This window comes from Streptomyces sp. NPDC034086 (assembly GCF_055575515.1).
The window spans coordinates 2,285-56,885 of the sequence record NZ_JBVISM010000020.1; the positions used below are offsets into that span (position 1 = coordinate 2,285).

General features: G+C 73.7%; 56 protein-coding genes and 2 pseudogenes (1 of these 58 only partly in view). 24 read left to right on the plus strand and 34 right to left on the minus strand.

Annotation, left to right across the window (positions count from 1 at the left end):
• Positions 1-962 (minus strand): annotated as a pseudogene (locus tag ACZ514_RS29355) (hypothetical protein); the annotation flags it as partial.
• A 185-nt stretch (positions 963-1,147) separates the two neighbouring features.
• Between ACZ514_RS29355 and ACZ514_RS29360 the strand changes: the two are divergent.
• From ACZ514_RS29360 to ACZ514_RS29370, 3 genes are all read left to right on the plus strand, one after another.
• Positions 1,148-1,903: a GOLPH3/VPS74 family protein gene (locus ACZ514_RS29360; RefSeq protein WP_468167559.1), complete on the plus strand. Its 756-nt coding sequence runs from the start codon at positions 1,148-1,150 to the stop codon at positions 1,901-1,903.
• Positions 1,904-2,261: 358 nt separating this feature from the next.
• A complete protein-coding gene (locus tag ACZ514_RS29365) occupies positions 2,262-3,146 on the plus strand; it encodes a helix-turn-helix domain-containing protein (RefSeq protein ID WP_468167557.1) in 885 nt (294 codons plus the stop codon).
• 262 nt (positions 3,147-3,408) lie between these two features.
• Complete coding sequence (locus ACZ514_RS29370; RefSeq protein ID WP_468167555.1) at positions 3,409-3,621, plus strand: DUF397 domain-containing protein; 213 nt, start codon at positions 3,409-3,411, stop codon at positions 3,619-3,621.
• Between the two features lie 149 nt (positions 3,622-3,770).
• Here the strand turns inward: ACZ514_RS29370 and ACZ514_RS29375 are convergent, their stop codons facing one another.
• A complete protein-coding gene (locus tag ACZ514_RS29375) occupies positions 3,771-4,625 on the minus strand; it encodes a hypothetical protein (RefSeq protein WP_468167553.1) in 855 nt (284 codons plus the stop codon).
• A gap of 129 nt (positions 4,626-4,754) precedes the next feature.
• On the opposite strand from ACZ514_RS29375, the gene ACZ514_RS29380 reads away from it, so the two are divergent.
• Complete coding sequence (locus ACZ514_RS29380) at positions 4,755-5,993, plus strand: aminotransferase-like domain-containing protein (RefSeq protein ID WP_469126090.1); 1,239 nt, start codon at positions 4,755-4,757, stop codon at positions 5,991-5,993.
• Between the two features lie 30 nt (positions 5,994-6,023).
• Here ACZ514_RS29380 and ACZ514_RS29385 read toward each other — a convergent pair whose 3' ends face one another.
• Positions 6,024-7,754: an AMP-dependent synthetase/ligase gene (locus ACZ514_RS29385; RefSeq protein ID WP_468167549.1), complete on the minus strand. Its 1,731-nt coding sequence runs from the start codon at positions 7,752-7,754 to the stop codon at positions 6,024-6,026.
• A gap of 118 nt (positions 7,755-7,872) precedes the next feature.
• Between ACZ514_RS29385 and ACZ514_RS29390 the strand changes: the two genes are divergently transcribed.
• Together ACZ514_RS29390 and ACZ514_RS29395 are read left to right on the plus strand one after the other, a co-directional pair.
• Positions 7,873-8,883 (plus strand): AraC family transcriptional regulator, encoded by a 1,011-nt coding sequence (locus tag ACZ514_RS29390; protein WP_469126091.1) that lies wholly within the window; start codon positions 7,873-7,875, stop codon positions 8,881-8,883.
• 235 nt (positions 8,884-9,118) lie between these two features.
• Positions 9,119-10,294, plus strand: a complete 1,176-nt coding sequence (locus ACZ514_RS29395; RefSeq protein WP_469126092.1) for a lipase family protein — start codon at positions 9,119-9,121, stop codon at positions 10,292-10,294.
• A 90-nt stretch (positions 10,295-10,384) separates the two neighbouring features.
• On the opposite strand, the gene ACZ514_RS29400 is transcribed toward ACZ514_RS29395, so the two are convergent.
• Together ACZ514_RS29400 and ACZ514_RS29405 are read right to left on the minus strand one after the other, a co-directional pair.
• On the minus strand, positions 10,385-11,917 hold the full coding sequence (locus ACZ514_RS29400) for an alpha/beta hydrolase (RefSeq protein WP_469126093.1): 1,533 nt from the start codon (positions 11,915-11,917) through the stop codon (positions 10,385-10,387).
• A 135-nt stretch (positions 11,918-12,052) separates the two neighbouring features.
• Entirely contained in the window at positions 12,053-13,927 is a 1,875-nt protein-coding gene (locus ACZ514_RS29405; protein ID WP_468167541.1) for an AMP-dependent synthetase/ligase, read from the minus strand.
• Between the two features lie 269 nt (positions 13,928-14,196).
• On the opposite strand from ACZ514_RS29405, the gene ACZ514_RS29410 reads away from it, so the two are divergent.
• Positions 14,197-14,949, plus strand: a complete 753-nt coding sequence (locus ACZ514_RS29410; RefSeq protein WP_469126094.1) for an LppU/SCO3897 family protein — start codon at positions 14,197-14,199, stop codon at positions 14,947-14,949.
• Between the two features lie 27 nt (positions 14,950-14,976).
• Here the strand turns inward: ACZ514_RS29410 and ACZ514_RS29415 are convergent, their stop codons facing one another.
• The 3 genes from ACZ514_RS29415 to ACZ514_RS29425 all read right to left on the minus strand — a co-directional run bounded on the left by ACZ514_RS29415 (position 14,977) and on the right by ACZ514_RS29425 (position 19,068).
• Complete coding sequence (locus tag ACZ514_RS29415; protein WP_469126095.1) at positions 14,977-15,681, minus strand: hypothetical protein; 705 nt, start codon at positions 15,679-15,681, stop codon at positions 14,977-14,979.
• An 88-nt stretch (positions 15,682-15,769) separates the two neighbouring features.
• Complete coding sequence (locus ACZ514_RS29420) at positions 15,770-17,515, minus strand: DUF4153 domain-containing protein (RefSeq protein WP_469126096.1); 1,746 nt, start codon at positions 17,513-17,515, stop codon at positions 15,770-15,772.
• A 107-nt stretch (positions 17,516-17,622) separates the two neighbouring features.
• The gene (locus ACZ514_RS29425; protein WP_469126097.1) at positions 17,623-19,068 is read right to left on the minus strand and encodes a hypothetical protein; all 1,446 of its coding nucleotides are present in this window, start codon (positions 19,066-19,068) and stop codon (positions 17,623-17,625) included.
• A gap of 102 nt (positions 19,069-19,170) precedes the next feature.
• Here ACZ514_RS29425 and ACZ514_RS29430 point away from each other — a divergent pair, with 102 nt between their 5' ends.
• Positions 19,171-20,088 carry a DUF2199 domain-containing protein gene (locus ACZ514_RS29430; protein WP_468700967.1) on the plus strand — a complete coding sequence of 306 codons (918 nt, stop codon included), beginning with the start codon at positions 19,171-19,173 and terminating at the stop codon, positions 20,086-20,088.
• Positions 20,089-20,128: 40 nt separating this feature from the next.
• Here ACZ514_RS29430 and ACZ514_RS29435 read toward each other — a convergent pair whose 3' ends face one another.
• Together ACZ514_RS29435 and ACZ514_RS29440 are read right to left on the minus strand one after the other, a co-directional pair.
• Positions 20,129-20,563: a VOC family protein gene (locus ACZ514_RS29435; RefSeq protein ID WP_468700964.1), complete on the minus strand. Its 435-nt coding sequence runs from the start codon at positions 20,561-20,563 to the stop codon at positions 20,129-20,131.
• A 100-nt stretch (positions 20,564-20,663) separates the two neighbouring features.
• Positions 20,664-21,209 (minus strand): TetR/AcrR family transcriptional regulator, encoded by a 546-nt coding sequence (locus ACZ514_RS29440; protein WP_469126131.1) that lies wholly within the window; start codon positions 21,207-21,209, stop codon positions 20,664-20,666.
• On the opposite strand from ACZ514_RS29440, the pseudogene ACZ514_RS29445 reads away from it, so the two are divergent.
• Positions 21,169-21,525: pseudogene (locus tag ACZ514_RS29445) on the plus strand (SDR family oxidoreductase); the annotation flags it as partial. The gene ACZ514_RS29440 and the pseudogene ACZ514_RS29445 overlap by 41 nt on opposite strands.
• A gap of 27 nt (positions 21,526-21,552) precedes the next feature.
• On the opposite strand, the gene ACZ514_RS29450 reads toward ACZ514_RS29445, so the two are convergent.
• A complete protein-coding gene (locus ACZ514_RS29450) occupies positions 21,553-22,389 on the minus strand; it encodes a helix-turn-helix domain-containing protein (protein ID WP_469126098.1) in 837 nt (278 codons plus the stop codon).
• A gap of 402 nt (positions 22,390-22,791) precedes the next feature.
• On the opposite strand from ACZ514_RS29450, the gene ACZ514_RS29455 reads away from it, so the two are divergent.
• Positions 22,792-23,115: a hypothetical protein gene (locus tag ACZ514_RS29455; protein WP_469126099.1), complete on the plus strand. Its 324-nt coding sequence runs from the start codon at positions 22,792-22,794 to the stop codon at positions 23,113-23,115.
• Here the strand turns inward: ACZ514_RS29455 and ACZ514_RS29460 are convergent.
• Positions 23,087-23,515 (minus strand): ATP-binding protein, encoded by a 429-nt coding sequence (locus ACZ514_RS29460; protein WP_468167521.1) that lies wholly within the window; start codon positions 23,513-23,515, stop codon positions 23,087-23,089. The genes ACZ514_RS29455 and ACZ514_RS29460 overlap by 29 nt on opposite strands.
• A 155-nt stretch (positions 23,516-23,670) precedes the next feature.
• On the opposite strand from ACZ514_RS29460, the gene ACZ514_RS29465 reads away from it, so the two are divergent.
• From ACZ514_RS29465 to ACZ514_RS29475, 3 genes are read left to right on the plus strand one after another with little or no spacing between them, the layout of a single operon-like run.
• Entirely contained in the window at positions 23,671-24,528 is an 858-nt protein-coding gene (locus tag ACZ514_RS29465) for a helix-turn-helix domain-containing protein (protein ID WP_469126100.1), read from the plus strand.
• On the plus strand, positions 24,525-24,770 hold the full coding sequence (locus ACZ514_RS29470) for a DUF397 domain-containing protein (protein WP_469126101.1): 246 nt from the start codon (positions 24,525-24,527) through the stop codon (positions 24,768-24,770). The genes ACZ514_RS29465 and ACZ514_RS29470 overlap by 4 nt, the downstream gene beginning before the upstream one ends.
• A 42-nt stretch (positions 24,771-24,812) precedes the next feature.
• A complete protein-coding gene (locus ACZ514_RS29475; RefSeq protein WP_469126102.1) occupies positions 24,813-26,708 on the plus strand; it encodes a WD40 repeat domain-containing serine/threonine protein kinase in 1,896 nt (631 codons plus the stop codon).
• A 21-nt stretch (positions 26,709-26,729) separates the two neighbouring features.
• On the opposite strand, the gene ACZ514_RS29480 is transcribed toward ACZ514_RS29475, so the two are convergent.
• The gene (locus ACZ514_RS29480) at positions 26,730-27,086 is read right to left on the minus strand and encodes a winged helix-turn-helix transcriptional regulator (protein ID WP_469126103.1); all 357 of its coding nucleotides are present in this window, start codon (positions 27,084-27,086) and stop codon (positions 26,730-26,732) included.
• A gap of 73 nt (positions 27,087-27,159) precedes the next feature.
• Between ACZ514_RS29480 and ACZ514_RS29485 the strand changes: the two genes are divergently transcribed.
• The gene (locus ACZ514_RS29485; protein ID WP_469126104.1) at positions 27,160-27,819 is read left to right on the plus strand and encodes an NADPH-dependent F420 reductase; all 660 of its coding nucleotides are present in this window, start codon (positions 27,160-27,162) and stop codon (positions 27,817-27,819) included.
• A 101-nt stretch (positions 27,820-27,920) separates the two neighbouring features.
• Here ACZ514_RS29485 and ACZ514_RS29490 read toward each other — a convergent pair whose 3' ends face one another.
• The 5 genes from ACZ514_RS29490 to ACZ514_RS29510 form a co-directional block, all read right to left on the minus strand.
• The gene (locus ACZ514_RS29490; RefSeq protein ID WP_468167509.1) at positions 27,921-29,252 is read right to left on the minus strand and encodes a dicarboxylate/amino acid:cation symporter; all 1,332 of its coding nucleotides are present in this window, start codon (positions 29,250-29,252) and stop codon (positions 27,921-27,923) included.
• Between the two features lie 519 nt (positions 29,253-29,771).
• Entirely contained in the window at positions 29,772-30,077 is a 306-nt protein-coding gene (locus ACZ514_RS29495) for a DUF4229 domain-containing protein (RefSeq protein ID WP_468167507.1), read from the minus strand.
• 79 nt (positions 30,078-30,156) lie between these two features.
• Positions 30,157-30,717, minus strand: coding sequence for a GNAT family N-acetyltransferase (locus ACZ514_RS29500; RefSeq protein WP_469126105.1), 561 nt, complete (start codon positions 30,715-30,717; stop codon positions 30,157-30,159).
• A gap of 117 nt (positions 30,718-30,834) precedes the next feature.
• Positions 30,835-31,998, minus strand: coding sequence for an aminofutalosine synthase MqnE (gene mqnE / locus ACZ514_RS29505; RefSeq protein ID WP_468167503.1), 1,164 nt, complete (start codon positions 31,996-31,998; stop codon positions 30,835-30,837).
• A gap of 61 nt (positions 31,999-32,059) precedes the next feature.
• Entirely contained in the window at positions 32,060-32,515 is a 456-nt protein-coding gene (locus ACZ514_RS29510; RefSeq protein ID WP_042811055.1) for an Lrp/AsnC family transcriptional regulator, read from the minus strand.
• Positions 32,516-32,636: 121 nt separating this feature from the next.
• Between ACZ514_RS29510 and ACZ514_RS29515 the strand changes: the two genes are divergently transcribed.
• The gene (locus ACZ514_RS29515) at positions 32,637-32,771 is read left to right on the plus strand and encodes a hypothetical protein (protein WP_388939455.1); all 135 of its coding nucleotides are present in this window, start codon (positions 32,637-32,639) and stop codon (positions 32,769-32,771) included.
• Here ACZ514_RS29515 and ACZ514_RS29520 read toward each other — a convergent pair.
• A complete protein-coding gene (locus tag ACZ514_RS29520; RefSeq protein ID WP_469126106.1) occupies positions 32,768-33,439 on the minus strand; it encodes a UbiX family flavin prenyltransferase in 672 nt (223 codons plus the stop codon). The two genes, ACZ514_RS29515 and ACZ514_RS29520, sit on opposite strands and share 4 nt — an antisense overlap.
• A gap of 88 nt (positions 33,440-33,527) precedes the next feature.
• Between ACZ514_RS29520 and ACZ514_RS29525 the strand changes: the two genes are divergently transcribed.
• On the plus strand, positions 33,528-34,142 hold the full coding sequence (locus tag ACZ514_RS29525) for a rhomboid family intramembrane serine protease (RefSeq protein WP_468167499.1): 615 nt from the start codon (positions 33,528-33,530) through the stop codon (positions 34,140-34,142).
• A 28-nt stretch (positions 34,143-34,170) separates the two neighbouring features.
• Here the strand turns inward: ACZ514_RS29525 and mqnP are convergent, their stop codons facing one another.
• Genes mqnP through ACZ514_RS29540 form a run of 3 tightly spaced genes read right to left on the minus strand, consistent with a single transcriptional unit; the run spans position 34,171 to position 37,069 of the window.
• Positions 34,171-35,106 (minus strand): menaquinone biosynthesis prenyltransferase MqnP, encoded by a 936-nt coding sequence (gene mqnP / locus ACZ514_RS29530; protein ID WP_469126107.1) that lies wholly within the window; start codon positions 35,104-35,106, stop codon positions 34,171-34,173.
• Complete coding sequence (locus ACZ514_RS29535) at positions 35,103-35,615, minus strand: hypothetical protein (protein ID WP_469126108.1); 513 nt, start codon at positions 35,613-35,615, stop codon at positions 35,103-35,105. The genes mqnP and ACZ514_RS29535 overlap by 4 nt, the downstream gene beginning before the upstream one ends.
• Entirely contained in the window at positions 35,612-37,069 is a 1,458-nt protein-coding gene (locus ACZ514_RS29540; protein ID WP_469126109.1) for a menaquinone biosynthesis decarboxylase, read from the minus strand. The genes ACZ514_RS29535 and ACZ514_RS29540 overlap by 4 nt, the downstream gene beginning before the upstream one ends.
• 90 nt (positions 37,070-37,159) lie before the next feature.
• Here ACZ514_RS29540 and ACZ514_RS29545 point away from each other — a divergent pair, with 90 nt between their 5' ends.
• Positions 37,160-37,522 (plus strand): PLD nuclease N-terminal domain-containing protein, encoded by a 363-nt coding sequence (locus ACZ514_RS29545; RefSeq protein ID WP_468167489.1) that lies wholly within the window; start codon positions 37,160-37,162, stop codon positions 37,520-37,522.
• Between the two features lie 10 nt (positions 37,523-37,532).
• Here ACZ514_RS29545 and ACZ514_RS29550 read toward each other — a convergent pair whose 3' ends face one another.
• Positions 37,533-37,898, minus strand: coding sequence for a cupin domain-containing protein (locus tag ACZ514_RS29550; protein WP_468167487.1), 366 nt, complete (start codon positions 37,896-37,898; stop codon positions 37,533-37,535).
• Between the two features lie 101 nt (positions 37,899-37,999).
• On the opposite strand from ACZ514_RS29550, the gene ACZ514_RS29555 reads away from it, so the two are divergent.
• On the plus strand, positions 38,000-38,476 hold the full coding sequence (locus ACZ514_RS29555) for a MarR family winged helix-turn-helix transcriptional regulator (RefSeq protein ID WP_469126110.1): 477 nt from the start codon (positions 38,000-38,002) through the stop codon (positions 38,474-38,476).
• Between the two features lie 36 nt (positions 38,477-38,512).
• Here the strand turns inward: ACZ514_RS29555 and ACZ514_RS29560 are convergent, their stop codons facing one another.
• The 8 genes from ACZ514_RS29560 to hemL all read right to left on the minus strand — a co-directional run bounded on the left by ACZ514_RS29560 (position 38,513) and on the right by hemL (position 47,547).
• Positions 38,513-39,016, minus strand: a complete 504-nt coding sequence (locus ACZ514_RS29560; protein WP_469126111.1) for an SRPBCC domain-containing protein — start codon at positions 39,014-39,016, stop codon at positions 38,513-38,515.
• Positions 39,017-39,041: 25 nt separating this feature from the next.
• Positions 39,042-40,130 (minus strand): c-type cytochrome biogenesis protein CcsB, encoded by a 1,089-nt coding sequence (gene ccsB, locus ACZ514_RS29565; protein ID WP_469126112.1) that lies wholly within the window; start codon positions 40,128-40,130, stop codon positions 39,042-39,044.
• Positions 40,127-41,866, minus strand: a complete 1,740-nt coding sequence (gene resB, locus ACZ514_RS29570) for a cytochrome c biogenesis protein ResB (RefSeq protein WP_468167481.1) — start codon at positions 41,864-41,866, stop codon at positions 40,127-40,129. The genes ccsB and resB overlap by 4 nt, the downstream gene beginning before the upstream one ends.
• A gap of 13 nt (positions 41,867-41,879) precedes the next feature.
• The gene (locus tag ACZ514_RS29575; RefSeq protein WP_388939578.1) at positions 41,880-42,644 is read right to left on the minus strand and encodes a cytochrome c biogenesis CcdA family protein; all 765 of its coding nucleotides are present in this window, start codon (positions 42,642-42,644) and stop codon (positions 41,880-41,882) included.
• A 19-nt stretch (positions 42,645-42,663) separates the two neighbouring features.
• The gene (locus ACZ514_RS29580) at positions 42,664-43,308 is read right to left on the minus strand and encodes a TlpA family protein disulfide reductase (RefSeq protein WP_468167479.1); all 645 of its coding nucleotides are present in this window, start codon (positions 43,306-43,308) and stop codon (positions 42,664-42,666) included.
• Between the two features lie 76 nt (positions 43,309-43,384).
• On the minus strand, positions 43,385-44,632 hold the full coding sequence (locus ACZ514_RS29585) for a polysaccharide deacetylase family protein (RefSeq protein ID WP_469126113.1): 1,248 nt from the start codon (positions 44,630-44,632) through the stop codon (positions 43,385-43,387).
• A 921-nt stretch (positions 44,633-45,553) separates the two neighbouring features.
• Positions 45,554-46,228: a histidine phosphatase family protein gene (locus ACZ514_RS29590; protein WP_468167475.1), complete on the minus strand. Its 675-nt coding sequence runs from the start codon at positions 46,226-46,228 to the stop codon at positions 45,554-45,556.
• Positions 46,225-47,547 (minus strand): glutamate-1-semialdehyde 2,1-aminomutase, encoded by a 1,323-nt coding sequence (gene hemL, locus ACZ514_RS29595; RefSeq protein WP_469126114.1) that lies wholly within the window; start codon positions 47,545-47,547, stop codon positions 46,225-46,227. The genes ACZ514_RS29590 and hemL overlap by 4 nt, the downstream gene beginning before the upstream one ends.
• 334 nt (positions 47,548-47,881) lie before the next feature.
• On the opposite strand from hemL, the gene ACZ514_RS29600 reads away from it, so the two are divergent.
• The gene (locus ACZ514_RS29600) at positions 47,882-48,319 is read left to right on the plus strand and encodes a hypothetical protein (protein WP_468167901.1); all 438 of its coding nucleotides are present in this window, start codon (positions 47,882-47,884) and stop codon (positions 48,317-48,319) included.
• A gap of 171 nt (positions 48,320-48,490) precedes the next feature.
• On the opposite strand, the gene ACZ514_RS29605 is transcribed toward ACZ514_RS29600, so the two are convergent.
• On the minus strand, positions 48,491-49,093 hold the full coding sequence (locus tag ACZ514_RS29605) for a DUF2867 domain-containing protein (RefSeq protein ID WP_468167471.1): 603 nt from the start codon (positions 49,091-49,093) through the stop codon (positions 48,491-48,493).
• A 97-nt stretch (positions 49,094-49,190) separates the two neighbouring features.
• Between ACZ514_RS29605 and ACZ514_RS29610 the strand changes: the two genes are divergently transcribed.
• On the plus strand, positions 49,191-49,763 hold the full coding sequence (locus ACZ514_RS29610; protein WP_468167469.1) for a TetR/AcrR family transcriptional regulator: 573 nt from the start codon (positions 49,191-49,193) through the stop codon (positions 49,761-49,763).
• A 73-nt stretch (positions 49,764-49,836) separates the two neighbouring features.
• On the opposite strand, the gene ACZ514_RS29615 is transcribed toward ACZ514_RS29610, so the two are convergent.
• Positions 49,837-50,736 (minus strand): NADP-dependent oxidoreductase, encoded by a 900-nt coding sequence (locus tag ACZ514_RS29615; RefSeq protein ID WP_468167899.1) that lies wholly within the window; start codon positions 50,734-50,736, stop codon positions 49,837-49,839.
• Between the two features lie 169 nt (positions 50,737-50,905).
• On the opposite strand from ACZ514_RS29615, the gene ACZ514_RS29620 reads away from it, so the two are divergent.
• The 3 genes from ACZ514_RS29620 to ACZ514_RS29630 are packed head-to-tail and all read left to right on the plus strand — an operon-like array spanning position 50,906 to position 53,759.
• Positions 50,906-51,322, plus strand: a complete 417-nt coding sequence (locus ACZ514_RS29620) for a winged helix-turn-helix transcriptional regulator (RefSeq protein WP_468167467.1) — start codon at positions 50,906-50,908, stop codon at positions 51,320-51,322.
• 54 nt (positions 51,323-51,376) lie between these two features.
• Complete coding sequence (locus ACZ514_RS29625; protein ID WP_468167465.1) at positions 51,377-52,114, plus strand: Mut7-C RNAse domain-containing protein; 738 nt, start codon at positions 51,377-51,379, stop codon at positions 52,112-52,114.
• A 40-nt stretch (positions 52,115-52,154) separates the two neighbouring features.
• Entirely contained in the window at positions 52,155-53,759 is a 1,605-nt protein-coding gene (locus ACZ514_RS29630; RefSeq protein ID WP_469126115.1) for an FAD-dependent monooxygenase, read from the plus strand.
• 51 nt (positions 53,760-53,810) lie between these two features.
• Here ACZ514_RS29630 and ACZ514_RS29635 read toward each other — a convergent pair whose 3' ends face one another.
• Positions 53,811-54,284 carry a hypothetical protein gene (locus tag ACZ514_RS29635; protein WP_469126116.1) on the minus strand — a complete coding sequence of 158 codons (474 nt, stop codon included), beginning with the start codon at positions 54,282-54,284 and terminating at the stop codon, positions 53,811-53,813.
• A gap of 179 nt (positions 54,285-54,463) precedes the next feature.
• Here ACZ514_RS29635 and ACZ514_RS29640 point away from each other — a divergent pair, with 179 nt between their 5' ends.
• Positions 54,464-54,601, plus strand: partial view of a YnfA family protein gene (locus ACZ514_RS29640; protein ID WP_468167459.1) — the 5' end (the start) only. Its footprint extends 195 nt past the window's final position; only the first 138 of its 333 coding nucleotides appear in the window; the start codon lies at positions 54,464-54,466; its stop codon lies beyond the right edge, outside the window.

The window sequence follows — 54,601 nt, forward strand, 5'->3', positions numbered from 1 at the left end:
GTACGCACGTCCCCGGACGGCTTCCCGCCCGGCTTCGCGTCCTTCCCGGCGTCCGCCGAAGCGGAACCCGGCTTCACCGCACGGAACACGGCCGTACGCTCGCTGTCCGCGTCCTTGCCGCCCTCGGCGTCCTCCGCGTCGGCGGCCGGCTTCACCACACCGAACGCGGTGGTACGCACGTCCCCGGACGGCTTCCCGCCCGGCTTCGCGTCCTTCCCGGCGTCCGCCGAAGCGGAACCCGGCTTCACCGCACGGAACACGGCCGTGCGCTCGCCATCCGCGTCCTTGCCGCCCTCGGCGTCCTCCGCGTCGGCAGCCGGCTTCACCACACCGAACGCGGTGGTACGCACCTCCCCGGACAGCTTCCCGCCCGGCTTCGCATCCTTCCCGGCGTCCGCCGAAGCGGAACCCGGCTTCACCGCACGGAACACGGCCGTGCGCTCGCTGTCGTCGGCGGACGTACGCGGGTCCGGGGACGGCTTCTGCGCCTCCGGTCCGGCCGGCTCGCCGGACCCGGAACCGGCCTCACCCGACGGCTTCTCCGCACGCGGGCCACCCTCCGCCTGAGCGGAAGCGGAAGTCGAAGCGGAAGCCGAAGCGGAACGCGGCTTCACGGGCGCCGGGCGGGATTCGTCCGCCGGCTGCCCGGCCTCCGCGTCCGCGTCGGCCTCCGCGTCGTCGTCCGCGTCGGCCTGCGCGGAACCGGGCTCACGGGGCGCGGCCTGGCGGACCACGCCCGCCGCCGGGGTCTTCGGGTCCACCCGTCCCGGGGACGGCCGCGAGGGGGCGGGGGCCTCGTCCTCCGCGTCGCCGTCCTCCGCCCGCCCGTCCGGCCCGGCCGCGGCGACCCGGGCCGCCGCGGCCTTCTTCAGCGGGTCTCGCGGCTGGAAGACCGACAGCCTCGGGTCCTGCTCCCCGGACGCTCCTTCATCTACCGACTTGTCGGGGGACTCGCCCGCCACCGTTCCTCCTCGATCGCTGTCCGGTCACTGTCCGAACCGTCTAACAGTGTCCCGTCTAGGGGGCATCGCCCAACCGCTAGACGAGAACGACATAGCTACTGGTTCCCGCCCAAAGCATCCAGGCGCTCTCGACAGATGAATGTGAGAGGCGTCACCCTGTCACTCATCCACGCGGGGAGGCATGGATGGGCAGGAGCCGCAGAACAATTCCGGAGGAGCTTCTGCTGCTCGCTTTGGACCCGGCCACGGGTACCACGGCGCAGCCGCAGTCGCTCGACCTCGGCCTGGCCGGGGCACAGCTAGTGGAGCTGGCTCTGGCAGGACGGATAGCCCCTGACGGGGATCGTATCGCCGTGGTGATGCCACGGCCGACAGGAGATCCGACTCTGGACTCCGCACTGGAACTGCTGCGCAGGCGCGGCAGCCCGGTACGGGCCGTCCACTGGATCGGCGGACCCCGGCTGGGGCTCCGCCAGATTTACCTCGCGCACCTGGAGCGCTGCGGCATGGTCCATGCCGTCGCGGGACAGATGTGCGGGGTGCTGCCGACGACTCGCTACCAGGCGACCGACACGGCGATCAGCCGGGAGATCCGCAACCGGCTCGACAGTGCGATCCGCACCGGCGTACCGCCGGACCCGCGGACCGCGGCGCTCGCCGCACTGGCCCACGCGGTCGGACTCGGCAAGCACCTGTACCCCGGCAACGAGGGGCGGTCGTCCAGGTCCCGGCTGCGGGACCTGATCCGGCACGACCCGATGGGCGGTCTCGTCGCGCACGCGGTGATGGACGTCCAGAACGGTGTGGCCGCACAGCCGCGCCGTGACCGCGCCGTACAGCCGCAGGCGCAGCCGCAGCCGGCCGTCCGGGCCACGGCGACCGGCGGTGTTCCGCTGCAGCCGCGGCGGACGGGTGCGATGGCCCGCGTGGCCGCGCACTGAGCACGGCCACCGGCGGGACCCGGACCACCCGCACCACCGAACCACCCGAACCACCGCACCACCCGCATGACGGACACACCCGCACCACCCGAACCACCCGCGACACCCCTTGATCCGCCAGCGGGGCTCAGATCCACCGGTTCAACGATCCACCGATCCACCGACACCGCGGCCGGAGGTCCCCCAAGACCCGGTCCCGGAGCCGCCCGCGCGGGGTGGCGAGGCCGACGAGACGGCTTCGCCACCCCGCGTGCCGCTTTCCCGCGTTCCCCAGCGCCGTCGCACCCTTCGGTGGCAGTCTGCTGAACACCAGACACTCAGCGAGACAGCGACAGAAGAAGGCGGAGGTGCCGTCCACGTGGCGTCCAATGTCAATCCCACCGTCCGACGCCGCCGACTGGGCATGGAGTTGCGCAAGCTCCGCGAGGACAAGGGCATGACGGCCGAGCAGGTCGCCGAGCGCCTCCTCGTCTCCCAGTCCAAGATCAGCCGTCTGGAGAACGGCCGCCGCTCCATCAGCCAGCGCGACGTCCGCGACCTGTGCGAGGTCTACGAGGTCGAGGACCCCCGCCTGGTGGACTCCCTCATGCAGATGGCCAAGGACTCCCGCCAGCAGGGCTGGTGGCACGCCTTCGGCGACATCCCGTACAGCGTGTACATCGGCCTGGAGACGGACGCGGCCAGCCTGCGGACCTACGAGCCGCAGATGGTCCCCGGCCTGCTCCAGACGCCCGAGTACGCCCAGGCTCTGATCCGCGGCGCGCTGCCCGAGACGGCCCCCGCCGATGTGGAGAAGCGCGTCCAGGTGCGCATGCACCGCCAGAAACGGTTGTCCGAGACGGAGAACAACAATCCCGACGTGGGCCCGCTGCGCCTGTGGGCGGTGATCGACGAGGCGGCGCTGCGCCGGCACGTGGGCGATCCGCAGTTGATGGTCCGGCAGCTGGAGTACTTGATAGAGCAGTCCCAGCAGCCGTACATCACGGTGCAGGTGATGCCCTTCACGATGGGCGCCCATCCCGGGGTGAACGGTCAGTACGCGATTCTGGAATTCCCGGACGCCTCGGACTCGACGGTCGTCTACATCGAGGGCGTCACGAGCGATCTGTACCTGGAGAAGGCCAACGACGTCCAGAAATACAGCGTGATGTACGAGCACCTTCGGGCCCAGGCCCTGAACGTCGACCAGACCAGGCAGTTCATCTCCGGGATCATCGAAGAGTACGCGGCCAAGACGAACTGAACGCGAACCCCGCAAAACGATGGCAAGCGTCAGGAAGTGACAGCAAGCGGCGGGAAGCGGGCGGAAGTCGACGGAAGCGGCGAGGGGGCCAGCACGGTACACCGTCGGTCCCCGGCCACAGAAGGCCTGAATGGAATATGCCACCCGGTCGAGTGAATGCCTCCTTCGGCCATCGAGAGCTGCCGGTAGCGTCGATCACGTCGGCCGGGGAAATCCCCGGCCGGCACGCAACCGGAACTACTCGCTGAACCGGAGAAGAAACATGGCTATTCGTCAGGGCGGTACGGAAAACTGGACCAAGTCCTCCTACTCCGGCGGGAACGGGGCCTGCGTCGAGGTCAAGTCGCCCGTCAGCAACGCCGTCGCCGTCCGCGACTCGAAGGTGCAGGACGGTCCGTCCCTCACCTTCGCGCCGGGTTCCTGGACCTCCTTCGTCACCGGCGTGGTCGGCGGCGGCCCCGGGCGACTCGCCTGAACGTCTCCACCCCCCACACCGCACAGCGCACACCCGTACGGAGCCCTCTCGACCGGCCCGCCGTCCTGGCCGAGGGGGCTCGGCCGTGCCCGGCACCTCCCCTCCCGGGTCCCCCGCCCCCGCCCCCCGCAGGCCCCCGCCCGGGCGTCTCAGCGCAGCTGGTCGACGTACCGGTCGGTCCCCGGCACGGTCGGGACGAACGGCGCCACCAGCTCCACCCGGCCCAGCCCCGACTCCGCGACCTCCGCGTCCAGCCCCCGGAAGCGGTCCCAGCAGGTGCGCGGGTCGGCCTCCAGGAACCAGAGCAGCGTGAGCCGGGTGCCGACCCCCTCGACCTGCTTGACGTACGTCATCCGGTCGCCGGGCAGCGGTGTCGGCCCGAAGAGGGTGACCATCGCCGCGGGTGAGCCGTGCAGCCGCCGCGGCAGGGTCCGGGAACACAGCCACTCCCGCAGTTCCTCCCGCCGTCCGGGACCGTCGGTGTCGACGACCTGGAGGACGAGCCCGGCGTACGGGTGGTCGAGGGCGTGGAAGTCCCGGGGGCCGGCGGCGCCGTCGCGGTAGACGGTGGCCTCGTGGTCCTGGAAGGCCGTGAAGACGTGGGTGCGTTCCTGGTGGACGCGCCCGTCGCGGTTCAGCCGCTTGTTGATGCCGACGGTCCACTTCATGTGCTCGTCGTAGCGGCCCTCGGTCACCCAGTACGTCGAGAGGTAGCAGCCGGCGGTCACCGGCCGGGCGACGGCCGACTTCTCCGGGTACCGCAGCTCCTGGAGCTCGCGGGTGGCCACCCAGCGGCGGCCGGCATACATCCAGGGCATGGCCATGGCGCCGGCGTAGTAGTGGTCGTCCTCGTACCAGCGGTTGTACGCGTACTCGTGCCCCGGGTGCGGTTCCACCATGGTGATCAGGGCGTGGCCGGGCCGGACCCCGTACGGGCCGACGGCCGCGAGCTCGGCGTAGTCCCCGGCCCGGGTGTCCTCTCGTTCCCGTTCGTCTCTCGTCATGCCACCGGTGTATCTGATGCTACGTCAGTTGGGGAGAGGGCAACCGGTGTTCGCCCTTCGGAAAGGTAGGTGCTCCCTGCACCTTCCGGCGTTAGGCTGCCGCCACCCGCCACCGAAGGAGCCGCCCCCATGCGCCCGAGCACCGCTGCCGCCGGAACGCCCGACGCCCTGCCCGCCGCCCTGCCCGCCGCCGCTCCGCCCGGCTTCGCCGCCCGTGCGGCCGCCGTGGGCGGTTCGCCCGTGCGGGAGATCCTCGCGCTCACCGAACGCCCCGGGGTGATCTCCTTCGCCGGGGGCCTGCCCGCGCCCGAACTCTTCGACACCGAGGGCCTCAGGGCGGCGTACGACACCGTCCTGACCGGCGCCGGAGCCGCCCGGGCCCTCCAGTACTCCACCACCGAGGGCGCCCCCGAACTGCGCGCGGCCGTCGCCGCCCGGGCCGCCGCCCGGGGCCTGCCCACCTCGGCGCAGGACGTGCTGGTCACCACCGGCTCCCAGCAGGGCCTGACCCTGCTCGCCGCCACCCTCCTGGAGCCCGGCGACACGGTGCTCGTCGAGAACCCCACCTACCTGGCGGCCCTGCAGTGCTTCGGCCTGGCCGGTGCCCGGGTCATACCCGTGCCCTGCGACGGGCAGGGCCTGCTCCCCGACGCCCTCGCCGAGATCACCGCCCGGGAGCGGCCGAAGCTGCTCTACACCATCCCCACCTTCCAGAACCCGACCGGGCGCACCCTGCCCGGGGACCGCCGGGCGGAAGTGGCCCGGACGGCGGCCCGGCTCGGGCTGTGGCTGGTGGAGGACGACCCGTACGGCGAGCTCCGCTACGAGGGCGCCCACGAGCCCTGGATCGCCGCCCACCCGGGCGCCGAGGACCGCACCGCCCTGCTCGGCAGCTTCTCCAAGGTGATGGCGCCGGGGCTGCGCCTGGGCTGGCTGCGGGCGCCCGCCGCCCTGCGCCGCGCGGCGGTGGTCGCCAAGCAGGCGGCGGACCTGCACACCTCGACGGTGGACCAGCTGGCCGCCGCCCACTACCTCGGCGCGCACGACCTGGACGCGCACGTCGCCCGGGTCCGGGACGCCTACCGGGCCCGGCGCGACGCCCTGCTGGCGGGACTCGGCGGGGCGCTCCCGGCGGGCTCGGAGTGGAACCGGCCCGAGGGCGGCATGTTCGTGTGGGCCCGCCTGCCCGAGGGCCGGGACGCGGGGGCCCTGCTGAAGTCCGCGGTCGGGCACGACGTGGCGTACGTCCCCGGCGCCCCCTTCTTCACCGGCACCCCGGATCCGCGCACGCTGCGGCTGTCGTTCACCACGCACACCCCGCGCGAGATCACCGAGGGCCTGGACCGGCTGCGGCTCGCCCTGGCGTAGGCCCTGCCGCGGAGGTCCCGCCTCGCGCGCTCACCGGGCGGCGTACAGCCCCTCGATCTCGGCGGCGTAGCGGCGGGCCACCTCGGCGCGGCGGGGTTTCAGGGTCGGGGTGAGGGTGCCGGCGCCGACCGAGAGTTCCTCGTCGAGGACGTGGAAGGCGCGGATGCGGGCCGGGCGGGAGACGGTGGCGTTGGCCGCGGCGACGGCCGCGGCCACCCGTTCCCGTACCGCCGGGTGGGCGGCGGGGACCGGGCCGAGGTCGAGGTCCTCGCGGGCCGCCCAGGCGGTGACCTCCTCGGTGTCCAGGGTGATCAGGGCCACCGGGTGGGGGCGCCGGTCGCCGATCAGGACCGCGCGGGAGACGAGGCGGGAGGCGGCCCGCACGGCGAACTCCACCTCGGTCGGGGTGATGTTCTTGCCGGCCGAGGTGATGATCAGCTCCTTCTTGCGGCCGGTGAGGGTCAGGTAGCCGTCGCCGTCGAGGGCGCCCAGGTCGCCGGTGCGGAGCCAGCCGTCCGCGTCGAGGGCCTCGGCGGTGGCTCGGGGGTTCGCGTGGTAGCCGGGGAAGACCATCGGGCCCCGGGCGAGCACCTCCCCGTCCGGGGCGATCCGCACTTCGCAGCCCGCCACCGGCCGGCCCACCGTGCCGTACCGGACGGCGTCCGGGTGGTTGAGGCTGATCACCCCGGCGGACTCGGTCATCCCGTAGCCCTCGAACACCCGGATGCCGCAGGCGCGCAGGAAACCGAGGGTGGCGGGGGCGATCGGGGCGCCGCCGGTCAGGGCCCAGGTGAGCCGGCCCCCGAAGGCCGCCCGGACCGGGGCGTAGAGGGACTCCTGCGCCGCCTCCCACGCCGGACGCAGTTCTTCCGGCAGGGCGCCGTCCGCCGCCAGGACGCCCAGCCGGACCGCCTCCTCGAAGCGTTCCCGGCCGCCCTCGCGCCCCTCCGCCAGCCCGAGCACCATCGCGTGCACCTTCTCGAACAGCCGTGGCACCGACGGCAGGTGCGTCGGCCGCACCTCGGCCAGCTCGGCGACGACGTCCTCGATCCGGCCCCCGAAGTAGCACAGCTCCCCGCCCTCCAGCAGCGTGGTGAACTGGATCAGCTGTGCCAGCAGGTGCGCCAGCGGCAGGTACAGGTACGTCGAGGAGCCCGGCCCGCCGGGGAGCAGCGGGAGGGTGGCGTCCTGCACGGCCCCGAGGTTGCCGTGCGTGAGCCGGCAGCCCTTGGGCGGGCCCGTGGTGCCCGAGGTGTAGACGATCGCGGCGTCCGCTTCGGGGGTGACCGCGGCGGCGCGCGCGGCGAGTCCGGCCCCGGGGGCCCGGACCGGGATCTCCTCGTCCATGCGTACGACCGCCCGCAGCGCGGGGAGTTCCGGCCGCAGCGCCTCCACCCGGGCGGCCTGGGCGGCGTCCTCGCAGACGGCCACCACCGCTCCGGAGTCGGACAGCACCCAGGCCAGTTCCTCCTCCCCGGCCGTCGGGTACACGGGTACCAGGACCGCGCCCGCCGCGAGGATGCCGAGGTGGGTGTACGTCCACTCGGGCCGGGTCTCGGCGAGTACCGCCACCCGCTCGCCGGCCGCGACCCCGAGGCCGAGGAGGGCCCGTCCGGTGTCCCGTACGGTCGCGGCGAGTTGCGCGTGGCTGCGGGTCCGCCAGGTGCCGTCCGGGGCGCGGAAGCGGAGCGCCGGGTGCGGCCCGTACCGTTCCCCGGTCCACTGGGTGAACACCGCCAGCGTGCTCGGCCGACCGTCCATCGCATGCCCTCCCGGGGGTAGGTGACCCCCGATGGTGGCCCGGCCCGGGGGCCGCCCGGCATGACCGGAAGCGTCACCCCCGCTGACCGCGGCGCTCATTGGGGCTACCTTCGGAGCCATGGGGAGGCGGACGGTCACCGTGCACCACGTGCGCGCCGTGCTCGCGGGGGCGCGGCGCGCCGGCTGCGACCTGGTGCCGTTGCTCCAGGAGGCGCAGATCCCGCCGCTGCTGCTGGGGGACGACCGGGCGCGGATCACGCCCGCGCAGTTCGCGCGTCTCTTCCGGGCCCTGTACCGGACCACGCAGGACGAGTTCCTCGGGCTGTCGGCGGTCCCGAGCCGGCCGGGCACCTTCGCGATGATGTGCCACGCCTGCCTGGGCTGCCGTGACCTGGGTGCGGCCGTGGAGCGGGCGGCCGTGTTCTACGGGCTGTTCCCCGGCGGGCCGGAGCTGGTGCTGGAGACGGCGGGCGGGCGGGCGCGGTTCGGCGTGCGCAACGATTTCGACGGGGACGAGGAGCGGTTCCTCACGGAGTGCGTGCTCGCCATCTGGCACCGGCTCAGCAGCTGGCTCGTCGGGCGGCGGATCCCGCTGGTCCACGCCGCCTTCGCCTATCCCCCGCCGCCGCACCGGGACGAGTACGACACCCTCTTCGACTGCCCGGTGCGTTTCGGGGCCGGGCGCACGGAGGCCGTCTTCGACGCGCGGTGGCTGGCCGCGCCGCTGGTGCGGGACGAGGCCGCGCTCGACGCGATGCTGCGCCGGGCCCCCTTCGACCTGCTGTCGCGGCCGGAGTACGGGACCACGGTCGCCGAGCAGGTACGCCGGTCCCTGACGCGGCGGCTGCGGGGTTCGCCCCGGCTGCCGGAACTCGGGGACGTGGCGGCGTGCCTGGCGGTCTCCCCGGCGACGCTGCGGCGCCGGCTGCGGCAGGAGGGGACGTCCTTCCAGCAGCTCAAGGACCAGGTGCGGCGGGACGCGGCGATCGCGGGGCTGGCCGAGGGCGGGGAGCCGATCGCGGAACTCGCGGCCCGGCTGGGCTTCTCGGAGGACACCGCCTTCCACCGCGCGTTCCGCCGCTGGACGGGGACGACGCCGGGGGCGTACCGGATCGCCTCGGGCGGGTGACGAGGCGGTGCGGCGGGGCGCGCCGGGCGGGTGACGAGGCGGTGCGGCGGGGCGCGCCGGGCGGGTGACGAGGCGGTGCGGCGGGGCGCGCCGGGCGGGTGACGAGACGGTGCGGCGGGCCGGGGTGGGAGGCGCGGTCAGGAAAGGTGAGCTGTCCGGTCAGCGACATGCCGACCGGTCGGTCACTACCTTCGCCTCACCTGCCCCCACCCTTACGCACGTTGGGAGTTCCCCCATGCGTTTGCGCAGCACCGCCCTGGCCGCCGCGGCCGCACTGACCGCCCTGGCCCTCCCGGCCGTGACCCCCGCCACCGCCGCCACCCCCGCCACCGCCGCCGACGGCGAGACCGGAGGCCGCCCCGGCGACATCGTCAGCAGCGCCCCGTCCGCCTTCCACCCGCTGCCCGGCCAGCCGACCGGCACCCGGGCCTGGAAGGTCCACTACCGCTCGACCACCGCCGACGGCGCCCCGAACGTCGTCTCGGGCACCGTCATCGTCCCGCAGGACGGCCGCACCGGCCCGCGCCCCCTGATCACGTACGCCGTCGGGACGGTGGGCATGGGCGACTCCTGCGCGCCGAGCAACAACCTCCCGCACGGCACCGCCATGGAGGCCAACCTGATCCAGCAGTACACCCGGCGCGGCTGGGCCGTGGTCGTCACCGACTACGAGGGCCTCGGCACCCCCGGCGTCCACACCTACACGGTGGGCCCCTCGGCGGGCCACGCCATGCTCGACGCCGCGCGCGCCGCGATCCGGCTGCCCGGGACCGGGCTGACGGCGGAGACCCCGGTCGGCATCATGGGCTACTCCCAGGGCGGCCAGGCCAGCAGCTGGGCCGCCGAGCTGCACGGTTCGTACGCGCCGGAGCTGAAGGTCAAGGGAACGGCGACGGGCGGCGTCCCCGCCGACCTGCTGGAGGTGGCCGCCTCCAACGACGGCTCCTTCGGCTCCGGGCTGATCTTCATGGCGGCCGCCGGCCAGGACGCGGCCTTCCCGGAGCTGCGGCTCGACTCGTACCTCAACCCGGCGGGCCGGGCGCTGGTGGCGGGGATGAAGGAGCACTGCGTGGCGGTCGACGCCGTCGCCGGCTCCTTCAAGCGGATCTCCGACCTGACCACACGCGACCCGCTCGCGCAGCCCGACTGGCGGGCCCGGCTGAACCAGAGCCGGCTGGGCGGGACGGCCCCGGCCGCCCCCGTGCTCCAGTACCACGCGCTGGGCGACGAGCTGATCCCGTACGCGGTGGGGCGGCGGCTGCGTTCCGAGTGGTGCGCGCGGGGCGCGGACGTCCAGTTCGACACCATCGTGCTCGGTGAGCACGTCAGCGGGGTCATCACCCACTCCCCGGCCGTCGGGGACTGGCTGGCGGACCGTTTCGCGGGCCGGGCCACCCGCCCGGACTGCTGAACCGCCCCGCCGCGCCGGGACCGCACCCCGCCGCCTCCGTCCCGCCGTCCCGTCCCGCCGTCCCCTCCCGCCCGTTCCCGTCCCGCCGGTTCACTCGCCGGCGGGGCAGGAGCGCGTACCGCCCGGCAGCTTCCCGCCGGTGAGGAAGCCGTCGACGTAGTCACGGACGCAGGGCGAGACGGCGTAGCCGGTGTGCCCGTCTCCCCTGTGGTCGATCACCACCGCCGAACCGAGCCTGCGGGCCGTCTCCTCGGTCCACTCGTACGGGGTCGCCGGGTCCCCGCGCGTGCCGACGAGGAGCATCCGGGGCGCGCCGGGCCGGTCGATCCGGCGGATGAAGTCGGTGCCGGCGGGGCGGCCGTAGCAGGACAGCACGGTCATCAGCTGGCCCGGTCCGAAGATCGGCGAGGTCCGGTGGAAGTCGGCCCGGAGGTCGCCGATCTCCTTCGCGATGGCCTCGGGGGTGGCCTTGTCGTGACTCCGGTCGGGGTCGTCGGCGCAGTTCACGGCGGTGAGCGCGGCCGAGGCGTTGTCGTCGGGGATCCGGGTGGGGCCGTCGTCGGGCGGGGTTCCGGCCGGGCCGCCCAGTTCCATCAGGGGGACGGGGTCGCGGTCGCGCTCCACGCGGGCGAGGGCGTCGGCGAGGTCGGGCCACCGGCTCTTGGAGTACAGGGCGGCCGCGATGGCGTCGACCGCGTCCTGTCCGGTGAAGTGCGAGCCGTCGTCCCCGACCAGCGGGTGCTGGTCGAGCCGTTCGACCAGGGCCTCGACCTTCTCCCGGGCGGTGCGGGTGTTGCTGCCGTAGACGCAGTCGCGCCGGTGGGCGCACCAGACGAGGAAGTGGTCCAGCGCCCGCTGCCGGCCGCGCGCGGAGGCCAGGGCCTGCTCGGCGAGCGGTTCGGTGAGGGTGTCGACCCCGTCGAGGACCATCCGGCCGGTCTTCCCCGGGAACTGCGCGGCGTAGACGGCGCCGAGCCGGGTGCCGTAGGAGAAGCCGAGGTAGTTGAGCTTCTTGTCGCCGAGGGCCCGGCGGACGCGGTCCATGTCGCGGGAGACGTTGACGGTGCCCACGTACGGGAGCACGGGCCCGGAGTGCATCGCGCACCGCTCGGCCACGGCGCGCAGGGCGGCCAGCTGGGAGGCGGCGTCGCCCGGCACCTCGTCGCCGGTCTCCTGGGAGCCGCCGCAGGAGACGGGCGAGCTCAGGCCGACGCCGCGGGGGTCGAAGGTGACGAGGTCGTAGCGCTGGCCCAGTCGCGCGAAGAGCGCGGGGTCGGCGGCCAGGGAGGCGATCCCGGAGCCGCCGGGGCCGCCGAAGTTCAGCAGCAGGGACCCGAGGGGCTTGCGGCCGGGCGCGGTGGCGGGGATGCGGGCCACCGCCACCCGGGTGGTGCCCTTGGCGGGGTCGGCGTAGTCGAGGGGGACGGTCACCTCCGCGCACCGCATCCCCGCGGGGACGCGTTCGAGGGGGCAGTCCCCCCACCGTATGCGCGGTCCGGCGGCGGGCTCGGGGCTGCGGGCCGGGTCTGGGGGCGGTCCGGGGGCGGCCGCGAGAGCGGCGGCCAGGACCAGGGCGCAGGCCGCGCCGGCGGCGGTACGGGGGCGGAGGCGGTGTCGGGGCATGCGCCCTCCTCGGGTCGCCCCCCGGACCGGTCGGCCCAGCCCACCATAAGCGGGCCGCGCCGCCCCCGCCCCCCGGGAAGGCCCGCCGGAGCACCCGCCGCCGGGCACCCCGTCAGGCGGTGCCGGGCACCCCCGTCAGGCGGTGCGGGGCGCCCGGTACAGGGCGTCGATCTCGCGCTCGTAGTCGCGGGCGATGGCGGCGCGCCTGAGCTTCAGCGAGGGCGTCAGGTGGCCGCGTTCCTCGGTGAACTCGCCCGGCAGGACGGTGAAGCGGCGGATGGACTCGGCCCGCGAGACCAGCTTGTTCGCCTCGTCGACGGCCCGCTGGAGCTCCGCCAGCAGCTCCGGGTCGGTGACCAGTTCGCGCAGGGGCACACCCTGCTTCTTGCGCATCTGCCGCCAGTGGGCGAGCCCGTCGGGTTCCAGGGTGATGAGGGCGGCGACGTAGGGCCGGTTGTCGCCGATCACCAGGCACTGGCCGACCAGGGGGTGGGCGCGCAGCCAGTCCTCGAGGGGGGCGGGGGCGACGTTCTTGCCGCCGGAGGTGATGATGAGGTCCTTCTTCCGGCCGGTGATGGTCAGGTACCCGTCGGCGTCGAGTTCGCCGATGTCCCCGGTGGCCAGCCACTGCCCGGGCTGGTGGGCGGCCCCGTTCCAGTACCCGGCGAAGACGTGCCGGCCGCGCAGCAGCACCTCCCCGTCGTCGGCGATGCGCACCGCCGTCCCGGGCAGGGGGTGGCCGACGGTGCCGAGCCGGGGGCGCTGGGGCGGGGTGACGGTCGAGGCCGCGGTCGTCTCCGTCAGGCCGTAGCCCTCGAAGACGTCGATCCCCGCGCCGGTGTAGAAGGCGGCGAGGCGCCGCCCGAGGGGGGAGCCGCCGCTGAGGACGTAGCGCACCCGGCCGCCGAGGGCGGCCCGGATCCGCCGGTAGACGAGCGGGTCGTACAGGGCGCGGGCGGCCCGCAGGCCGATGCCGGGCGGGTTGCCCTCCGTGGCTTCCCCGTACCGCTGGGCGATGCGGGCGGCCCGGTCGAAGGAGGAGGCGCGGCCCATCCGCTCGGCGGTGGCGCGGGCGGTGTTGTAGACCTTCTCCAGGACGTAGGGGATGGCGAGCAGGAAGGTCGGCCGGAAGCCGGCGAGGTCGGCGAGGAGTTCGTCGGTGCTGATGCTCGGCGCGTGTCCCAGCTTCACCCGGGCGCGCAGGCAGCCGACGGCGACCATCCGCCCGAACACGTGCGAGAGCGGCAGGAAGAGCAGCGTGGAGGCCGGGTCCTTGCTGACGGAACGGAAGACGGGGTGCAGCAGTTCCACGGCGTTGTCGACCTCGGCGTGGAAATTGCCGTGGGTCAGCACGCAGCCCTTGGGCCGGCCGGTGGTGCCGGAGGTGTAGACGAGGGTGGCGACGGATTCGGGGGTACGGGCGGCCCTGCGCGCGTGCACGATCGCGTCGGGCAGGTGCTCCCCGGCCTTGGCGAGCCGGGCCAGCGCGCCGGTGTCGAACTCCCACAGGTGCGCGAGTCCGGGGAGGTGGGCGCGCTCGGCGCTGATGAGCCGCGCCTGGACGGTGTCCTCGACGGCGCAGGCCACGGCCCCGGAGTCGTGGATGATCCAGCGGGCCTGGAGGGCGGAGGAGGTGGGGTAGATGGGGACGGTGACCAGCCCGGCGGCCCAGCCGGCGAAGTCGAGCAGGGTCCACTCGTAGGTGGTCCGGGCCATGATGGCGAGCCGGTCGCCCTCGGCGAGCCCCTCGGCGATCAGCCCCTTGGCGACGGCGAGGACCTCGCGCGCGAACTCGGCGGCGGTGACGTCGCGCCAGGTGCCGTCGGGCTCCTTGCGGGCGAGCACGGCCTCGCGGGGGGCCTCGCGGGCGTTCTGGAACGGTATGTCCCCGAGGGAGCCGCTCGTCGCCGGCCCGACGAGCGCCGGCACGGCCACCTCCCGCACCACCCCGCCCACGATCGTCTTGACGGGCTCGACGGACTCGACGGGCTTCGGCGCGGCTGTGTCCACGGCGTTCTCCTCGGTCGGCGCGGGTTACCGCCGGTAATCTACGCATGGCCGCCTCCCGCGGACACCCCCCGTACGCCATCTCCCCGCCGGCTCCACACCACGTCGACGGGATGCCCCCGGGGCGCGCACACGGCCGGCCGCCGGGCCGCCGGCTCCGCGACCGCCCCGCATCCCCGAACGCCTGCGCCCCCGGGAGGCGAAGGGGCACAATCGCGGAGGGTCCGCCCCCACCCCGAGGAGCAGCCGTGCCGCCGTCCCAGGAAATCGAGTTGACGCTCACCCCCGCCCAGGCCGCCGAAGGCGTCCTCGTCTCCGTCCCGCTGCCGGACGGCCCGCAACGGCTGCGCATACCCCCGGCCCGCAACGGCGACCTCGTCCGTGCCGCCGTCGGCGGGACCGAAGTACTGCTGCGGATACGGGTGTCCGGGCCGCCCGTACCGCCGACGGCCGCGGCCCCGGCCGCCCCGGCCACCCCGGCGCGGAAGGGCGGCGCGGTCGGGTGGCTGGTGCTGCTGGGGGCCGCGGCGGTGCTGATCGCCGGCGTCGCCCTCGCGAGCGGCGACGGCGACGGCCCCGCCCGCGCGGCTTCCACGGCCTCCACGGCCCCGACGGCCTCCCCCACGGACACCCCGGCCCCCTGGCCGACGTACAGGGCACCGACCTACCGCCCGCCGACGTACCGCCCGCCCGCCTCCACCCCGTCGGCCGACGACGAGACCTCCGAGCCGGCCCCCACCCCGACCACGCAGGCCCCCCGGCCCTTCGAGACGGGCACCTGCCTCAACGGCCGGCTGCCGGACTCCACCGTCGCCCAGTCCGTCGACGTGGACGAGGTCTCCTGCTCGGCCGCCGACGCCCACTACCGGGTCATCCAGCGCTTCCCCGGCACCAGCGACATGAGCCGCTGCGACGAGAACCCGCGTACGGAGTACGGCTTCTCGTACCAGTACACGATCAACGGCAGCGTCATCAACGAGTACGTGTACTGCCTGGTCGGCATCGGCTCCTACTCCCGCGCCTGACGGGCTCGGCCGGGGCCCTCCGGCCGCCTACTGCCAGCGGTACGGCTTGACGCCGGGGTCGTAGGAGCAGGTGACGGTGGTGCCGTTGGTGGCGCGGGCGGTGCGGCCGCGGTCGGCGTTCGGGCAGAACTGGCCGTCCACCACCGGGTGGCCGTTGGAGGTGCAGGCGTAGCCGCTCTTGCCGTCGGGGCAGGCGGTCATCGACCCGCCGCCGCTGCCGCCCGCCGCGGGCTTGGTCCTCGCGGGTGCCGGCTCCGTCTCCGGCGTGGGGGCGGCGGTCCTGGGCGGGGTGTACGCCGGGTCGTTCTTCTCGTCCAGGTAGCCGTGGGAGCCGGCGGAGCAGTCGCCGGACTTCGCCGCCAGCCTGAGCGTCACGGTGGCGTCCGCCCCGAGCGGCGCGCCGCTCGCCGGGCCGGTCTCGCAGACGTACCAGCCGTCGTGGTCCCGGGGGAGGGAGACGTCCTTGTGCAGGGCGGCGTCCGTGATCCGCCCCCGCACCGCGTCCAGCGCCGCCAGTTCGCGGCGCGCGTCCCGCACGGTCCGGCCGGTCAGACCCGGCATGACCGGATCCGGCGCGGCCGTGGCCGCCGACGGCGCGGGCGTCACGGCGGCCGGAGGCGGGGAGGCGTCGGCCGGGGCCGCCTTCGCGCCGGCCGGGGCACCACCCCCGCAGCCGGTGAGGACGAGAACGCCGAGGACGGCGACGGGGGCGAGGGACCGGGATATCCGCACGACGGGGCACTCCTGGGGCGGGGCGGGGCGAACCGGCCGTCATCATGGCATGTTCACGCCCACCCCACCCCGGACTCCCGTCATCCGGTCACGGGGTGCGGCCGCTGTACACCCCGAGCACCCGGCACTCCTGGCGGGTGGTCGTCACCGGCCGCTCGCGCAGGATCTCGCGGGCCCGGTACTCGCCGAGGCTCGTGGCGTACCAGGGGACGTCGCCGGCGCGCCGCAGCTCGTCGCGGATCGCGGTGAGGGCGCAGGAGCGCTGGGGTTCGGGCAGTCGGTCCAGGGCGGGGGCCGCGTCCGCCGACAGGTCGCGGAGGTAGTTCAGGTCGAGCTTGCCGTCCTGCTCGTACCGGGCCACGTTGCTCTCCGCGATGATCCCGTCCGGCGAGAGCAGCCCGAAGGCCAGTACGGTCGCGGCCGCGCTGCCGACCACCGCGCGGGCCAGCCACCGCCCGCCGGCCGCCCCGGCCGCCATCAGCAGCACGAGCACCAGGCCCAGCCACAGTTCCATGGTGACGACGGACAGCCGCAGCCGGGTCAGCCCGTACGCGTCCACGTACAGGTCCATCCGGCGCACCGCCGACGCGACGACCACCAGCGTCAGCAGGCACAGCGTCCCGAGCACCGAGCGGACCAGCCGCCGGTCGCCCGCCCCGCCGCGCGGTGCCCAGCGCAGCGCGAGCGCGATCACCCCGAGCACGAACACGGTGGCCCAGAGCAGCTGCCAGAAGCCCTGGCGCGCGTACTCGGCGTACGTGAGGCCCGTGCTCTCCAGCACCTTGTCGTAGCCGCCGAACAGCACGGCCAGCTGTACCGCGTTGAACCCGGCGAAGAGCAGGTTCAGCACGATCAGCGGCAGGCTCCACTCCACCCGCGAACGGGCCTTGCCCCGGCGGGGCCCGACCCGGTCCCAGCGGTGCGGGGCCGCCGCCGTGCGGGCGGCGGCGAGCGCGAGGACCGCGCCGGTCAGGAAGAGCAGGAACCGCAGCGGGCCGTCCCCCACCGACACCTCGGGGACCAGCCCGCCGAGCAGGTCCGCGAAGGCCGCGTCGGCGGAGGCGAACAGCGTCCCGAAGACGAGCAGCAGGGCCGCCGCGACCAGGGCCGCCTTCAGCACCGGCAGCCAGCGCCCGCGGCGCGCGCCGCCGCCGCGCGCCCGTACGCCCGCCCAGGCCCAGCCGACGCCGGTGACGGCGCTGTCGAGGAACCCGAGCGGGGCGAGCAGCACGCCGGGCCACCGGGTGGTTCCGTGCAGGGCCAGCGCGGCCAGCAGTACGGCGGCGAGGATCGCCAGCGTGGACGGCCAGGCGGAGTCCCGCAGCGCCGGGACCACCAGCAGCGCCACGCAGCCGGCGGCCCACAGCAGGCTCCAGGGGCGGGCCTTGCGCCCGGCCGCGCGGGCGGAGGCGTACGCGGCCGCCATGGCGGGCAGCGCGGCGAGCAGCAGCCCGGGGCCCATGCCGTCGCCGAGGGCGACGGCGGTGGTGAGCCCGGCCACGAGCACGGCGACCAGGGTGGCCGTGCCGATCGGGGCGGCCTCGGCGGGCCGGACGCGCCGCCACATCGAGTGGGCCGCCCGCGCGGCGGCCGCCTCCCGGGCCTGCTGCCGGTGCAGGTGGTACTGCCGCGTCTGCCAGGCGTGCCAGGCGGCCGGGTCGTGCCCGGGCCGGCCGGGAGCGGCGGGCGGCAGCGGCGCGGCCGGCGGAGCCTGCCCGGCGGGCGGCGGCCCGGCGGTCGCCCCCGACGGCGGGACCGGGGTCTGCGCGGTCTGCGGAGCCTGGGCGGGCCCTCCCGGTCCCGCCTGTCCGGCGTTCTCGGTGTTCTCGGACATCGGTCCCTCCCCTGTTGCGGAGCGGCCAGCGTAGGCCCGCACCACGAGGTTTTGAACACATTCAACTCACCCTTGTGGCAGGACCGTGACAATCCGCGCGCCGCACTTCAGGAACGGGCCGCCAGCAGTTCGGCGTAGGGGAGCGTCATGAAGCCGGAGTCGTACTGGGTGATGCCGTACCTGTCGTTGTCGGCGTCGGCCGACAGCCGGCCCCGGGCACCCAGCGGGGAGACCACGGACTCGGACCAGCTCGCCGTCCCGTTCATCCACCGCACCGCCGTGAGGTAGCGGGGCCCGCGCGTCACGTTGACGAGGTTGTTGTTGTGGCGCACCCGCCCGTGGTGGATGACGTGGTCGCCGCACGGCTCGGGGCAGTCGAAGTACCTGCCCGGCTTCTCCTTCCACGAGACGATCGGGCGGTAGTAGCCACTGTCGAGGACCCCCCGGTCACCCCGCATGAAGGTGACCGACATGCGGGTCATGACGGCGTCGTACCCCTTGTCCGTGGGGATCTGGACCACCCGCTCCGAGGTGTAGTCCGTTCCCGCCGCGATCCATGCGCCGTGCCCCGGAACGACCGGGCCGGTGTTGACGAGCGGGAACGCCGTCGGCCGCAGGTAGAGCTGCGTGTCGCCTTCGGCCTCCATGTCCACCCGCCACTGGTCCCGGTCCAGCCGGGTCTTCGACGCGTCGAAGGCCGCCTCCCGTCCCCACACCCAGTAGATGCTGCTGACGACGTACCCCGGAACGGCCCCGTCGTTCACGACGCGCAGCTTCACCGGAAGGTGGACGACGGCACGCCCCGGATCCTTCCTCGGGGTCCCGAACCTCGCCTCCACCTTGAAGTGGAAGAGCGCCGCGGCGGGCTGGTACACCGCCGAGTAGACGAAGTTCGCCGACGCGAGCAACGCGGTCGCCACCACACCGGCGGTGAAGCTCTTCGGATGCGGGATCCCCGCCCAGGCCCGCTCGCTCCGGACCGTCCACAGCACCCACAGCGCCCACGACGCCCACGCCGACAGCGCGAGGAACACCGGCAGGTACGGAGTCCACTCCCGCTCCTGGAACCACACCGTCAGCAGCAGGGCCTCGGTCGCCGCCGTGACGAGTACGCCCACCAGCACCACGGCGCCCGAGTAGGTCAGCGCCCGCTTCCCCCAGAAGTCGAACACCGCGGCCGCCGCGAGCGCTTGCACGGCTCCCGCGCACACGAACAGCATCCCCGCCAGCCGCCCCGAGAAGGTCAGGGCCCCCAGCGCGTCGACCATCCCGACCCGGGCCAGGAGCAGCGCCGACACCAGCAGCCCCGCGGCGAACAGGGCCATGGTGGCGCGTCGGCGGCCCGTGCGGTCCGGCCAGGTGGCGGCGTCCGCCCCGCGCCAGGTCACGTGGGCCCGGTCCGACAGGTCCAGGCCGGGCGGCACCCCCGCCCGGCGGAGCCGCCTGCGCAGATCGCCCGGGGACCAGGCGCCCCCGGCCGGCTCGCCGTCGACGGTGACCGCGCGCAGACCACGCGCGTCCGGCGCCTCCACCACCACCCTGCGCGTACTCATGCCCCCAGCCTCAGCGCTGCGCCCGGCCCCCGCACCCGGGGCTGCTCCACCCCGCACCGGGCCGCCGCGCGCCCGGCAGCCGTCCCCCCGTAGGGTGCCCGGGTGACGACGCACCTTCCCGCCTGCTCCTGCTGCGGTGACGCCCTCTCCGACGAGCGGCGCCTCGACTTCGGCTACCACCTGCCCGAGGCCGCGTTCGGCCTGCCCGAGGAGGCCCTCCACCGGCTCGGCGTGCGCGCCCTGCTGCGGGTGGACGGGGCCGGCTCCTTCATACGCTGCCTGCTGCCCGTGCGGCTGACCCACGACACCGAGCTGGTCCTCGGGACCTGGGTGCAGGTGGAGGACGCCACCCTGCGGCGCGCCCACGAGCTGTGGGAGGAGCCCGGCTACGCGGACTTCTCCTTCCGGGGCAGGTACGCCAACCAGGTCCAGCCGTGGGGTGACGACCTGATGGGCGCCGAGGTCACCGCCGAGGTCGCCGACCCCGGCGAACTGCCCGTCGTCACCGCCGTACACCACCCCGTGGCCGCCCGCGTGCTGACGGAGGTCTGGGACCGGGACGAGGTCCTCAGCCGCTTCCCGTACCCGCTCCCCGTCGACGTGCGCACCGACCTCGGCGACCACTGGTCCGTGCTGCGCACCGCCGGGCTCACCGCCTCCTTCGCCGACGGCACGGACCGCTTCACCGGCCCGCACCGCACCGCGGCCGTCAACCTGATGCGGGACGACGTCCCCGGCCGCGCCCCGGAGGACTTCCTGACCGCCCTGCTCTCGGGCGCCCCCGACACCCGGCCCGCCCAGCGCGCCCGCGAGGTGACGGCCGACGGCGTCCGGTACGCGTTCTGGACGACCCCGCAGGACCACGGGCGGGAGCGCCACGAGTTCTACGGCTTCGCCGTCCACGCCTCCGGCAGCGCCGTCGGGGTCTTCTGCACCCATGAGGACGCCGCCGACCTGGCCTGGGCCCAGCGGGTCTGGCGCTCCCTCGACTACGCGCCGCCCGGGGGCGGGAACGGCTGACCCGGCGGGCCGGGCCCGCCCGGAGGGCCGGCCCGGCCCCTCAGTCGAGGCAGAACTCGTTGCCCTCCGGGTCGGCCATGGCGATCATCCCCTCGTCCACGCCGTTGGGCTCGAGCCGGTACAGCCGCTTCGCCCCCAGCCCCTCCAGCCGGGTGGCCTCCGCCTCCAGGACGTCCATCCGCTCGGCGCCGGTCAGGCCGGGAGCGGCGCGGACGTCCAGGTGCAGGCGGTTCTTGGCCGTCTTCCCCTCCGGCACCTTCTGGAAGAACACCCGCGGCCCCTTGCCCTCCGGGTCGGTGATCGCGGACCGGTCGTTGTGCCGCTCGGGCGGCACGCCCCACGCCGTCAGCGCCGCGGGCCAGTCCGCGAACCCCTCGGGCGGCGGCTGGACGCGGTAGCCCAGCGCCCCGGCCCAGAACACCGCCTGGGCGCCCGGGTCGGCGCAGTCGTACGTCACCTGGAATTCCTTGGCCATGCCGCCTCCCACCGTTCGTCACGTGCCGCCATCCTCGCACCTCAACAGGCCGACGCCGAAGGCCGGTTGAGGGCTCCGCCGGCCGGGGCGGGCGGAGCGGTCAGCTCCGCGCGGCCGGCCAGGCGGCCGGCGCCCGTTCGGCCACAGCGGCCAGCTGGGGGGGCGCCGTCCTGCGCCCGTTGCGAGAGGCCCTGGAGGACGGTGGCGAAGTAGTCGGCCAGGGCCCGGGGCCCGCCTCGGCGGGCAGCTCCCCCGCCCGCTGTGCTTCCCGCAGCCGTGCCTCGAAGGCGTCCACGTTCCTCCTCCGCAGGTCGCGCAGGAACGCCCGCACCTCCGCGTCCTGGGAAGTGACGTTGGTCGCGGCGCTGATGGCCGGGCAGCCGGCCGGGTGCGAGGGGTCCGGGTGGATCGCCGCGGCCTCCCGGAGGATGCGCGCGAACGCCTCCCGCGCGGTCGGCTCCTCGCGCAGCGCCACCCCGGTGAAGACGCCGACGGGTGACCTGCCGCAGGCGTCGACCACCTCCTCGAACAGGGACTTCTTGTCACCGAAGGCCGCGTACAGGCTCCCGGGGCGGACACCCATCGCCTCGGTCAGGTCGCCGATGGAAACGGTCTTCGCCGTGAACGTGCGCGCCCCGTTCTTCATCGTCCGGGCGGGGCTGGGGCGGCTGCGCGACGGCGGCCGGATCATCAACATCTCCAGCGGCGCGGCCCACCTGGCCATGCCCGGGGCCCGGGGCATCACGGCGAACTCGGTCGCGCCCGGGATCATCGACACGGACGTCAACGCGCAGTGGCTGCGCGGTGACCCGGAAGCCGAGGCCCACGCGGCCTCCCGGGCCGCCCCGGGCCGGGTCGGCCGCCCGGAAGACGTTGCCGACGTCGTGGTCTTCCTCGCCTCGGACGACGCGCGCTGGGTCACCGGCAAGGTGATCGACGCCACCGGGGGCTCCGGCCTGTGAGCCCGCGCCCCGGGCGGCAGCGTCGCCCTATGCGGCGAGGGCCGCTTCCGGGGGGCAGTCCCGGCACCGGCCGGGGGCGGGGCCGCGGAAGCCCCGGTCGCAGCCGTCGCAGTTCTGCATCGGGTCGGGCCGCCGGACGGCCCGGAAGGCGGGCGGCGGCGCCACCGGCAGGTGCGGCGGGATCCCCGCCTTGAGCCGGTACGCGAGGAGCGCGGCCGCGCTGCGCAGGTCGGGGGGCAGGTCGGCGGCCAGGGCGAGGCGTACGGCGTGCGGTTCGACGCCCCGTTCCAGCCAGGCCGACAGGTCGGGCGCGAGCCGCTGTACGTCGCGCTCGGAGAGCAGCAGCCGGGGGTCGTCATCGCGCAGCCGGGCGAGCAGGCCGGCGGCGTCCGGATGGGCCGTCGCAGCCGGAGGCGGGGCGGGCGCGGGCGCGGGGTCCGGCTCCGGCTGCGGCAGGGGTACGGGGGCGGGCTCCGGCTCCGGTTCGTCGGCCGCCACGGCCTCCGACTCCGGATCCGGCTCCGGCTCGGGAGCCCGTCCGGCCGGCGGCGGGGGCGGCGGCGGGTCGTCCTGCGGCGGAACGGCGCCGCGCGGGTGGTTGTAGGACACCGTCCGGGTCACGAGCCTGCCCTCGGGGGTCCGTACGGCGGTCCGTTCCAGGTACCCGGCGGCCTCCAGCTCCCGCAGCGCGGCGGCGATCCGCACCTCGCCCTCCGGGAAGCGCGCCGCGAGCTGCTTGATGCCGATCCTGGTACCGGCGGGCAGCGACTGGATGTACACCGCGAGCCCGATCGCCACCAGCGACAGGGCCTCGTGCTGGGCGAGGTGATTCCCGACCACGAGGTAGTTCTCGGTGTGCCGCACGTTGACGTGGATGACACCCGATGGGACGGTCCCGGCGCGAACACGGGACGAGGCGCGCACACGCGCGTTAGGCTTCTTGAACGCCATTGGGAAGCGGTACTTCCTGTTTGGTCAGGCCCTCGCCCGGGATGCCCGTCCCGGCGGGGGCCGTCTCATGTCTGATGTTGTGCGGCGAGCATATGCCCGCCAACCCTCCCGAAAGCCAGCCGAGTTGGCAGAGTTCACCCGAGTGAGTGAGCGGGGGGACGGAGGGGGGGTTGGGTGGTTTTTACCCCGGTACTTAGGTGGTTATGTCGTGGGTCGCCGGGTCCCGGCGGCCCACGTCCCGGATGAGTACGCGGACCACGGATCCTGAGTACGCGGGCGCAGGCGGCCCGCCCCCGCGGCGGCTTGACTGGACCCATGCACGAGACCCCCCGCGCCCCCGGCTCCCCCGCGTCCCCCGCGTCCGGCACCGCACTGGCGTGGGCCACCGCCCTGGCCATGGCCCTCATCCCGGTGGCGTTCCTCTTCGGGGCCCTTGCCGGGATGGCCGAGCAGGTCCACCCCGGGACCGTGGCGGTCGTCAAGGTGTTCTGGCTGGCCTCCTGGACGGCCGCCCCGCTGCTCGCCCTCGCCGGACGGCTGCTCCGCCGACGCCCCGCGCTGGCCGCCGCAGGACGCTGGGCGGGCTGGATCGCGGTGATCCCGGCTCCGGTCACGATCCTGCTGGCGAGCGGCCTGTAGGCAGGTCCACCTCCGCCCACACCGCCTTGCGCGGCGGCGGCCCCTGCTCCACCCCCCACCGGTCGGCCAGCGCCTCCACCACGGCCAGCCCCCGGCCGCCCTCGGCGCTCGCGTCCGCCTCCCGGAGAACCGGGACCCGGTCGCGGCAGGTGTCCGCCACCGCGATCCGGAGGGTCCCGCCCTCGAGGCTGAGCACCACCATGAAGTCCCGCCCGGGCACCCGCCCGTGGGTCACGGCGTTGGCCGCCAGCTCCGCCACGATCAGCCCGGGATCCTCCGTGGGCAGCCCCCACCCGTGCAGCCTCTCCACCACGAGCTGCCGCGCCTGCCGGGCCCCCCGGGGAGTGGCGGGCAGCCGGACACCGAACTGATGTGCAGAGCACCAGATTTGAGTCGTCACATCACCCAGCGTGGGCTGCCGTGACTACCGTGAGAAGCGGTACCGCCGGTGCGTCCGGGGTTTGTCCCGCGCTTGTCCGGCGCTGTCCCGGCTGTCCTGACGGCCGCTTGGGCAGGGGGCGTTGAGGTATTCGGTGCGTCGGAGGTGGGGCACGCATGACGGTGGACAACGACGGTACGGAAGACGCGGGCTGGGAGGTCGACCCCGAGGACGAACAGGGAGCGGCGGTCCTGGCGGCGCTGGGCCGCCAGCTGCGGACCTGGCGGGAGAAGGCGGGCATGAAGGCCGCCGCGTTCGGGGTGGAGATCGGGTACGGGGAGGACCTGGTCCGCAAGGTCGAGTCGGGCAAGCGGATCCCGCGCTCGGAGTACCTGGACAGGGCGGACGAGGTCTTGGGCGCGGGCGGCCAGATCGCCGCGATGAAGGCGGACATGGAGCAGGTCCGCTACCCGAAGAAAGTGCGGGATCTGGCCAAGCTGGAGGCCAAGGCCGTGGAGATCGGGGTGTACAGCACTCATCTCGTCCACGGGCTGCTACAGACTCCGGAACACGCTCGGGCGCTCTTCGAGATGCGGCAGCCCGCCTACGTGCAGGACGAGATCGAACGCTACGTGAACGCACGGATGGCCCGCCGTTCCGTCTTCGACCGGGAACCGGCTCCGTCGCTCACCTTCGTCCAGGAAGAGGCGTCCCTGCGACGCCCTATCGGAGGCACAATGGTGTGGCGGCGGCAACTCGAACGCCTGTTGGAGCTGAGCAGGTTGCGACATGTGTCGTTCCAGGTGATGCCGGCGAACCGCGAGGTACACGCCGGGATGGACGGCGGAATCGAAGTGCTGAAGTTCGAGAACGGCACTGCGGTTGGCCGCTCGGAAGGCGCCTTCGGGGGACGGCCGGTCGCGGATCCGAGGCAGCTCAGGATCCTCGAACTCCGCTATGGCATGATCCGAGCCCAGGCGCTGACACCCCTGGAGTCTCGTGACTTCGTCGAAGAACTGCTGGGAGAGACATGATCCACAACTCCGGGTTGGTCTGGTTCAAGAGCAGCTACAGCAGTGGCAGCGAGGGCGACTCCTGCGTCGAGGTGGCCCACAACTGGTTCAAGAGCAGCTACAGCGACAGCAGTGACGGCAACGACTGCGTCGAGGTGGCCGCCACCCCCGCCGCCGTCCACGTCCGCGACTCCAAGGACACCGCCCTCCCCCACCTCACCTTCGGTGCCACCGCCTGGGCCGGGTTCCTTGCGGCACAATGACCCCTCGCACGCGCAGTAGTTGAACGGGGCCCAGGGGGCGGGATGCAGCCGGGGGAGCAGTTGGCCGGGCGGTACCGGCTGGACGTGCCGCTCGGGCAGGGCGGGTTCGGCGAGGTCTGGCGGGCCTTCGACGTCGAGCTGGGCCGGGCCGTGGCGGTCAAGGTGCTGCTGGCCTTCGACGCGTCGGAGGAGCAGCTGGGCCGGTTCCGCCGCGAGGCGGCCATCGGGGCGCGGCTCCAGCATCCCGGCATCACCGTCGTGCACGACATCGGCCGCCACGACGACCGGCTCTTCCTCGTGATGGAGCTGCTCGACGGCCAGGACCTCGCCCACCGCCTGGCCGCCTCGCCCGGCGACGGCCTCCCCCTCGCCGAGGCGCTCGGTCTGGCGCTCCAGACGGCGGAGGCGCTGGCCGCCGCGCACGCGCAAAAGGTGGTGCACCGGGACCTGAAGCCCGGGAACCTCTTCCTCCTCGGCGACGGCCGGCTCAAGATCTGCGATTTCGGCATCGCCCGCACCGCCGACGCCACGAGCGGGCTGACCACGACCGGCAAGGTGTTCGGGACGCCGCCCTACATGGCCCCGGAGCAATGGCGCGGCGAGCAGGCCGACGGGCGCTGTGACGTGTACGCCCTCGGGTGCGTGCTGTACGCGCTGCTGACCGGCGCGCCGCCGTTCGCCGGCACCGACCACGCCTGGGTGCTGATGCGGATGCACCTGGAGGAGGAACCCCCGCCCCTGGACTCCGTACGGGCGGACGTGCCGCCCGCGCTCGCGGAGCTGGCGGCCGCGCTGCTGGCCAAGGAGCCCGCCGACCGGCCGGACGCCCCGGCCGTCGCCGAACGGCTGCGCGCGGTGCTGAGGGGCACGGCCGTCCCCGCCGGGGTGCCCGACGTCCCCGCCCCCGGCCCGCGTCCCACGGCCGCCCGGCCCGGCCGCCGGGGCGTCCTGCTCGGCGGGCTCGGGCTGCTGGCGGGGGCGGGCGGCGGGACGTACGCCCTGCTGCGGCTGAGCGGCGGCGGCGAGGACGCGGGCGGGCCCGGCGCGGGCGGGGTGCGGCTGGCGCGCAGCCTCACCGGCCACACCGGTCCCGTGGGGGCGGTGGCGTTCAGCCCCGACAACAGGATCCTGGCCAGTGGCGGCGGCGACCGCAGCCTGCGGTTGTGGGACGCCCTCAGCTGGCGGGGCAGCGACCCCTTCCCCGGCTTCGAGAAGCCCGTCGCCTGCCTGGCCTTCAGCAACGACGGCACCACCCTGGTGGCCGGGAGCGACCGTCTCCTGCACCTCTACGACGTCGGCGGCCTCGCCGAAGCGGGGGTCCTGACCGGCCACACGGCCCCGGTCCGGGCGGTGGCGTTCAGCGTGGACGGCACCACCCTGGCCAGTGCGGGAGAGGACGGCACCATCCGCCTCTGGGACTTCGCGGACCGCTCGCAGCCGGCCGTGACCCTCACCGGACACGCCCGGCCGGTCACCTCGGTCGTGTGCAGCCCCGACGCGAAGACCCTCGCCAGCGGGGGCGAGGACGGCACCATCCGGGTGTGGAACCTCCCCAGCCGCAAGGCCACCGCCGCCTTCACCGGTCACACCGGGCCCGTGGCCTCGGTGGCCTTCAGCGCCGACGGCGGGCTCCTGGCCAGCGGCAGCGCCGACGGCACGATCCGCCTCTGGGACCCGGTCGCCCGCACCGGCGCCTCAGCCGGCACCCTCAGCGGCCACAACAGCCCCGTCCGTTCGGTGGTGTTCAGTCCGGACGGCAGGACACTGGCCAGCGGCGGCGGCCGTACCGTCCGGCTGTGGGACGTCGCCACCCGCACCCACCGGGCGACCCTCAACGGGCACACGGCCGCCGTGGGCTCGGTCGGGTTCAGCCCGAACGGCGCGACCCTCGCCAGCGGCAGCGACGACGCCACCGTCCGGGTGTGGAAACTGGCCTGACGGGGCGAGGCCCAGGGCCGGTCAGTCCGGCTCCGTGGCGGACTGCTGGGCGGCCATGACCTGGTCCCCGTACGCGAACCCCCAGGCGCCGACCGCTTCGATGGGCGCCAGCAGGGTGCGGCCCAGCTCGGTGAGCCGGTACTCGGCCCGTGAGCCGGCGCCGGGGCGCACCCGCCGGTCGACCAGTCCGTTGGACTGCAGCCGCCGCAGGGTCTCGGTGAGGACCTTGGAGCTGATGCCCCCGATCCGCTCCCGCAGGTCGCCATGCCGGCTGGGGCCGTCGCGCAGTCCCCAGATCACCACGGAGTTCCACGTGTTGGAGAGCAGGTCGAAGCCGAGGCGGGCCCGGCAGTCGGCGAGGAAGGCGTCGGTCGTCACGTACCGAATGGTGCCCGAACGGCCTTCTAGCGTCGATGCGAACGGTCCGAACAGGCACGAAGGGCAACACGTGATGAGAATCGGCGTACTGGGCACGGGCAACATGGCCGACGCGCTCGCCACCCACTGGGTGCGGGCCGGGCACGAGGTGGTCATCGGGGGACGGGACCCGCACAAGGCGCAGCGGCTCGCGGCAAGCATCGGGGGCGGGGCGCGGTCCGCGGACCTGCGTACGGCGGCCGGATCGGGCCAGGTGGTGCTGGCCGCGCTGCCCTTCGGGGCGGGGGCCGAGGTGGTGGGGGAGCTGAGCGCGGTCCTGGAGGGGAAGGTGCTGCTGGACTGCTCCAACCCGATCGGGGCCGGTTTCCGGCTGCTGACCGGGGAAGGCCCCTCCGCCGCGCGGCGTCTGGCCGCCGCGGCGCCGGGGGCCCACGTGGTCAAGGCCTTCAACCTCTGCCACGAGGACGTGTGGCGGATGCGGCCGCCCGTCTTCGGCACGCGGCCGCTGGCCGTACCGGTCTGCGGGGACGACGGGACGGCCCTCGCCCTCGTGCACGGGCTGGTGCGGGACGTGGGCGGTGAACCGGTGGCCGGCGGCGGTCTCGACCGGGCGGGGCTGCTGGAGGCGACCGCCGCGCTGTTCATCGGCCTGTGGGTGGGCGAGGGGGCGGACGCGCAGGCGATAGCGCCTCCGCTGGCCTTCGCGACCGGCCCGGGCGGCGGGGAAGCGTAAGGCGGCACGGTCCCGGCCGCGGCACGCGCGGGGGCGCCCCGGATCGCGGTGATCCGGGGCGCCCCCGTCCGTTCGGCGCGCGGCGCGCCGCGCGCGCCGGCTCAGGCGGCGACGGGCACCGGGGCCGCGGCGGCGGAGGACGGCTCGTCCAGCGGGGAGGACGAGGCGGAGGCGTAGGCCTCCTTGTCGAGGATCCCCTCACGGGCGGAGACGATGACCGGGACGACGGCCTGGCCGGCCACGTTGGTGGCGGTGCGCATCATGTCCAGGATCGGGTCGATCGCCATCAGCAGGCCGACGCCGGCCAGCGGCAGGCCGAGCGTGGAGAGGGTCAGCGTCAGCATCACGGTCGCGCCGGTCAGACCGGCGGTGGCGGCGGAGCCGACCACCGAGACGAAGGCGATGAGCAGGTACTCCTTGATGCCGAGCTGCACGTCGAAGATGTTCGCGATGAAGATCGCGGCGAGCGCCGGGTAGATCGCGGCGCAGCCGTCCATCTTGGTGGTCGCGCCGAACGGGACGGCGAAGGAGGCGTACTCCTTCGGCACGCCGAGGCGTTCGGTGACCTTCTGGGTGACCGGCATGGTGCCGACGGAGGAGCGGGAGACGAAGGCCAGCTGGATCGCGGGCCAGGCGCCCTTGAAGAACTGGACCGGGTTGACCTTGGCGACCGTCGCGAGGAGCAGCGGGTACACGCCGAACATGACGAGCGCCGAGCCGATGTAGACGTCGGCGGTGAAGGTGGCGTACTTGCCGATGAGGTCCCAGCCGTAGCTGGCGATGGCGGTGCCGATGAGGCCGACGGTGCCGACGGGGGCGAGGCGGATGACCCACCACAGGGCCTTCTGGAGGAGTTCCAGGACGGACTCGGCGAGGTTCAGCACGGGCTGGGCCTTGCTGCCGAGCTGGAGGGCGGCGATACCGGCGACGGCGGCCAGGAAGACGATCTGGAGGACGTTCAGCTCGGTGAAGGGCGTGACGATGTCCTTCGGCACGATGCCGGTCAGGAAGTCGATCCAGGAGCCGTGCCGCTTGGGCTCCTTGCCGTCGGCCGGGGTGAGGCCGGTGCCGGCGCCCGGGTCGGTCAGCAGGCCTATCGCGAGGCCGATGCCGACCGAGATCAGCGAGGTGATCATGAACCAGAGCAGGGTGCGGGAGGCGAGCCGCGCGGCGTTGTTCACCTTCCGGAGGTTGGTGATGGACACCAGGATGGCGAAGAAGACGAGCGGGGCGACGGCCAGCTTGAGGAGCTGGATGAAGATGTCGCCGACCTGCTCCAGCGTGGTCTTCAGCCAGCTGATGTCCTGGCTGCGGGCGAGCCAGCCGAAGAGGACGCCGAGCACGAGGCCGGTGACGATCTGGGCCCAGAAGGGGAACCTGAAGGACGTGGAGGGGGCCTTGGCGGGAGCCTGGGCCTGGGGGGACGCGGACACGACACTCTCCGGGGGACGCACGGACGTACGGCGGAAGGTTTCTGCAAGGGGTGCGGTACGGCGGCAGCCGGAAAAAGGGGCCGGGCCGGCCGGGGACCGCTGCTGGCGGAGCCTCAGCGGCAACAGCAACAGGCCGCGGACACGCGGCGGCAGAAGTCGACGTGCAGGCGCGCCACGAGCAGGACGCTCTGGCTCATCGGGTGCGCGGCTGCGGTCAACATGGTGAACACGCTAACACTCCTGCTTTGAGAAACTCAAAGAGATGCTTTGAGAACTGATCGCGCGGGAGTGGGCCCGGCGGGCCCGTCGGCCCCCGGGAACGACGAAGCCCCAGCGTGGCGGGGGGAGTTCCCGGCGCTGGGGCGTATCGGTGGACGGAAGACCGCGGGACGGCTGTGACGAAGCCAACCGGCTCCGCGCCGGCCGGACGTCAGGCGTCAGCCCGGCGACAGCCTGCCCGGCGTCAGCCCGGCACGGCGACAGCCGGCCCGGTTCGGCTCGGACTCCGCCGCGTTCGGCTCACGCACGCGCGGCGTCGTCGGCCGCGTCCTCCTGGCTGCGGTTCGCGGCGAGCTTCTCCTTCGCAACCGCGACGCGGCCGGAGATCTGCGCGGACATCTCGTCGCGCTGCTTGCGCAGCAGGACGAAGGAGAGCGGGGCGGAGATCACCAGGGCGAGCAGCACGACCCAGGCGAAGTTGGCGTCGCCCAGACCGGCGGGCACCCAGCCCAGGTTGACCAGGACGGCCACGATCACGAGGCACCCGACGAAGATGCCCAGCCGCATCGCGGTGTAGCGGATCGTCGCGCTCGGCTTGAGGGCCACGGTGACCCCTCCCTCTCTTCTACGTCGGCACGTGCCCGTCCAGTGAAGCACGCCGGGGCCCGCCCCCGGGCCGGTGGGGTCAGCGCAGGGGCAGCAGCATCGTGATGTCGTCGCGGTCGTCGCCGGGGGCCACGCGGATCGCGCCGGGCACCCGGCCGACCTCCTGGTAGCCGCAGGCCGCGTAGAAGCGCTCCAGACCGACCCCGCCGCGGCACTCCAGGCGGATGGCCTCGATCCCCTCCAGCGAGCGCGCCGCGTCGGCCAGGGCGGCCATCAGCTCCCGTCCCGCACCCCGGCCCTGGAGGGAGGGGGCGACCATCACCGTGTACGCCCAGACCCAGTGCTTCCGCAACGGGTGCGGCTCGAAGGCGAGGAACGCGACGGCCTGGACCGCCCCGTCGGCGTCCTGCCCGACCAGCAGCCGGTGACGGCCCTCGGCCAGCGCGACGAGGTGCTTGACCAGCGCGGGCCGGATGTCGTCGAGGGTGACGGGAGGGACGAAGCCGACCGCGCCGCCGGCATTGGTGACCTCGGCCCACAGCTGCGCGATGCCTTCGCGCAGGGCGGGGTCCACGACCGGATCGAAGGTGAAGGTGAGGGAGGCGGAGGAGGCAGAGGAGGGAGAGGCGGTAAGGGTCATTATCGAAGAGTATCCATTACTCATGGCGGGGGCAACGGATCTCCGGAGCCCTCCGGACACACGGGAGCCCCGGTCCGCCGGGGACCGGGGCTCCTGTCGGCGCGGGGCGTCGGTCCGTCAGACGCGCATGGCCTGCGGGGACTCGCGCAGGGAGGCGTCCGGACCGGGGTACTCGCGGATGATCTCGTAGCGCGTGTTGCGCTCGACCGGGCGGAAGCCCGCCTCGCGGATGAGCTCCAGGAGGTCGTCGCGGCCCAGCTTGTTCGGGGTGCCGTAGTTGTCCGCGTCGTGCGTGATCTTGTACTCGACGACCGAGCCGTCCATGTCGTCCGCGCCGTGCTGGAGCGCGAGCTGGGCGGTCTGCACGCCGTGCATCACCCAGAAGACCTTCACGTGCGGCACGTTGTCGAAGAGGAGGCGCGAGACCGCGAAGGTCTTCAGGGCCTCGGCGCCCGTGGCCATCGTCGTCCGCGCCTGGAGCCGGTTGCGGACCTTGCCGTCCTTCATGTCCACGAAGTCGTGCTGGTAGCGCAGCGGGATGAAGACCTGGAAGCCGCCGGTCTCGTCCTGGAGCTCGCGCAGCCGCAGCACGTGGTCCACCCGGTGGCGCGGCTCCTCGATGTGCCCGTAGAGCATGGTGCTCGGGGTCTTGAGGCCCTTCTCGTGCGCCAGGCGGTGGATCCGCGACCAGTCCTCCCAGTGGGTGTCGTGGTCGACGATGTGCTGGCGGACCTCCCAGTCGAAGATCTCCGCGCCGCCGCCGGTGAGCGATTCCAGACCGGCCTCGATCAGCTCGTCGAGGATCTCGGAGGCCGGAAGGCCGGAGATCTTCTCGAAGTGGTGGATCTCGGTGGCCGTGAACGCCTTCAGCGAGACGTTCGGCAGCGCCTCCTTGAGGGCGGACAGGGAGCGCGGGTAGTACCGCCACGGCAGGGTGGGGTGCAGGCCGTTGACGATGTGCAGCTCGGTGAGGTTCTCGTTCTCCATGGCCTTGGCCAGGCGGACGGCCTCCTCGATCCGCATCGTGTACGCGTCCTTCTCGCCCGGCTTGCGCTGGAACGAGCAGTACGCGCAGGAGGCGGTGCACACGTTCGTCATGTTGAGGTGGCGGTTGACGTTGAAGTGGACCACGTCGCCGTTCTTGCGCGTGCGCACCTCGTGGGCGAGACCGCCCAGCCAGGCCAGGTCGTCCGAGGCGTAGAGGGCGATGCCGTCCTCACGCGTCAGCCGCTCGCCGGAGCGGACCTTTTCCTCCAGCTCGCGCTTGAGCCCCGCGTCCATGCCGGTGTCTCCTCTACCTGTCCCTGTCCAGACCTGTCTGCAACCGCCACCCACCGTACTCTCAGGCGTCCTCGGGCAGCTCGCCGACCCGGTTCTCCCACTTGGTGGAGAGCACGATGGTGGTGCGGGTGCGGGAGACGCCCTTGGTGCCGGAGAGCTTGCGGATGATCTTCTCCAGGCCGTCGACGTCGCTGGCGCGGACCTTGAGCATGAAGGAGTCGTCGCCGGCGATGAACCAGCAGTCCTCGATCTCCGCGAGGTCGCGCAGCCGGCGCGCCACGTCCTCGTGGTCGGCGGCGTCGGAGAGGGAGATGCCGATCAGCGCGGTGACGCCGAGACCGAGCTCGGCGGCGGCCACCGTCGCGCGGTAGCCGGTGATGACGCCGGCCGTCTCCAGCCGGTTGATGCGGTCGGTGACGCTGGGGCCGGAGAGGCCCACGAGACGGCCCAGCTCCGCGTACGAGGCACGACCGTTCTCACGGAGTGCCTGGATGAGCTGCCTGTCCACCGTGTCCATTACGTGGAGCCTTCCATTATTCGGCGATCCTGCAAGTTTAGGTATAGAATCAAAGGCACACAGGGTCAACACCCTGTGAATCTTTCAACAGATCAAAGACGATCTTCAGGAGTGGTTCACCGTGTACACGATCGAGGCGGCCTACGCGCACATGCGACAGCTCCAGGAGCTGGCCAACCGATCCCGCACCGACCAGCCCGCCGCCGCCCACCGCGTCGACCGCACCCGCAAGCCGCGCACCCAGAAGAAGCGCTAGTCACGGGGGCGGGCGCTGCCAAGCTCCCCCTCCCAACGGCGGTACAGCCGGTGCGGCACGCCCGCCGCGTCGAGCACCCGCCCCGCGACGAAGTCCACCAGGTCCTGGATGTGCGTCGCGCCCGCGTAGAACGCCGGAGAGGCGGGCAGCACGACCGCGCCCGCTTCGTCCAGCGCCACCAGATGCCTCAGCGTCTGCCCGTTCAGCGGGGTCTCCCGCACCGCGACCACCAGCCTGCGCCGCTCCTTGAGCGTCACGCTCGCGACGCGTTGGAGCAGGTCCTTCGACAGCCCCAGCGCCACGCCCGCCACGCAGGCGGTGGACGCCGGCACGATCAGCATCCCCTTGGCCGGGTACGAACCCGAACTCGGCCCGGCCGCCAGGTCCCCGGCACCCCAGTACCGCACCCCGTCGAGGTCGGACCCCGCGAAGGTCCCCGGCTTGCCGTCGGCGCCGCGCGCCAGCCACTCCCCCAGGTCCGCGCGCCAGTGCGCGTCCCGGAACGCGATCCCGGTCTCGTCCAGCAGGGTGAGCCGCGAGGCCCGGCTGACCACCAGGTCCACGCTCTCGCCGGCCGCCAGCAGCCCCCGGACCACCGCCGCCGCGTACGGCGTCCCGGACGCCCCGGAAACCCCGACCACCCACGGGGTGCGCTTGCCGTCAGTCATACCTCCGAGACTATCCGGCCACGACGCGGCGGCACTCGGTAAGGTGTCCGCACGTCCCAGGGGGTGGGACGGCACGAGGGGGAACACCATGAGCGCGACGACGACGGCCGAGCCGGCCTGGAGCCGGACGGACCGTGCGAAGGCCGCCGCCAAGCTGATGCTGGGCTGGGTGGCCCTGCTGTGGCTGATCGAGGTCGTCGACCACGCCACGGGGCACGCTCTGGACGCGTACGGGATCGTCGGCCGCGACCCGGACCGCCTCACCGGTGTGCTCACCGGGTCCTTCCTGCACTTCGGCTTCGGCCACGTGGCCTCCAACAGCGTCCCCCTGCTGGTCCTCGGCTTCATGGCCGCCCTGTCCGGGATCCGGCGCTTCCTGGCGGTGTGCGCGCTGATCGTCCTGGTGGACGGCATCGGCACCTGGCTGATCGCCCCGTCGGACGGCATGACCCTGGGTGCCTCGGGCGTCGTCTACGGACTCTTCGGCTACGTGGTGGTGCGCGGGTTCGTCGAGCGGAAGGTGCTCGGCGCCCTGGTCGGCGTGGCCGTCGCCGCGTACTGGGGCGGCGGGTTCTTCCTCGGCCTGCTGCCGCTGGACCCGACCATCAGCTGGCAGGGCCACCTGTGCGGGCTGGTGGGCGGGGTCCTGACGGCGCTGTACTTCCGCCGTCCGGCGCCCCGGCGGGCGCCCCTGCTCAGCTGACGGCCGAACCCGGTGGTGGGCCGCACGGTCATCGGACCGTCAGACCCCGCACCACCAGATCCGCCAGCGCGCACACGAAAAGGGCGATTCCGATGAAGCCGTTGACCGTGAAGAACGCCCGGTTCAGGCGGGACAGGTCGTGCGGCTTGACGATGGTGTGTTCGTAGAGGAACGCCGCCACGACCACCAGCAGGCCGCACCAGAACAGCGCGCCCGCCTCCGTCAGCAGCCCGTACCAGGCCAGCAGGGCCGTGGTGACGACGTGCGCGCCGCGGGCCCCCCACAGGGCCGCCGGGACGCCGAAGCGGGCCGGGACCGAGCGGACGCCCTCCGCGCGGTCGGCCGCCACGTCCTGGCAGGCGAAGATCAGGTCGAAGCCGCCGATCCACACGCCGACGGCCAGGCCCAGGACGGCCGCCTCCCAGGACCACTCCCCCGTGACCGCCAGCCAGGCCCCGACCGGGCCCATCGCCTGGGCCAGGCCCAGGATGGCGTGCGGGAAGTCCGTGAAGCGCTTGCCGTACGGGTAGACCACCATCGGGACCACGGCGACCGGCGCCAGCACCAGGCACAGCGGGTTCAGCAGGGCGGCGGCGCCCAGGAAGACCACCAGCGCGATCCCCGCGCCGGTCCAGGCGGAACGCACCGAGACCGCGCCCGTGACCAGCTCGCGCCCCGCGGTGCGCGGGTTGCGGGCGTCGATCTCCCGGTCGATGATCCGGTTGGCGGCCATCGCGAAGGTCCGCAGGCCCACCATGCAGACGGTGACGAGCAGCAGTTCGGTCCAGTGCACGCGCCCGTCGAGCCGGTACATGGCCGTCAGCGCGGCGATGTAGGCGAAGGGCAGCGCGAAGACCGAGTGCTCGATCATCACGAGCCGCAGGAAGGCCTTGACCTTGCCGGTGGCCCGCGGCGCGGGGCCGGAGCCCGAGCCGGGTCCCAGGACGTCGTCGGCGGTGGTCATGCGAGGCTCCCGCGGAACGTCTCGACGGCGGCCAGCAGCTCCGCCGCCGGGAGCGCGCCCAGTTCCAGGGTCCGCGTCGCGGCGCCCTCTTCCGGCGGGGTGACGTGGGCGGTGATCACCCAGGCCCCGCCGGACGGGCTACCGTCGAGGCGCAGGAAGTTACCGGCCTCCACCGTGAACGGCTCGCCGGCCGCCAGGGCGTGCTGGAGCTGCTCCGCGAAGCCGTCCGCCTCGGCGTCGCGCGCGCCGGGCAGCTCGAAGCCGCCGCCCTCGTCGTCGCCCTCGTCGTCGCCGTCGGAGTCACCGTCGGAGGCCCCGTCGGAGGCCCCGTCGAACATGACGGCCCAGGTGTCGCCGGCGCCCGCGAACTCCTCGGGGCTCACGCCCGCCTCCCGGGCGGCGGTGACCACACCGGGCTGCGTCGGGTCGATCTCGGGGCGCGCCAGGGCCACGTAGGCCGCCTCGGTGCCGAGGAAGAGCTCCGGGCCTTCCACTGCGATCGGGCTCACAGTCCGTACTCCTTCCAGCGCCGGTCCACGAGGGCGGCGGTCGCCGGGTCGGACTCCACCATGTCGGGCCAGCCGCCGTCGCGGGTGTAGCCCTCCTCGGGGAGCTTCTTCGTCGCGTCGATGCCCGCCTTGCCGCCCCAGAACTGCTGGTACGAGGCGTGGTCGAGGTGGTCGACCGGGCCCTCCACCACCGTCAGGTCGCGGGAGTAGTCGGTGTTGCCCAGCGCCCGCCAGGAGACCTCGTGCAGGTCGTGCACGTCGCAGTCGGCGTCGACCACGATGATCAGCTTGGTCAGCGACATCATGTGCGCGCCCCAGATGGCGTGCATGACCTTCTGCGCGTGCTTCGGGTACTTCTTGTCGATCGAGACGATCGCGCAGTTGTGGAAGCCGCCCGACTCGGGGAGGTGGTAGTCCACGATGTCCGGCACGATGATCTTCAGCAGCGGCAGGAAGAAGCGTTCCGTCGCGCGTCCGAGCGGGCCGTCCTCCGTCGGCGGCCGGCCGACCACGATCGACTGGAGCAGCGGACGCTTCCGCATCGTCACGCAGTCGATCTTCAGCGCGGGGAACGGCTCCTGCGGGGTGTAGAAACCGGTGTGGTCGCCGAAGGGGCCCTCCGGAAGCATCTCCCCCGGCTCCAGCCAGCCCTCGATGACGACCTCGGCGTTGGCCGGGACCTGGAGCGGGACCGTCTTGCAGTCGACCATCTCGATCCGCTTGCCCGCGACGAAGCCGGCGAAGAGGTACTCGTCGATGTCGCCGGGCAGCGGCGCGGTGGACGCGTACGTCACGGCGGGCGGGCAGCCGAAGGCGATGGCGACCGGCAGCCGCTCGCCGCGCTTGGCGGCGACCGCGTAGTGGTTGCGGCTGTCCTTGTGGATCTGCCAGTGCATGCCGATGGTGCGCTTGTCGTGGCGCTGGAGGCGGTAGAGGCCGAGGTTGCGCACGCCCGTCTCGGGGTGCTTGGTGTGCGTCAGGCCCAGGTTGAAGAACGAGCCGCCGTCCTTGGGCCAGGTGAAGAGGGCCGGGAGCCGGTCGAGGTCGACGTCGTCGCCGGTGAGGACGACCTCCTGGACGGGCGCGGACTCGCCCTTCACCTTCTTCGGCGGCACGTGGACCATCGAGCCGAGCTTGCCGAAGGCCTCGCGGACGCCGCTGAAGCCCTGGGGCAGTTCGGGCTTGAGCAGGCCGCCGATCTTCTCGCTGATCTCGCCGTAGGACTTCAGGCCGAGGGCCTTCAGCAGGCGGCGGTCGGTGCCGAAGACGTTCATGGCCAGCGGCATCGCCGAGCCCTTGACGTTCTCGAAGAGGAGCGCCGGGCCCCCCGCCTTGTTCACTCTGTCGACGATCTCCCCGATTTCCAGATACGGGTCGACTTCGGCCTTGATGCGCTTGAGGTCGCCCTCCCGCTCCAGGGCCCGGAGCAGCGAGCGGAGATCGTCGTAAGCCATGGGGCCCAGTATCCGCCACCAACTACGCTGGGAGTGTCACCGGGGCCCCGCGGGGCCCCGCCGCCACTGCCCGGGAGTCGGTCCCACACCGTGTTGCGCTATCTGCCGTTCCTGCTGATCATCGCGCTGACCATCTACGCCTTCATCGACTGCCTGAACACCCCGGAGGAGGAGGTCAAGCACCTGCCGAAGACGATCTGGGTGCTGATCATCCTGCTGTTCTCGATCGTCGGCCCGGTGGTGTGGCTCTTCGCGGGCCGTCAGCGCGCCGCCGCCGGCGGTGGCGGCGGCCGGGCGCGCCGGCAGCAGTGGGTGGCGCCCGACGACAACCCGGAGTTCCTGAAGTCCCTGCGCGAGGAGCAGGAGCGGAACAGGAAGACGGACGGGGACGGCCGGGGCGAGGGCGACCAGGGTCAGGGCGGGCCGGGCAAGGGCGGACCCGGCAAGGAGTAGCGCGTACGGGTCACCGCGCCCAGGGCAGGACCCGGGTGCCCTCGGTGCCGGGCACCGCGACGACCCCGTCCGCCCGCATGACCACGTACGCCTGGAAGGTCTCGGGGGCGTGGATCCGGCGCGGGACGTCCGGCGGCAGGACGAGGGTCTGGCCGGCGGACACCTTCTCGGTACGGCCCCCGCAGGTGACCTCGAGGGAGCCGGCGGTGAGCTGCCAGACCTGTTCCCGGCTGACGGAGTGCTCGGGGCCGGTGGATCCGGCGGGCATGTCCACGTGCCAGGTGGAGAGTTCGGAGCTGCCGCGGCTGGGGGCGGCGAGACCCGTCATGGTGGCGTTGGGCGAGACGGTGACGTTCTCGGGGGAAACGCTGATCACGTGCAAGGCGGGTCCTCTTTCATGACGGGGCGGGCGGCGACAGACATGAGTAAAGTCCCTTTACTCATGTGAGTCAAGGGGCTTTACTCGCCTGTGCCACCATGGTCCGCGTGACTTCCCACGAAGAGACTTCCGGCGTCGAACTGACCTTCCTCCTCGGGATCGGCTTCCAGCTGATGCTCGGCGAGTTCACCCGGCGCCTCGCCGAGGCGGGCTACGCCGACCTGCGCCCCCTGCACGGCATGGCCTTCCAGGCCCTCAAGGGGCCGGGCGCCACCGCCAGCGAGCTGGCCGAGCGGCTCGGGGTGACCAAACAGGCCGCCGGGCAGATCGTCGACGACCTGGAGAAGCGCGGCTACGTCCGGCGCGAGCCGCACCCCGGCGGCGGGCGCCGCAAGCTGGTCGTCCTGACCCCGGCCGCCGTCGAGCACCTCGCCACCGCCGGACGCGTCCTGCACGCGCTGGAGGCGGAACTGGCCGGGCGCGCCGACCTCGGCGTACTGCGCGGGGAGCTGGCGCGCGTCATCCGCGCCCTGCACGGGGACGAGGGCCTGCCGCCGCTGCGGCCGGTGTGGTGAGGGAGGGGCGGGGGCCGTCGTGCGGAACGAGCGCGCCTACGTCCGGGAGAAGGACGCGTAGGAGGCGCGCAGCTCCGACCAGCGGGCGTCCGTCCAGGCCGCCCAGTCGGTCGGGTGCCCGGCCATCGCGGCCTCCAGCCGCTCGAAGTGGTCGTGCCAGCCGGCCAGGCAGTCCAGGCGCTCCTCGTCGGAGCCGCCGCGCTCGTTCAGGAAGCGGATCACCGTCGAGTCGGTGCCCACCGCCTCCAGGTGGAAGCGGATCCGCCCGTGCCCGGAGAGCGTGTACTCGGCGACCCGCTCCGTGTCCCAGGCGGTGACCTGCCCTGCTGCGGTGGTGCCGGTGGTGGGCCGGCGCAGCGTGACGGCGCCGCCGAGACGGCGTTCCAGCACGTCCGCCGCCGCCAGCCAGCCGAACAGCCCCTCCGCCGTGGTCAGGGCGGGCCACAGGGCCTCGTACCCGTACGGCAGGTGCATCTCGAAGCGGATGATCCAGCGGCCGGGGCCGCGCGGCTCGCTGGTGGCATGGCTCACAGGAGACATACCACCAGCGTCCCACTCCGCGGGGTCAGACGCCCGCGTACGAGTGCTTGCCGCTGAGCAGGATGTTCACGCCGTAGTAGTTCCAGATCCAGCAGGCGAAGGCGAAGAGCGCCAGGTAGGCGGCCTTGCGGCCCTTCCAGCCCGCCGTGGCCCGCGCGTGCAGGTAGGCGGCGTACGCCACCCAGGTGACGAACGACCAGACCTCCTTGGGGTCCCAGCCCCAGTAGCGGCCCCACGCGTCGCCCGCCCAGATGGCGCCCGCGACGATGGTGAAGGTCCACAGCGGGAAGACCGCCGCGTTGATCCGGTACGAGAACTTGTCGAGCGAGGCCGCCGAGGGCAGCCGCTCCAGCACCGAGGTGCGGAACCGGCCCGGGGTGCGGCCGGCCTCCAGGTGGCTCTCGTAGCTGTCGCGGAACAGGTAGAGCACCGCGCCCGCCGCGCCGATGTAGAAGACCGCGCCGCAGAAGATGGCGGTGGAGACGTGGATCCACAGCCAGTACGAGTGCAGCGCCGGGACCAGCTGGTCGCTCTCGGTGTAGAGCCAGGTGGTGGCGATGCCCAGGTCCAGCAGGACCGTCGTGACCAGGATCAGCCCGAGCCAGCGGACGTTCTTCTTCAGCGCCAGCAGCAGGTACGCGCCGACCGCGACCGTGGAGAAGGTCACCGAGAACTCGTACATGTTGCCCCAGGGGGCCCGCTCCACCGACAGCGCGCGGGCGACCACGCCCGCCGCCTCGATGAGGAAGCCGAGCACGGTCAGCGAGACCGCGATCCGCCCGTACAGGTCGCCCTGCTCGGTGCCGCCCGCCGCGCCGGGACCGTCCGGGACGTCCCGGGTGCCCGACGCGGAGCGGGTCACCACCTCCGGCTTGTCGAGGACGGCCGTGCCCCCGCCCTCGGTGCGCACCCGGACGGCGGGAGCCGCACCGGCCGCCGTCTTCCGCGCCGTCAGCGCGGCGGCCGTACGGCCCACCTTGCTGCGGCTGCCGAAGACCCACTCGGTGATGTGCGCGAGGAAGGCGAGCGTGTAGACCGCCATCGACGCGTAGACCAGCTTGTTGCTGAGATCGGCGAGGCTCTCGTTCGCCGCCGCCGCGAGCAGCGTCGTCATGCGCGCTCCCCCTCTTCTTCCTCTGTGGTCTGTGCTTGCGCCGGACTCGGCGCCCGTTCGTACAGGGCGGCGCAGAGCACCGACAGCTCCTCCGGCAGCTTCGCCGACTCGCTGCGGCCCAGGCCCGCCAGCTCCACGACGGTCAGGCCGTCCTCGCCCCGGACCGCGCGGACCCAGATCCGGCGGCGCTGGATGAACAGGGACGCGGCGAGACCGCCGATGGCGATGACCGCGCCCGCGAGGGCCAGCCCGTCGCCGGGCTGCTGGGTGACCGAGAAGGTGGCCCAGCGCTCGATGCCCTCGAACTTCACGGTGCCCGCGCCGTCGGGCAGCGTCATCGTCTCGCCCGGCAGCAGCCGCTGCTTGAAGAGCTCGCCCTCGGGGTTCTTGAACTCCTGCATCTTGGAGGTGTTCAGCTGGTACACGTTCTGCGGCAGGCCCGCGTCCACGCCCAGGCTGCCGTGGTAGGCACTGAGGGCGAGGACGGGGAAGTCCAGGGCCGGGAACTGCGAGAGCATCGTGCCCTTGCCCTCGCCGGCGAAGGTCGGCACGAACATGGCGTTGAAGCCGAGCTGCTCCTTCTTGCCGTTCTTGTCGCGGTAGCCGTCCGGGACCTTGACCGCGCCCGAGGAGCTCAGGTTGGCGTCGAAGGGCAGCATCGGCACGGCGTCCCTGTAGACCACCTTGCCGGTGGGATCGGCCACCGAGATGACCGGCGCGTAGCCGTGACCCAGCAGGAAGACCTTGGAACCGTCGATCTCCAGCGGCTTGTTGACCTCGATCTCGGCCTTCTTCGGCTCCCCGTGCGCGCCCTCGCTGTAGGTGACGTACGCCTTGAAGTCGCGCGGGGTGCCCTTCTGCGGGCCGGTCTTCTCGTAGGTCGCGTCGAACCGGTCCAGGGTGAACGAGAACGGCGGCAGGTCGTCGGAGGAGAAGAGGCTGCCGGACTTGAAGTCGTCGTACTGGGTGAGCGTGTTCGCGAAGCCCTTGCCGCGCAGGACGAGCTTGCCGCCCTCGGACTTGAGGAGCTGGCCCGCCGCGAAGGCCACCAGCAGCACGATCAGGGCGATGTGGAAGGCCAGGTTCCCGGCCTCGCGCAGGTAGCCCTTCTCGGCGGCGACGGCGTCACCGGCCGCCTCCGTGCGGAAGCGCCGCTTGCCGAGCAGGCTCCTCGCCCCGGCGAGCACCTCCTCGGGGGAGGCCTCCGTACGCCACGTCGCGTACGCCGGCATCCGCTTCAGGCGGCGCGGGGCGCCCGGCGGACGCCCGGTGAGCTGGCCGACGAACTGCCAGGTGCGCGGGATGATGCAGCCGATCAGCGACAGGAACAGCAGGATGTAGATCGCGGAGAACCACACCGAGCTGTAGACGTCGAAGAGCTGGAGCTTCTCGGCGGCCGGCACCCAGAACGCGTGGTCCTTCTTCCACTGGGCGACCTTCATCGGGTCGACCTGCGTCTGGGGGACCAGCGAACCGGGGATGGAGCCGAGGGAGAGCAGGAACAGCAGGATCAGCGCCACCCGCATGGAGGTGAGCTGGCGCCAGAACCAGCGGGCCCAGCCGGTCACCCCGATGCCGACGGGGCCGGCGGCGGCGTCCTCGACGGGGGCGGTGGAGAGCTGGGCCCCGGCGGCGGCGTCGGTGACGGCGTCGGAGTCCGCTCCGGCGGGCTCGGCGCCCGCCCGGGCGGCGGGGTCGTGCGGCGCCTCGGCGGGCGCCTTGTCGGTCGTACTCATGTCCGTGTAGTCCTCAGATCCCCACCGTGAAGCCGTCGGTCCAGCTCTGCATCTCGTTCACGATGCCGGCCCACATCCCCGTGACGAGCAGCAGACCGGTCAGGATCAGCATGGCCCCGCCGATCCGCATCACCCATGCATAGTGCTTCTTCACCCAGCCGAAAGCACCGAGCGCCTTGCGGAAGGCGAGCGCGGCGAGGATGAAGGGCAGGCCGAGCCCGAGGCAGTAGACGGCCGTCAGGAGGGCGCCGCGCCCGGCGGTGGCCTGGTCGATGGAGAGCGTCTGGACGGCGGCGAGGGTGGGACCCATGCACGGCGTCCAGCCGACGCCGAAGAGCACGCCCAGCACGGGCGCGCCGATCAGGCCGGCCGTCGGCTTCTTGTGGAAGCGGAACTCCCGCATGGTCAGGCCCGGGATCGCGCCCATGAAGAAGAGGCCGAGGAGGATCACCAGCCCGCCCATGACGCGGGTGATGATCTCCTTGTTCTCGCCCTGGAAGACGTCGCCGAACTGGCCGAAGAGCGCGCCGGTCGAGATGAAGACGGCGGAGAAGCCGAGGACGAACAGGCTCGCGCCGGCCAGCATCCGGCCGCGCCGGGCCTCGGCGAGGTCGGCACCGCTGACGCCGGTCACGTAGGAGAGGTAGCCGGGGACCAGCGGGAGCACGCACGGGGAGAAGAAGGAGACCAGTCCGGCGAGCAGCGCGATCGGCAGGGCCAGCAGCAGCGCGCCGTTGAGGACCGTGGTGTTCACGCCGGTCGCCCCGGCGGCCAGCAGGAGGTGCGGGGTCACGAGGTCACTGCTCCGCGAGGAGCGGGTCGATCATCGAGCGCAGCTGCTCCTCGTTGACCGCGACGAGGGTGCGGGCGGCGATCTTGCCCTGCTTGTCGAGGACGATCGTGGAGGGGATGGACTGCGCGTTCAGCGTGCCCTTGGGGAAGCGGAGCATCAGCTTGCCGTCCGGGTCGTAGAGGCTCGGGTAGGTGATCCCGAAGTTCTCCTCGAAGGCGGCGGCGTTCTGCTTGGTGTTGTCGCGGGTGTTGATGCCGACGAAGGCGACGTCCTTGCCGCCCTCGGCCATCTCCTTGGAGACCTTCGCGAAGTACGGGGCCTCGGCGCGGCAGGGCGGGCACCAGGAGCCCCAGACGTTGAGGACGACGACCTTGCCCTTGAGGGTGGTGGTGTCGAGCGTCTTGCTGTCGACGGTCTCCCCGTCGAGCTTCGGGGCGTCGACGCGGTCGGCCTTGGCGACGGTGGAGATGCCGCTGGGGCCGGTCACGTAGTTGCCTCCGGCCGAACCGGCCGGCTTGCCGCCGCTGCCCGAATCGCCGCACGCGGACAGGGTCAGGGCACTCGCGAGGGTGATCGCGGTCAGCAGGACGGCGCGGCCGCCGGCAGAGCGGCGGTTGCTTCGACGGACACGCGCGCGGCTAAGGCTCATGTGAAAAGTTTCGCATGACCGATTTGCGGATCTTCCGCACCCCCCGACGGGGTGTTAAGGCCCTGGTCAGGCCCGCTCAGGCGGGGGAGAACAGGCCGCGCCAGCCGCCGGAGGGGGACTGCCCCGGCCCGAGGGTGCGCAGCGCGGCCAGCACCGTGGGGTCCTGGACGTCCAGCCAGTCGGTGAACTGCCGGAAGGATACGAGGCGTACGTCCTTTTTGTCCGCCATGGTCTTGAGGGCCTCCTCGACGGCGTCCATGTAGATCCCGCCGTTCCACTCCTCGAAGTGGTTGCCGATGAAGAGGGGGGCGCGGTTGGTCTCGTACGCCCGCCGGAAACCGCCGAGGTAGGTGGCGGTGGCCTGGGCGCGCCAGTTGGGGTAGTTGCCCGGCATCCCCCTCGTACTGTTCCGCGACTGGTTGGCGAGGATGTTGTAGTCCATGGACAGCACCTCGAAGGAGTGGCCCGGGAAGGGCAGCGACTGCAACGGCAGGTCCCAGACGCCTCCCCTCTTCACCGGCCACCGCTGGAGGCCGCCAGGCGAACTGGAGTCGTAGCGCCAGCCGAGGTCCCGGGCGGCGGGGAGCAGCGCGTCCTGGCCGAGGAGGCAGGGGGTGCGGGCGCCGGTGAGTTCCTTGCGGTAGTCGAAGGGGAGCGGTTCGAGGTCGGTGAAGCCGGTGTGGGTCCGCCAGCGGGTGACGAAGGAGACCGCCTGGTCGATCTCGCTGCGCCAGTCCTCGGGGGTCCAGTGGGCGACGGAGCCGGGGCCGGAGCAGAAGTGGCCGTTGAAGTGGGTGCCGATCTCATGGCCGTCGAGCCAGGCCTGACGGACGTGGCGCAGGGTGTTGCGGACGTTCTCGTCCTTGAGGTAGCCGATGTCGGAGGCGCCGACGGGGTTGTTCGGGGGGTGGTAGAGGTCCCGCTTCGACTCGGGGAGGAGGTAGAGCCCGGAGAGGAAGAACGTCATGGCCGCGCCGTGGTCCCTGGCGAGCTTGAGGAAGCGCGGGAAGAGGCCGTTGCCGATCTCGCCCGCGCCGTCCCAGCTGAACACGACGAACTGCGGCGGCGTCTCGCCCGGCTGGAGCGGCACGGGCGGGGGCGGCTGGTGCGGCTGCGGACCGGCGTCGGCGGTGGAGCCGTCGCCGATGGGCCTGGCGCCGGGGGCTCCGCCGGAGGGCGCGGCACCCCGCGCGGCGGGGCGGCGGCCGGCGCCGCAGCCGGCGAGGGTGAACGGGGAGGCGGCGGCGGCCGCGACGGTGGCGGCGACGGCGCCGAGCCCGAGGCCGAGCGCGGTCCGCCTGCCGGGGTCGGGTACATCGCTCATGGAATGTCATATAAACGGACATTCCATGCCCCCGGGCCCCGACACGACGGCCACACCGGAACTCTCCCGAAACGGCCCCCACCGGTGACGGGGCCGCGCCTGCACGGAAACGAAACCCCGCGACACTGCCCCCGCCAGAAACCCGAGGGCCCGACCCCAAACCTTCCGGCGCCCGGGTCGGGCGCAGCCCGAGGGGGCCGGGCGCAGCCCGGGAGTCCGGGCGCAGCCCGGGAGTCCGGGCGCAGCCCGGGGGGGTCGGGCGCAGCCCGGGAGTCCGGGCGCAGCCCGGGGGGGTCGGGCGCAGCCCGGGAGTCCGGGCGCAGCCCGGGAGTCCGGGCGCAGCCCGGGAGTCCGGGCGGTCCCGGGTCGGGCCCGGCCCCGGTTCGCGCGCAGCCCGGTTCCAGGCAGCCCGGGGTTCGGGCACAGCCCCGATTCGCAGGTAGCCCGGGGATGCCGGGCCCGGCCCGAGGGTCCGGGTCCAGACGCCGGGGCGGGCGCAGCCTGAGGAGTCCGGGCGCAACCCGAGGGGTCCAGGCGCAGCCCTGGTTCGGACGCAGCCCCGGTTCGCAGGCAGCCCGAGGGTGCCGGGCCCCAGACCCCGGGGCGGGCGCAGCCTGAGGGGTCCGGGCGCAGCCCGAGGGGTCCAGGCGCAGCCCTGGTTCGGACGCAGCCCCGGTTCGCAGGCAGCCCGAGGGTGCCGGGCCCGGACCTCGGGGCGGGCGCGCCTGAGGGGTCCGGGCGCAGCCCGGGGGTCCGGGGCGCAGCCCCGGGGAACGGGCGAAGGGCGGGGGTAGGGGACCGCTCCGCGCAGCGGCGCCCCGGCCCGAGCCCCCGGGCGCGGGGGCTCGGGCCCTGAGACGGGTCCGGCGCGGCCCCGGGCGGGTTAGGGGCGCAGCCCGGGGGGTTCGGGCGCAGCCCGGGTTAGGCGCCGAAGGCCTTCGACTTGCCCTTCACCGGCTTCGCCCCCGCGAGGAGATGCGCCGGGACCAGGTCCCGCGCCGGTTCGCTGTAGCCCACCGACACCAGCTTGTCGCCCTGGTACGTGAACGACGTCAGCGAGGCGAGCGTGCACTGCCGCCGCCGCGGGTCGTGCCACAGCCGGCGCCGCTCCGCGAAGCTCCGTACGATCCAGATCGGCAGCTGGTGGCTGACCGCCACCGCCTCGTGCCCGCGCGCCGCGTCCCTCGCCGCCTCGATCGCGCTCATCATCCGTACGACCTGCTCGACGTACGGCTCGCCCCACGACGGCTTGAACGGGTTCGTGAGGTGCTTCCAGTTGGCCGGCCTGCGCAGCGCGCCGTCGCCGACGCCGAAGGTCTTGCCCTCGAAGACGTTGCCCGCCTCGATCAGCCGGCCGTCGGTGCTCAGCTCCAGGCCGTGCACCTTCGCGATCGGCGCGGCCGTCTCCTGCGCCCGCTCCAGCGGCGAGGCCACCACGTAGGTGACGTCCCGGTCCTGGAGGTGCTCGGCGACCCGGTCGGCCATCCGCCGGCCCAGTTCGGAGAGGTGGTAGCCGGCCCGGCGTCCGTACAGAACGCCCTCCGGGTTCTCCACCTCGCCGTGCCGCACCACGTGGACGACGGTGATGTCGCTCATGCCGTCGCCTCCGCGGCGGCCTGCGCGGCGGCCGGCAGCGCGGCCGCGATCCGCTCGACCGCCCGCTCGTCGTGGGCCGTGGACACGAACCAGGACTCGAACGCCGACGGCGGCAGGTAGACGCCCTGCGCCAGCATCGAGTGGAAGAACGCGTTGAAGCGGAACCCTTCCTGCTTCTTCGCGTCGTCGTAGTCGCGGACCGGGTCCGCGGTGAAGAACACCGAGAACATGTTGGACGCGGTCTGCAGCCGGTGCACCACGCCCTCCTTGCTCAGCGCCGCCGTCACCAGGCCCTGGATCTCCTTCGAGACCGCGTCGACCTTGTCGTACGCCGCCCCGTCCAGCAGCCGCAGCTGCGCGAGGCCGGCGGCGGTGGCGATCGGGTTACCGGAGAGGGTGCCCGCCTGGTAGACCGGGCCGGCCGGGGCCAGGTGGCCCATGACGTCGGCGCGGCCGCCGAACGCCGCCGCCGGGAAGCCGCCGCCCATGACCTTGCCGAAGGTCATCAGGTCGGGCTTGACTCCGTCCACCCCGTACCAGCCGGCGCGGGAGGTACGGAATCCGGTCATCACCTCGTCGGAGACGTACAGCGCGCCGTTCTCGCGGCACAGGTCGGCGAGGCCCTGGTTGAAGCCCTCGCCCGGGGTGACGACGCCCATGTTGCCGGGCGCGGCCTCGGTGATCACGCAGGCGATCTCGCCCGGGTGCGCGGCGAAGGCCGCCCGGACCGCGTCGAGGTCGTTGTAGGGGAGCACGATCGTGTCGCCGGCCTGCGCGCCCGTGACACCGGGGGTGTCGGGCAGCGCGAAGGTGGCCAGGCCGGAACCGGCGGCGGCCAGCAGCGCGTCGACGTGTCCGTGGTAGCAGCCGGCGAACTTGACGACCTTGGCGCGACCGGTGAAGCCGCGGGCCAGCCGGATCGCCGACATGGTCGCCTCGGTGCCGGAGGACACCAGGCGCACCTGCTCGACGGGCTCGACGCGGGCGACGATCTCCTCGGCGAGGGCGACCTCGCCCTCGCCCGGGGTGCCGAAGGAGGTGCCGCGGGCGACCGCCGCCTGCACCGCCTCGATCACCTCGGGGTGGGAGTGGCCGAGGATCATCGGCCCCCACGAGCAGACCAGGTCGACGTACTCGCGCCCGTCGGCGTCGGTCAGGTAGGGACCGGTACCGGACACCATGAACCGGGGCGTACCGCCCACGGCACGGAAGGCGCGGACGGGAGAGTTCACGCCGCCGGGGGTCACGAGGGACGCGCGCTCGAAGAGCGTCTGCGAAACTGGGGCTTCATACGGGTACGGGTAGCTCACACCAGCCATGGTCTCAGAGGCCGCGACAGACTTGCGGAGGGGCGTTTCACCGCGCCGCCTCGGGGGAGGTCACTGCCATGATGATCAGGCTGCGTGGCGGGGGCCGCGGGGCCGGGGCAGGCAATACGTGTCGGGTGGAGATATGCAACGCGGTGGTGGACCGGGCGAGGGTACGGACGGCCTGGACCCGCAGCGCGCCCGTGAAGCCCGCCGACGCGGCAAGCACCGGCGTCGCGCGGCCGAGGCCGATCCCGTACCGGGGCCGGTTCCGGCCCGTGCGCCGGGCGGCGAGGACGACACGGATGACCTGGACGACACCGGCGGCCTGCCCAAGGGCCGCGGCATGGGAGTGACGTACAAGTACTTCGGCGCCCCCGACGGCGCCACGGCCGCGCGGGTGCCGCAGACGATGCGGCCGGAGGAGCTGGGCGGCGACGAGCTCGGCATGGGCGGCATGTTCACCAGGATCAAGCCGGAGACGATGGCCGCGATGGTCCTGACCGGCATCGAGGGCATACCCCTGCACAAGGTGCCCCCGTTGGAACTGGTCGTCCTGCACCCCGACTACGCGGTGGTCAAGCTGCCCATGACGGTGGTGGACCCGCTGCGCGGGGTGGGCGAGGAGTCGGTGGGCGCGGCCGCCTTCATCTGGTCGACGGTTCCCGACCGGGGCGGCCCGCGCGACGCCTTCAACGTCTACCAGTTGCTGCACGAGTGGCAGGACTTCTCCCACCGCCTCCACGAGAACGGCCACCAGGCGTACTGCCTCGTCTGGCCCTGATCGTCCCGCGGCCTCCGCTCCGCCCCTGAGCGGCCCGCGGCCTCCGCTTGCCCCTGACGGTCCCCCGCCGGCACGTCCCCTGACGGTCCCCGGACGGGTCCCCGCCGGCGCGGCCCCGCCGACGCGGCCCCGCCGGCCCGGCGTCCGCCCGCCGGGCCGGGGCGCGGGCGGTCAGGCCGCGTCGCGCGCGGCGGTGTCCTCCTGCCACCTGCGGCCGATCGCCTTGATCAGCGCCGGGTAGACCCCCGCGTACCGGAAGGGCTTGATGGCGGCCATGTAAGCGGCGCCCAAGAAGCCGTTGGGCCTGACCAGGACGGCCATCTGCCCCCGGTGCCCGCCGAGGCCGTCCGGGACCCAGCCGATGTGCATCAGACCGTGCACGGTCTTGTTGCCCATCTCGGCGACCCACTCGTCGTGCGTCTGGTAGACGGAGGAGAAGGGGAGGGCGGAGAGGTCCGGGCCGCGCGGGCCCTCGGCGAGGTCCGCCGGCAGCCGCTCGCGCAGTGACCGCACCCGGCCGCCGACGCCGTCGCCGGGCTCGTCCCAGCCGAGCAGCGCCCCGAGCTTCCAGCGGATGGCGAAGAGGGCCCGGTAGAGGGGGGAGGAGATGCCGGAGGTCTCGCTCCCGCCGCTCGCGAACTGGGCGACCAGCTTCGCCAGGTCGTCGGGTCCGCCCGGTGTCGGCAGCGCCCACACGTCCTCGAGCTGGAAGTCGCCCGCGATCTCGTGGATCCGCCAGGGGCGGGAGGTGTGGGCGGTCCTGGGGAGTTTCATGCGTGTGCCCCTCCATCTATACGATGCCGTACAGATGGAGGCTAGGCCCGTTTATACGGAGCCGTATAGATCGACGCCACGTGACGGGAGACACACCATGGCCACCGCCCGCACCCCCCGCGGCACGTGGATCGAGGAAGGCCTGCGCGCCCTCGCCGCCGGCGGACCGGACGCCGTACGGATCGAAGCGCTCGCCCAGGCGCTCGGTGTCAGCAAGGGCGGCTTCTACGGGTACTTCCGCAACCGGGACGCGCTGCTGGAGGAGATGCTCGACACCTGGGAGCACGAGGTCGCGGACGGGGTGATCGAGCACATCGAGAGCGGGGGCGGTGACGCGCGGGCCAGACTGGACCGGCTGTTCACCTTCGTCGCGGAGTCGGCCGACGGCCCGGTCCGGGGCACGGCCGTCGACCTGGCCATCCGCGACTGGGCCCGCCGCGACCCGGCCGTCGCGGCACGGCTGCGCCGGGTCGACAACCGGCGGATGGACTACCTGCGCGCCCTGTTCGGCTCGTTCTGCCCCGACCCGGACGACGTCGAGGTCCGCTGCCTGATGGTGTTCTCGCTGCGGATCGGCGGCCGGTTCATCGCCGTCGACCACGGCGGCCGCAGCCACGCCGACATGATGGACCTGACCCGCCGCTGGCTCCTGCGCCCGCCCCCGGCCTGAGGGCCCCCCGCAGGCCGGCGGGCACCCTCCGCCCGGCGGGGCCGCCCGAGGCCGCGCCGCGCGGGGCCGGTCCTCAGGCGGCGGTCAGGACCAGGCGGCCGCGCGTGCCCGGGGCGGCGAGGGCGGCGTGGGCCGTGGCGGCTTCCGCGAGGGGGAAGGTCTGCGCCACACGGAGCGTCAGCGCGCCCGCGTCGACCAGCGCGGAGAGGCGGCCCAGCAGGGCGCCGTCCGGGGCGACCTCCTGCTCCTCCACCCGGATCCCCCGCTCCGCGGCCGGCGCCGCGCCCGGAATCAGGCCGACGTACGCGCCGCCGTCGCGGACGAAGCCCAGCGCCTCCCCGCCCATCACCGCCGCGTCCAGGACCCCGTCCACCGGCCCGGCCGGCGCCGACCCGCGCGCCACGAACTCCGCCGCGCCCAGGGAGCGTACGAGCTCCTCGTCCCCCGCGCCCGCCAGCGCCGTCACCACCAGCCCGGCCCGTGCGGCGAGCTGCACCGCGAGGCCGCCGACCACTCCGGCCGCACCGGTGACCAGGACCGAGCCGCCCGGCGCGAGCCCCAGCAGGTCCACCGCGCGGGCGGCCGTCAGCCCGCTCAGCGGCAGTGCCGCCGCGGCCGCGTCGTCCACCGACTCCGGGGCGGCCGCCACCGCCGAGGCGTCGAGCACCGCGTACTCCGCGTGCGTGCCGAGCGGCTTCACCGGGCCGTAGTGCAGCCCGACCACCCGGCGCCCCCGCGTCCAGCCGTCCACGCCGGGCCCGACCTCGTCGATCTCGCCCGCCACGTCCCAGCCGAGCCCGAGCCGCTGTCCGGCCCCGCCGAAGACGCCCGCGCGGACGGCGCCGTCGACCGGGTTCAGCCCGGCGGCGCGGACCCGGATCCGGACCTGCCCCGCCGCCGGCCGCGGCACCGCCACCTCGGCCAGCTCCACCCGCTCCGGCCCGCCGAAGGTGCTGACCACCACTGCCCGCATGGTCCGGTTCTGCTGCTCGCTCATGACTGTCTCCCCGTTCGTCACGTCGGTCACATCGGTCTCGTCCGGCCCGTTCGGCCGTTCCGATGACCACTAACTTAGGGAGAGGTACTCTCTTTTCGTAAGTACGCACTCGGGAGTGCGTACCCGACCCGGAAGTGGGCGATCCATGGCCACCCGCACCGCCGCCGCCCTCCGCGAGGAAGCCCGCGTCGCCTACGACGCCTTCGTCAAGGAGTGCCCCACCACGCAGCTCCTGGCCCGCATCAGCGACAAGTGGGTCGGCCTCATCGTCAGCGCCCTGGGCGAGGCTGAGCAGGGCTCCATGCGCTACAGCGAACTCGGCCGCAAGATCCCCGGCGTCAGCCAGAAGATGCTGACCCAGACCCTCCGCTCCCTCGAGCGCGACGGCATCGTCACCCGCACCGTCACCGCGACCGTCCCCGTCCGCGTCGACTACCGCCTCACCGAACTCGGCGGCAGCCTCGGCTGCCTCCTCTCCTCCGTCAAGCAGTGGGCCGAGAACCACTTCGACGAGGTGAGCGCCCACCGCGAGGCCTACGACCAGGCCACCGCCACCACCTGACCCCCCTCACAAATTCGGCCGCGCCGCCGCGTCACCCGATGGCATGCTGGGACCGTGAACGGTCCCGGTATCCACCTCACCCTCGCCCCCGAACTGCGCCTCTTCGTCCCGCCCAGCCGGCGCGCGGACCGCGTACCGACCGCCACGGACGGCGCCTCCAGCATCGGACACGTGGTCGAGTCCGCCGGTGTCCCGCTCACCGAGGTCGGCCGGCTGCTCGTGGACGGCAGGGAGGTCCCCGTCTCGTACGTGCCCCAAGCCGGCGAGTCGGTCGAGGTGTTCGGCGTGGACCGGCCCCAGCGGGTGCCCGGCGCCCCGCTGCGCTTCCTCCTCGACGTCCACCTCGGCACCCTCGCCCGCCGCCTGCGCCTGCTCGGCGTCGACGCCGCCTACGAGAACGAGGACATCGGCGATCCCGCACTCGCCGCCCGCTCCGCCGCCGAGCGGCGCGTCCTGCTCTCGCGCGACCGCGGCCTGCTCCGCCGCCGCGAGATCTTCGCCGGAGCGTACGTCTACAGCGACAACCCGGACGACCAACTCCGCGACGTCCTCGGCCGGTTCGCGCCCGAGCTGGCACCCTGGACCCGCTGCACCGCCTGCAACGGTCCGCTCCGCGAGGCGGACAAGGACAGCGTGGGGGACCGGCTGGAGCACGGGACGCAGCGCTCGTACGACGTGTTCGCGCAGTGCGCCGACTGCGAGCGCGTCTACTGGCGCGGCGCCCACCACTCCCGCCTGGAACGGATCGTCGGCGACGCCCTGGCCGAATTCGGCAACGGAGCCTCCGTGTAGCGCTGCCGGAGGCGGCCCCCGGCTGGCAGACTCCGGTGGCATGACTGCCGCTGACCACACCACCGGCACCACCCCCGACACCACCACCGACCTCTTCGACGTGGCCGTCGTCGGCGCCGGACCCACCGGGCTCCTGCTCGCCGGCGACCTCGCCGCCACCGGACTGTCCGTCGCCCTCCTCGAGAAACGGCCCCGCACGGCCGCCAACCTCACCCGCGCCTTCGCCGTGCACGCCCGCACCCTCGAACTGCTCGACGCGCGCGGGCTCGCCGACGAACTCGTCTCCACCGGCCGGCGGATCGACCAGTTGCGTCCCTTCGGTGGCATGGCCCTCCCCCTCCAACAGCTGCGTTCCCGCTACCCCTTCGTCCTCATCACCCCTCAATATGAGACAGAGAAACTGCTGGAGCGCCGCGCGTTGTCCACAGGGGTGGACATCCAGTACGACTGTCAGGTCGTCGGTCTCCGCCAGGACCACGACACCGTCACCCTCGAGGTCCGCGACGCCAACGGGACGGCCCGGTCCGGCAACACGGCCGACGCCACCCGCTCCGACGCCACCCACCCCGGCGGCACCCGCCCCGACGCCACCCGCTCCGGCGGCACCCCGCGCCTGATCCACGCGCGCCACGTCGTCGGCGCCGACGGCGTCCGCTCCACCGTCCGCGGCCTCCTCGGCCTCCCCTTCCCCGGCCGGGCCGTCGTCCGCTCCATGGTGCTGGCCGACGTCCGCCTCGATGACCCGCCCTCCGACGCCCTCACCGCCAACGGCACGGCCGACGCCTTCGCCTTCCTCGTCCCGTTCGGCGACGGCTACCACCGCGCCATCGCCTGGAGCCCCACCGCCCGGGCCGCCGACACCGACCCCGTGGACCTCGGCGAACTGCGCGCCCTGACCCGCGCCGCCCTCGGCAGCGACCACGGCATGCACGACCCGCGCTGGATGTCCCGCTTCCACAGCGACGAACGCCAGGTCCCCCATTACCGCGTCGGCCGCGTCTTCCTCGCCGGCGACGCCGCCCACGTCCACTCCCCCGCCGGCGGCCTCGGCATGAACACCGGGCTCCAGGACGCCGCCAACCTCTCCTGGAAGCTCGCCGCCGTCCTCCACGGCCGGGCCCCCGACCCCGAAGCGCTCCTCGACAGCTACCACCGCGAACGCCACCCCGTCGGCCGCCTCGTGCTGCGGATCAGCGGCACCCTCGTCCGGGCCGTCATCACCGGCAGCCCCGCCGTGCGCACCGCCCGCCGCCTCGGCGCCGGCCTCCTCTCCCGCCTCGGCCCCGCCCGGGACCGGGCACTCGGCCTGGTCACCGGCATCGGCATCGCCTACCCGCCCCCGCCCGGCACCCGCCGGCCCGGCCCCGCCGGCCGGCGCGCCCCCGACGTCCCCCTCGCCGACGGGACGCGGCTGTACGAGGCCCTGCGCGCCGGCGGCTTCGTCCTCATCACCCCGCCCGGCGCGGCCACCCCGCCCGGAGCCGGCCTCGCGCACCACCACTGGGCCGCGGAGGGGCGTACCGCCCGCGTCCTCGTACGCCCCGACGGCTACGTCGCCTGGAGCGCCCCCCGGGCGGGCGACGCCGAGACCGCCTCGGCCGTCGCCCGCTGGATCCTCCCGGGAAGCCGTGCCCCCAAGACGTGACGCCGCCCGGCGGAACGCGCCCGCGCCCCCGGGCCACCACGGGCCGGGGGCTCAGAACGCGTACGTGTCGCCCGTGTCGAGCGCCAGCACCAGGTGCTCGTTGTTGGCGCGGTTGCGGTCGGTCGCGCCCCCGTCCCACAGGGTGTCGATCCGCAGCGCGACCTCCGCCGGCCGCTCCCGCAGGCCCAGCAGCAGCGTGATGTGCCGTCCGCGTCCGTGCCGCGGCAGCGCGCCCGTCTCGCACACGACCTCGCGGCGCCCCACCCGCGCGCAGCCGCCGGCCGGCTCGTGGGCGTCGGCGAGGTCGGCGGACAGCCTCATCCGCACGGTGGCGTTCGGCACCTCCGCCGGCCCCTCGTTCTGCGGCACCATCCACACCTTCAGCTGCCCGTGCGCCAGCCGGACCCGCCCGTGGTAGGCCACGTCGGCCTCCGCGTCCGGGCCCGGCCGGGCATCCGCGGGTCCGGCCCCGCACAGCACCAGCAAGCCCGCCACCACCACACTGCGTACGGCACAACGGCGCACCGCCACCACCTCCTCGCGCGGACGGTAGCCACCCCGCGCAACCGCCGATCGGACCATCACACGAATGAGGGCGAGCCGTCCGCCGTCCGCCGTTCGCCGCCGCCCCGTCCGCCGTGCGCCGCCGCCCCCGGGCCCGCGCCCCGGCCCCGCGCCCCGGCCCGCTGCGTAGGCTTCGGGGCATGCTGATCGCCCGTTCCGCCGCCCTCTTCGCGCTCGCCGCCCTCCTCGAGATCGGCGGCGCCTGGCTGGTCTGGCAGGGCGTCCGGGAGCACAGGGGCTGGGCCTGGGCCGGTGCCGGCGTCATCGCCCTCGGCCTG

Coding starts and splice junctions, on each gene's coding strand:
- ACZ514_RS29465 (WP_469126100.1), top strand. CDS start 23,671: ATGACGGTGGACAACGACGGTACGGAAGACGCGGGCTGGGAGGTCGAC.
- ACZ514_RS29435 (WP_468700964.1), bottom strand. CDS start 20,563: ATGGCCAAGGAATTCCAGGTGACGTACGACTGCGCCGACCCGGGCGCC.
- ACZ514_RS29540 (WP_469126109.1), bottom strand. CDS start 37,069: ATGGCTTACGACGATCTCCGCTCGCTGCTCCGGGCCCTGGAGCGGGAG.
- ACZ514_RS29475 (WP_469126102.1), top strand. CDS start 24,813: ATGCAGCCGGGGGAGCAGTTGGCCGGGCGGTACCGGCTGGACGTGCCG.
- ACZ514_RS29500 (WP_469126105.1), bottom strand. CDS start 30,717: ATGACCCTTACCGCCTCTCCCTCCTCTGCCTCCTCCGCCTCCCTCACC.
- ACZ514_RS29520 (WP_469126106.1), bottom strand. CDS start 33,439: ATGACTGACGGCAAGCGCACCCCGTGGGTGGTCGGGGTTTCCGGGGCG.
- ACZ514_RS29555 (WP_469126110.1), top strand. CDS start 38,000: ATGGTCCGCGTGACTTCCCACGAAGAGACTTCCGGCGTCGAACTGACC.
- ACZ514_RS29580 (WP_468167479.1), bottom strand. CDS start 43,308: ATGAGCCTTAGCCGCGCGCGTGTCCGTCGAAGCAACCGCCGCTCTGCC.
- ACZ514_RS29360 (WP_468167559.1), top strand. CDS start 1,148: ATGGGCAGGAGCCGCAGAACAATTCCGGAGGAGCTTCTGCTGCTCGCT.
- mqnP (WP_469126107.1), bottom strand. CDS start 35,106: ATGACCACCGCCGACGACGTCCTGGGACCCGGCTCGGGCTCCGGCCCC.
- ACZ514_RS29385 (WP_468167549.1), bottom strand. CDS start 7,754: ATGGACGGTCGGCCGAGCACGCTGGCGGTGTTCACCCAGTGGACCGGG.
- ACZ514_RS29600 (WP_468167901.1), top strand. CDS start 47,882: ATGGGAGTGACGTACAAGTACTTCGGCGCCCCCGACGGCGCCACGGCC.
- ACZ514_RS29400 (WP_469126093.1), bottom strand. CDS start 11,917: ATGCCCCGACACCGCCTCCGCCCCCGTACCGCCGCCGGCGCGGCCTGC.
- resB (WP_468167481.1), bottom strand. CDS start 41,866: ATGAGTACGACCGACAAGGCGCCCGCCGAGGCGCCGCACGACCCCGCC.
- ACZ514_RS29380 (WP_469126090.1), top strand. CDS start 4,755: ATGCGCCCGAGCACCGCTGCCGCCGGAACGCCCGACGCCCTGCCCGCC.
- ACZ514_RS29615 (WP_468167899.1), bottom strand. CDS start 50,736: ATGCGGGCAGTGGTGGTCAGCACCTTCGGCGGGCCGGAGCGGGTGGAG.
- ACZ514_RS29610 (WP_468167469.1), top strand. CDS start 49,191: ATGGCCACCGCCCGCACCCCCCGCGGCACGTGGATCGAGGAAGGCCTG.
- ACZ514_RS29485 (WP_469126104.1), top strand. CDS start 27,160: ATGAGAATCGGCGTACTGGGCACGGGCAACATGGCCGACGCGCTCGCC.
- ACZ514_RS29455 (WP_469126099.1), top strand. CDS start 22,792: ATGCACGAGACCCCCCGCGCCCCCGGCTCCCCCGCGTCCCCCGCGTCC.
- ACZ514_RS29470 (WP_469126101.1), top strand. CDS start 24,525: ATGATCCACAACTCCGGGTTGGTCTGGTTCAAGAGCAGCTACAGCAGT.
- ACZ514_RS29525 (WP_468167499.1), top strand. CDS start 33,528: ATGAGCGCGACGACGACGGCCGAGCCGGCCTGGAGCCGGACGGACCGT.
- ACZ514_RS29370 (WP_468167555.1), top strand. CDS start 3,409: ATGGCTATTCGTCAGGGCGGTACGGAAAACTGGACCAAGTCCTCCTAC.
- ACZ514_RS29425 (WP_469126097.1), bottom strand. CDS start 19,068: ATGAGTACGCGCAGGGTGGTGGTGGAGGCGCCGGACGCGCGTGGTCTG.
- ACZ514_RS29395 (WP_469126092.1), top strand. CDS start 9,119: ATGCGTTTGCGCAGCACCGCCCTGGCCGCCGCGGCCGCACTGACCGCC.
- ACZ514_RS29440 (WP_469126131.1), bottom strand. CDS start 21,209: ATGAAGAACGGGGCGCGCACGTTCACGGCGAAGACCGTTTCCATCGGC.
- ACZ514_RS29390 (WP_469126091.1), top strand. CDS start 7,873: ATGGGGAGGCGGACGGTCACCGTGCACCACGTGCGCGCCGTGCTCGCG.
- ACZ514_RS29620 (WP_468167467.1), top strand. CDS start 50,906: ATGGCCACCCGCACCGCCGCCGCCCTCCGCGAGGAAGCCCGCGTCGCC.
- hemL (WP_469126114.1), bottom strand. CDS start 47,547: ATGGCTGGTGTGAGCTACCCGTACCCGTATGAAGCCCCAGTTTCGCAG.
- ACZ514_RS29375 (WP_468167553.1), bottom strand. CDS start 4,625: ATGACGAGAGACGAACGGGAACGAGAGGACACCCGGGCCGGGGACTAC.
- ACZ514_RS29510 (WP_042811055.1), bottom strand. CDS start 32,515: ATGGACACGGTGGACAGGCAGCTCATCCAGGCACTCCGTGAGAACGGT.
- ACZ514_RS29605 (WP_468167471.1), bottom strand. CDS start 49,093: ATGAAACTCCCCAGGACCGCCCACACCTCCCGCCCCTGGCGGATCCAC.
- mqnE (WP_468167503.1), bottom strand. CDS start 31,998: ATGGACGCGGGGCTCAAGCGCGAGCTGGAGGAAAAGGTCCGCTCCGGC.
- ACZ514_RS29420 (WP_469126096.1), bottom strand. CDS start 17,515: ATGTCCGAGAACACCGAGAACGCCGGACAGGCGGGACCGGGAGGGCCC.
- ACZ514_RS29585 (WP_469126113.1), bottom strand. CDS start 44,632: ATGAGCGATGTACCCGACCCCGGCAGGCGGACCGCGCTCGGCCTCGGG.
- ccsB (WP_469126112.1), bottom strand. CDS start 40,130: ATGACGACGCTGCTCGCGGCGGCGGCGAACGAGAGCCTCGCCGATCTC.
- ACZ514_RS29630 (WP_469126115.1), top strand. CDS start 52,155: ATGACTGCCGCTGACCACACCACCGGCACCACCCCCGACACCACCACC.
- ACZ514_RS29590 (WP_468167475.1), bottom strand. CDS start 46,228: ATGAGCGACATCACCGTCGTCCACGTGGTGCGGCACGGCGAGGTGGAG.
- ACZ514_RS29560 (WP_469126111.1), bottom strand. CDS start 39,016: ATGTCTCCTGTGAGCCATGCCACCAGCGAGCCGCGCGGCCCCGGCCGC.